54 protein-coding genes (1 of these 54 running past the window's edge) are annotated in these 57,671 nt (G+C 62.8%); 13 read left to right on the plus strand and 41 right to left on the minus strand.

The features are described 5' to 3' along the window. Positions 1–535: 535 nt before the first annotated feature. On the minus strand, positions 536–1,171 hold the full coding sequence (locus ACKAMS_RS14900) for a GIY-YIG nuclease family protein (protein ID WP_305088209.1): 636 nt from the start codon (positions 1,169–1,171) through the stop codon (positions 536–538). A 1,131-nt stretch (positions 1,172–2,302) separates the two neighbouring features. Between ACKAMS_RS14900 and ACKAMS_RS14905 the strand changes: the two genes are divergently transcribed. Further along, positions 2,303–3,037, plus strand: a complete 735-nt coding sequence (locus tag ACKAMS_RS14905; protein WP_003942731.1) for a hypothetical protein — start codon at positions 2,303–2,305, stop codon at positions 3,035–3,037. Between the two features lie 115 nt (positions 3,038–3,152). On the opposite strand, the gene ACKAMS_RS14910 is transcribed toward ACKAMS_RS14905, so the two are convergent. Next, a complete protein-coding gene (locus ACKAMS_RS14910) occupies positions 3,153–3,959 on the minus strand; it encodes an AraC family transcriptional regulator (protein ID WP_408989195.1) in 807 nt (268 codons plus the stop codon). Positions 3,960–4,103: 144 nt separating this feature from the next. On the opposite strand from ACKAMS_RS14910, the gene ACKAMS_RS14915 reads away from it, so the two are divergent. The 3 genes from ACKAMS_RS14915 (at position 4,104) to ACKAMS_RS14925 (ending at position 6,706) form a co-directional block, all read left to right on the plus strand. Continuing rightward, positions 4,104–5,111 carry an iron-siderophore ABC transporter substrate-binding protein gene (locus tag ACKAMS_RS14915; RefSeq protein WP_408989196.1) on the plus strand — a complete coding sequence of 336 codons (1,008 nt, stop codon included), beginning with the start codon at positions 4,104–4,106 and terminating at the stop codon, positions 5,109–5,111. 82 nt (positions 5,112–5,193) lie between these two features. Beyond that, positions 5,194–5,427, plus strand: coding sequence for a hypothetical protein (locus tag ACKAMS_RS14920; RefSeq protein ID WP_408989197.1), 234 nt, complete (start codon positions 5,194–5,196; stop codon positions 5,425–5,427). A gap of 97 nt (positions 5,428–5,524) precedes the next feature. Beyond that, positions 5,525–6,706, plus strand: coding sequence for an RtcB family protein (locus tag ACKAMS_RS14925; RefSeq protein WP_279163808.1), 1,182 nt, complete (start codon positions 5,525–5,527; stop codon positions 6,704–6,706). Between the two features lie 65 nt (positions 6,707–6,771). On the opposite strand, the gene ACKAMS_RS14930 is transcribed toward ACKAMS_RS14925, so the two are convergent. The 6 genes from ACKAMS_RS14930 to ACKAMS_RS14955 form a co-directional block, all read right to left on the minus strand. After that, the gene (locus ACKAMS_RS14930; RefSeq protein WP_003942715.1) at positions 6,772–7,077 is read right to left on the minus strand and encodes a DUF2469 domain-containing protein; all 306 of its coding nucleotides are present in this window, start codon (positions 7,075–7,077) and stop codon (positions 6,772–6,774) included. Between the two features lie 37 nt (positions 7,078–7,114). Beyond that, complete coding sequence (locus ACKAMS_RS14935; RefSeq protein WP_019747972.1) at positions 7,115–7,795, minus strand: ribonuclease HII; 681 nt, start codon at positions 7,793–7,795, stop codon at positions 7,115–7,117. A gap of 50 nt (positions 7,796–7,845) precedes the next feature. Then, positions 7,846–8,649: a signal peptidase I gene (gene lepB / locus ACKAMS_RS14940; protein WP_003942787.1), complete on the minus strand. Its 804-nt coding sequence runs from the start codon at positions 8,647–8,649 to the stop codon at positions 7,846–7,848. Positions 8,650–8,704: 55 nt separating this feature from the next. Next, positions 8,705–9,046: a 50S ribosomal protein L19 gene (rplS, locus tag ACKAMS_RS14945; RefSeq protein WP_003942791.1), complete on the minus strand. Its 342-nt coding sequence runs from the start codon at positions 9,044–9,046 to the stop codon at positions 8,705–8,707. An 89-nt stretch (positions 9,047–9,135) separates the two neighbouring features. Beyond that, the gene (locus tag ACKAMS_RS14950; protein WP_003942742.1) at positions 9,136–10,023 is read right to left on the minus strand and encodes a hypothetical protein; all 888 of its coding nucleotides are present in this window, start codon (positions 10,021–10,023) and stop codon (positions 9,136–9,138) included. A 104-nt stretch (positions 10,024–10,127) separates the two neighbouring features. Further along, the gene (locus ACKAMS_RS14955; protein WP_308372356.1) at positions 10,128–12,461 is read right to left on the minus strand and encodes a Tex family protein; all 2,334 of its coding nucleotides are present in this window, start codon (positions 12,459–12,461) and stop codon (positions 10,128–10,130) included. Between the two features lie 75 nt (positions 12,462–12,536). Here ACKAMS_RS14955 and ACKAMS_RS14960 point away from each other — a divergent pair, with 75 nt between their 5' ends. Then, positions 12,537–13,523, plus strand: a complete 987-nt coding sequence (locus tag ACKAMS_RS14960) for a serine hydrolase (RefSeq protein ID WP_029255127.1) — start codon at positions 12,537–12,539, stop codon at positions 13,521–13,523. 26 nt (positions 13,524–13,549) lie between these two features. On the opposite strand, the gene rffA is transcribed toward ACKAMS_RS14960, so the two are convergent. Both rffA and ACKAMS_RS14970 read right to left on the minus strand, forming a co-directional pair. Continuing rightward, on the minus strand, positions 13,550–14,692 hold the full coding sequence (rffA, locus tag ACKAMS_RS14965) for a dTDP-4-amino-4,6-dideoxygalactose transaminase (protein WP_408989198.1): 1,143 nt from the start codon (positions 14,690–14,692) through the stop codon (positions 13,550–13,552). Beyond that, positions 14,682–15,668: a glycosyltransferase gene (locus tag ACKAMS_RS14970; RefSeq protein ID WP_019747967.1), complete on the minus strand. Its 987-nt coding sequence runs from the start codon at positions 15,666–15,668 to the stop codon at positions 14,682–14,684. Before ACKAMS_RS14970 ends, rffA begins: the two co-directional genes overlap by 11 nt. Positions 15,669–15,840: 172 nt before the next feature. On the opposite strand from ACKAMS_RS14970, the gene ACKAMS_RS14975 reads away from it, so the two are divergent. Beyond that, the gene (locus ACKAMS_RS14975; protein ID WP_408989199.1) at positions 15,841–18,039 is read left to right on the plus strand and encodes a hypothetical protein; all 2,199 of its coding nucleotides are present in this window, start codon (positions 15,841–15,843) and stop codon (positions 18,037–18,039) included. Further along, a complete protein-coding gene (locus ACKAMS_RS14980; protein ID WP_020969332.1) occupies positions 18,036–18,482 on the plus strand; it encodes a GtrA family protein in 447 nt (148 codons plus the stop codon). The genes ACKAMS_RS14975 and ACKAMS_RS14980 overlap by 4 nt, the downstream gene beginning before the upstream one ends. 5 nt (positions 18,483–18,487) lie before the next feature. On the opposite strand, the gene ACKAMS_RS14985 is transcribed toward ACKAMS_RS14980, so the two are convergent. Further along, complete coding sequence (locus ACKAMS_RS14985; RefSeq protein ID WP_020969331.1) at positions 18,488–19,066, minus strand: TetR/AcrR family transcriptional regulator; 579 nt, start codon at positions 19,064–19,066, stop codon at positions 18,488–18,490. A gap of 68 nt (positions 19,067–19,134) precedes the next feature. Between ACKAMS_RS14985 and ACKAMS_RS14990 the strand changes: the two genes are divergently transcribed. Next, on the plus strand, positions 19,135–19,710 hold the full coding sequence (locus ACKAMS_RS14990) for a dihydrofolate reductase family protein (protein ID WP_408989200.1): 576 nt from the start codon (positions 19,135–19,137) through the stop codon (positions 19,708–19,710). On the opposite strand, the gene trmD is transcribed toward ACKAMS_RS14990, so the two are convergent. From trmD to ACKAMS_RS15110, 24 genes are all read right to left on the minus strand, one after another. Further along, positions 19,707–20,411 carry a tRNA (guanosine(37)-N1)-methyltransferase TrmD gene (trmD, locus tag ACKAMS_RS14995; RefSeq protein WP_019747962.1) on the minus strand — a complete coding sequence of 235 codons (705 nt, stop codon included), beginning with the start codon at positions 20,409–20,411 and terminating at the stop codon, positions 19,707–19,709. The two genes, ACKAMS_RS14990 and trmD, sit on opposite strands and share 4 nt — an antisense overlap. Positions 20,412–20,420: 9 nt before the next feature. Continuing rightward, positions 20,421–20,993, minus strand: coding sequence for a ribosome maturation factor RimM (gene rimM, locus ACKAMS_RS15000; protein ID WP_408989201.1), 573 nt, complete (start codon positions 20,991–20,993; stop codon positions 20,421–20,423). Positions 20,994–21,007: 14 nt separating this feature from the next. Then, entirely contained in the window at positions 21,008–21,250 is a 243-nt protein-coding gene (locus ACKAMS_RS15005) for an RNA-binding protein (RefSeq protein ID WP_003939023.1), read from the minus strand. After that, positions 21,247–21,717: a 30S ribosomal protein S16 gene (rpsP, locus tag ACKAMS_RS15010; RefSeq protein WP_003942818.1), complete on the minus strand. Its 471-nt coding sequence runs from the start codon at positions 21,715–21,717 to the stop codon at positions 21,247–21,249. The genes ACKAMS_RS15005 and rpsP overlap by 4 nt, the downstream gene beginning before the upstream one ends. Positions 21,718–21,926: 209 nt before the next feature. Then, positions 21,927–23,009 (minus strand): amidohydrolase family protein, encoded by a 1,083-nt coding sequence (locus ACKAMS_RS15015; RefSeq protein ID WP_408989202.1) that lies wholly within the window; start codon positions 23,007–23,009, stop codon positions 21,927–21,929. Between the two features lie 3 nt (positions 23,010–23,012). After that, entirely contained in the window at positions 23,013–24,590 is a 1,578-nt protein-coding gene (gene ffh, locus ACKAMS_RS15020) for a signal recognition particle protein (protein WP_003942713.1), read from the minus strand. Between the two features lie 115 nt (positions 24,591–24,705). Next, positions 24,706–27,213, minus strand: a complete 2,508-nt coding sequence (locus tag ACKAMS_RS15025; RefSeq protein ID WP_069146078.1) for a [protein-PII] uridylyltransferase — start codon at positions 27,211–27,213, stop codon at positions 24,706–24,708. Further along, positions 27,203–27,541, minus strand: a complete 339-nt coding sequence (locus ACKAMS_RS15030; protein WP_003942772.1) for a P-II family nitrogen regulator — start codon at positions 27,539–27,541, stop codon at positions 27,203–27,205. Before ACKAMS_RS15030 ends, ACKAMS_RS15025 begins: the two co-directional genes overlap by 11 nt. A gap of 56 nt (positions 27,542–27,597) precedes the next feature. After that, complete coding sequence (locus ACKAMS_RS15035; protein WP_042450902.1) at positions 27,598–28,857, minus strand: ammonium transporter; 1,260 nt, start codon at positions 28,855–28,857, stop codon at positions 27,598–27,600. Between the two features lie 247 nt (positions 28,858–29,104). Continuing rightward, entirely contained in the window at positions 29,105–30,553 is a 1,449-nt protein-coding gene (gene ftsY, locus ACKAMS_RS15040; protein ID WP_046378390.1) for a signal recognition particle-docking protein FtsY, read from the minus strand. Between the two features lie 42 nt (positions 30,554–30,595). Next, a complete protein-coding gene (gene smc, locus ACKAMS_RS15045; protein ID WP_408989203.1) occupies positions 30,596–34,183 on the minus strand; it encodes a chromosome segregation protein SMC in 3,588 nt (1,195 codons plus the stop codon). Positions 34,184–34,209: 26 nt separating this feature from the next. Continuing rightward, positions 34,210–34,494, minus strand: a complete 285-nt coding sequence (locus ACKAMS_RS15050; protein ID WP_020907281.1) for an acylphosphatase — start codon at positions 34,492–34,494, stop codon at positions 34,210–34,212. Between the two features lie 5 nt (positions 34,495–34,499). Further along, on the minus strand, positions 34,500–35,423 hold the full coding sequence (locus ACKAMS_RS15055; RefSeq protein ID WP_021333061.1) for an SMP-30/gluconolactonase/LRE family protein: 924 nt from the start codon (positions 35,421–35,423) through the stop codon (positions 34,500–34,502). After that, on the minus strand, positions 35,423–35,875 hold the full coding sequence (locus ACKAMS_RS15060) for an OsmC family protein (RefSeq protein ID WP_020907278.1): 453 nt from the start codon (positions 35,873–35,875) through the stop codon (positions 35,423–35,425). The genes ACKAMS_RS15055 and ACKAMS_RS15060 overlap by 1 nt, the downstream gene beginning before the upstream one ends. 41 nt (positions 35,876–35,916) lie before the next feature. Continuing rightward, on the minus strand, positions 35,917–36,786 hold the full coding sequence (gene mutM, locus ACKAMS_RS15065) for a bifunctional DNA-formamidopyrimidine glycosylase/DNA-(apurinic or apyrimidinic site) lyase (RefSeq protein WP_021333062.1): 870 nt from the start codon (positions 36,784–36,786) through the stop codon (positions 35,917–35,919). 8 nt (positions 36,787–36,794) lie between these two features. Beyond that, positions 36,795–37,568: a ribonuclease III gene (gene rnc / locus ACKAMS_RS15070; protein ID WP_019747952.1), complete on the minus strand. Its 774-nt coding sequence runs from the start codon at positions 37,566–37,568 to the stop codon at positions 36,795–36,797. A gap of 19 nt (positions 37,569–37,587) precedes the next feature. Continuing rightward, positions 37,588–37,770 (minus strand): 50S ribosomal protein L32, encoded by a 183-nt coding sequence (rpmF, locus tag ACKAMS_RS15075; protein WP_007729318.1) that lies wholly within the window; start codon positions 37,768–37,770, stop codon positions 37,588–37,590. A gap of 2 nt (positions 37,771–37,772) precedes the next feature. Beyond that, positions 37,773–38,333: a DUF177 domain-containing protein gene (locus ACKAMS_RS15080; protein ID WP_007729319.1), complete on the minus strand. Its 561-nt coding sequence runs from the start codon at positions 38,331–38,333 to the stop codon at positions 37,773–37,775. Between the two features lie 189 nt (positions 38,334–38,522). Continuing rightward, positions 38,523–39,284, minus strand: coding sequence for a DivIVA domain-containing protein (locus ACKAMS_RS15085; protein ID WP_003942696.1), 762 nt, complete (start codon positions 39,282–39,284; stop codon positions 38,523–38,525). 131 nt (positions 39,285–39,415) lie between these two features. After that, on the minus strand, positions 39,416–39,910 hold the full coding sequence (gene coaD / locus ACKAMS_RS15090) for a pantetheine-phosphate adenylyltransferase (RefSeq protein WP_182261101.1): 495 nt from the start codon (positions 39,908–39,910) through the stop codon (positions 39,416–39,418). Continuing rightward, the gene (gene rsmD, locus ACKAMS_RS15095; protein ID WP_003942746.1) at positions 39,907–40,473 is read right to left on the minus strand and encodes a 16S rRNA (guanine(966)-N(2))-methyltransferase RsmD; all 567 of its coding nucleotides are present in this window, start codon (positions 40,471–40,473) and stop codon (positions 39,907–39,909) included. The genes coaD and rsmD overlap by 4 nt, the downstream gene beginning before the upstream one ends. Further along, positions 40,470–43,874 carry a pyruvate carboxylase gene (locus tag ACKAMS_RS15100; RefSeq protein ID WP_020969323.1) on the minus strand — a complete coding sequence of 1,135 codons (3,405 nt, stop codon included), beginning with the start codon at positions 43,872–43,874 and terminating at the stop codon, positions 40,470–40,472. The genes rsmD and ACKAMS_RS15100 overlap by 4 nt, the downstream gene beginning before the upstream one ends. A gap of 120 nt (positions 43,875–43,994) precedes the next feature. Then, complete coding sequence (gene recG, locus ACKAMS_RS15105; protein ID WP_408989204.1) at positions 43,995–46,256, minus strand: ATP-dependent DNA helicase RecG; 2,262 nt, start codon at positions 46,254–46,256, stop codon at positions 43,995–43,997. 73 nt (positions 46,257–46,329) lie between these two features. Continuing rightward, positions 46,330–48,039 carry a DAK2 domain-containing protein gene (locus ACKAMS_RS15110; RefSeq protein ID WP_020907273.1) on the minus strand — a complete coding sequence of 570 codons (1,710 nt, stop codon included), beginning with the start codon at positions 48,037–48,039 and terminating at the stop codon, positions 46,330–46,332. Between the two features lie 348 nt (positions 48,040–48,387). Between ACKAMS_RS15110 and rpmB the strand changes: the two genes are divergently transcribed. Next, the gene (rpmB, locus tag ACKAMS_RS15115; RefSeq protein ID WP_003942669.1) at positions 48,388–48,579 is read left to right on the plus strand and encodes a 50S ribosomal protein L28; all 192 of its coding nucleotides are present in this window, start codon (positions 48,388–48,390) and stop codon (positions 48,577–48,579) included. 131 nt (positions 48,580–48,710) lie between these two features. Then, entirely contained in the window at positions 48,711–49,505 is a 795-nt protein-coding gene (locus tag ACKAMS_RS15120; RefSeq protein WP_019747947.1) for an enoyl-CoA hydratase-related protein, read from the plus strand. A gap of 66 nt (positions 49,506–49,571) precedes the next feature. Here ACKAMS_RS15120 and ACKAMS_RS15125 read toward each other — a convergent pair whose 3' ends face one another. From ACKAMS_RS15125 to ACKAMS_RS15135, 3 genes are read right to left on the minus strand one after another with little or no spacing between them, the layout of a single operon-like run. Beyond that, positions 49,572–50,243: a uracil-DNA glycosylase gene (locus ACKAMS_RS15125; RefSeq protein WP_020907272.1), complete on the minus strand. Its 672-nt coding sequence runs from the start codon at positions 50,241–50,243 to the stop codon at positions 49,572–49,574. Further along, positions 50,243–50,764 carry a gamma carbonic anhydrase family protein gene (locus ACKAMS_RS15130; RefSeq protein ID WP_020969320.1) on the minus strand — a complete coding sequence of 174 codons (522 nt, stop codon included), beginning with the start codon at positions 50,762–50,764 and terminating at the stop codon, positions 50,243–50,245. Before ACKAMS_RS15130 ends, ACKAMS_RS15125 begins: the two co-directional genes overlap by 1 nt. A gap of 9 nt (positions 50,765–50,773) precedes the next feature. Then, the gene (locus ACKAMS_RS15135) at positions 50,774–51,775 is read right to left on the minus strand and encodes a thiamine-phosphate kinase (protein ID WP_081328976.1); all 1,002 of its coding nucleotides are present in this window, start codon (positions 51,773–51,775) and stop codon (positions 50,774–50,776) included. A gap of 89 nt (positions 51,776–51,864) precedes the next feature. Between ACKAMS_RS15135 and ACKAMS_RS15140 the strand changes: the two genes are divergently transcribed. Next, positions 51,865–52,557, plus strand: coding sequence for a DUF3515 domain-containing protein (locus tag ACKAMS_RS15140; RefSeq protein WP_020907269.1), 693 nt, complete (start codon positions 51,865–51,867; stop codon positions 52,555–52,557). Here ACKAMS_RS15140 and ACKAMS_RS15145 read toward each other — a convergent pair whose 3' ends face one another. From ACKAMS_RS15145 to ACKAMS_RS15155, 3 genes are all read right to left on the minus strand, one after another. Next, the gene (locus ACKAMS_RS15145) at positions 52,558–53,664 is read right to left on the minus strand and encodes a D-alanine--D-alanine ligase family protein (protein ID WP_020907268.1); all 1,107 of its coding nucleotides are present in this window, start codon (positions 53,662–53,664) and stop codon (positions 52,558–52,560) included. Between the two features lie 72 nt (positions 53,665–53,736). Beyond that, on the minus strand, positions 53,737–54,888 hold the full coding sequence (locus tag ACKAMS_RS15150) for a cystathionine gamma-lyase (protein WP_019747942.1): 1,152 nt from the start codon (positions 54,886–54,888) through the stop codon (positions 53,737–53,739). Then, a complete protein-coding gene (locus tag ACKAMS_RS15155; protein ID WP_019747941.1) occupies positions 54,885–55,883 on the minus strand; it encodes an NAD(P)H-dependent glycerol-3-phosphate dehydrogenase in 999 nt (332 codons plus the stop codon). Before ACKAMS_RS15155 ends, ACKAMS_RS15150 begins: the two co-directional genes overlap by 4 nt. Before the next feature lie 126 nt (positions 55,884–56,009). Here ACKAMS_RS15155 and cofC point away from each other — a divergent pair, with 126 nt between their 5' ends. Both cofC and ACKAMS_RS15165 read left to right on the plus strand, forming a co-directional pair. Continuing rightward, the gene (cofC, locus tag ACKAMS_RS15160) at positions 56,010–56,759 is read left to right on the plus strand and encodes a 2-phospho-L-lactate guanylyltransferase (protein ID WP_024487353.1); all 750 of its coding nucleotides are present in this window, start codon (positions 56,010–56,012) and stop codon (positions 56,757–56,759) included. A gap of 51 nt (positions 56,760–56,810) precedes the next feature. Continuing rightward, positions 56,811–57,671, plus strand: partial view of an RNA degradosome polyphosphate kinase gene (locus ACKAMS_RS15165; RefSeq protein WP_003942685.1) — the 5' end (the start) only. Its footprint extends 1,383 nt past the window's final position; only the first 861 of its 2,244 coding nucleotides appear in the window; its start codon is at positions 56,811–56,813; the stop codon falls past the right edge of the window.

The raw sequence follows: 57,671 nt of genomic DNA on the forward strand, positions 1-57,671 counted from the left end.
ACACGCATTGATTCTCTGATAGCGAGTGGCTCACCAAACGGGGTCCTACCATGTGCCTTTGTCCTCGTAGCTGCCCCAGATGCAACGCGGGAGGCATACGCCCAGAGCGTCGCTGGGTTGAGCGCCAACGTTTATGCTCCAATCGCCCAGCAGCTCAACACAGTCGCTTCGATTCTCGCAATCGCAATCCTCGGATTACTACTGGTAGCGGCAGAAAGTTCGCAGCGCGTCCGAGAAGCACGCGAGGAAGCTCTGGCTGCCCGAGTTAACGGCCACGGTTGGGCCGACGAACGACATAGCAATAGCTGGCGACAACCCGCGCACAAACTCGATGACTGTTGCTGCGCTAGTACTAGGGGATCGTCGTCGCGCCACTTGCGATCGCAGTTGGTCACATAGCCCCCCAGTCAGATCAAGCGGACCGGCGAACAAAGAAACGGTCTTGCGCTCGCTGGCCTCATCCTTGGCTACATCTTCCTCTCGCTGATCGTGCTGTTTCTGGCAGCGATCGCGTTCGACAACGCCTAAACGACTATCAACGTCCACCCACACCAGGGTTCGGGACCACAGGCAATTCCCTCGCCCGATCGCGTGCCGACTGCCGCGCAGCCTTCAGAGTTGGGAAGAAAGTGTTGTGCGCGTTGGCATCCAAGTTAAGAGGAACGTCCAGGCTTGAGATGAGCTGGTGCTCCAACACCCAAGGCTCGGGGTTCAGAACCCAGGACACCAAAGCGTTCTCAGCCATCCACTCGGACAGCACCTTCTCACCCGCAACAAACGTCAACCGTTTGCCTGAACCAACCAGACGTAGCTCGATCCCCAGCTGATCCGACAGTAAGCACCCAAGAGTCAGTCGCAACGTCGAACCGGCAGCATTTCCTGTGTAATGAGTCTTGATGCGAGTACGGATGCTCTGCTTGCTCGGAGCTTTTCCGTTAGCGGGAGGTGCTGATGGACTGATCCCCGTGTACAGCAAGGTTAGCCCGTCTCTCTTCGCACACCCTGCCGTGTTGATCTCAGCGGGCAGCTCTCGGAACCACCAGCCGTAAACACCTGGAGTGGCCGGCACGGGGCATGGAGTCGTTAGAACCTGAGCACGAGTGTGTGGAGATGCTGCCAGGTAAAGGGCGCTTTCATCCACGGCGACGTCAGCGGTGGGGATCAGGTTCATAGCGAGGATGTTCGCATAGTGGTCTGACAGCGAAGGACGGTCGGTCTTGTCCGCTTAGATCAGCGCATGAGCGGCGACAACAATATTGACATGGATGTTCGTATGCGGGAGTTCCGCAGGCTGGTCGAACAGCAGACCGCACTTCCACAGATGCGAGAGAGGATACGCAGTTGGGACTGACGGCGACGAGCCGAGGTCCTGGCTTCACCTTGGGATGTAGTCGTGAAAATTGAAGAGAACTACCTCGACGAGACTTACAGTCGGCACGCAATCGTCGAAATGAGACTAAGTAGCCTCACGATGAAGCCACCCACCCCGCCGAAGAGATCACTAAACTCTGCGAAGTCGCGCTAGAAAAGTAGTTCGACTTCACCGCGGGCACAATGCGGGTGAAGTACGACGAGCCGCCTCAATTGGCACTGATTTCGACCGCCGCGCTGACGGTTCGGTAGGTGAAGAAGCCGAACGCCCCGAGGCCAACGGTAAGCAGCATCGGGCCACGCCAGTTCCATTTTGCGACTTTAACGACCCACGACTGACTACCTTGTGTCCTCAACGATCTGACCCCGTGCGGCACGACGAAGAGACCAGCCATCGGCACAAAGATCCAGAGCAAGATTTGGCCCCACATGTGACGGATCTTAATGGCTAGCAGCAACCAGCCCGGACAAAGTGACTACAGACGAAGACCACAGTTACTAGACCGTCTTACTGGCACAGTCGCGGTTCGAACATGGAGCCGCCAGGACCCCCGCATGCGAAGCACGATCAACCCGCTCGCCAGGAGGCAGTCCGTAGTCGCTGCCACCGATAAGGCGAGGAGGACCAAACTGACGATTACGACGTCGAATTCTACTTCGACACCTACGCCATCAGAATTCCCGCACGAGTTGCTCAAGTGAAGGCCGCCGTCGCGGCTGATCAGCACCGCCACACCACATCGAAGCGCATCCTCGACCCACCACGACAGAACCAAGCGACCCAAAACCAACCTGTTGACGACTCAGAACCTGTGAAATTCGGCCAGACCCCGACAATATTCTGAAATCCGCCAAATCTTGGACGAAAGTCCAGTAGAACTAGTTACAGTTTTGCTCAAACCGTCACGCACCCCGCTGAATGGAGTTCTACATGGCCCGCCGCTCACTTCGCCACGCAGTAGCAACCACTACATCCCTCGTTCTCATCGCCGCCGGCGTCACTGTTGGACTTGGAGCCTCGGTGGCGCAAGCAGCACCGGCATGCGCGCTCAACCAGTCGGTCACCGACAGTTGGGCCGGTTCCCTCGGGACGCCGTACACCGTCAGCAAGGAGGTTGTCGGCGATGGCAAGGTCGCCGCGGGTCAGACGGTCACCTACATCACCAAGGTTTCCGGTTCCGGAGCCCTCGTCAATCAGATCCGCGATTTCCACCCGGCAGGATTCCAGCTGGTCAAGGCTCGCCTGAACGTCAAATGGCTTATCGGCGACCAGAAGTGGGACGACGTCACCAAGACCGTCGTTGTCGGCAACAACTCCGTGGTGGCAAAGGGCGGCGGATGGACCACTGCGGGCGGCGGCGTCATCGCTTTGGAAACCACCTACAAAGTTCCCGATAACGCAGTTGTAGGCACGCAGCTCGACAGCGGCGCCGGCACCAACATTGTGCTGGCGGCGGGCGACTGGAACATCAATCCGATGGGCGTCTGCGTCACCATCCGGCAGCCGAACCCCGTCGAGGCGGGCGCCGGAAGCCTCGAGGACATGGGCTTCGGCTCACTCAACTCCGGATCAGGCCAGGTATTCGGCTCCCTGACCGACCCGCAGGGGTCGATGACCAATGTCATCAGCGGTGTCTTGGGCAATGTGCTCGGCAACATGAGCTGACTCAGTTCGGATTAGTAAATCGGCCGAGCTACCAGCAGATGCTGGTAGCTCGGCCCATTTCTACGTTGCCGAACAAAGCTTTGCCGTCAACCGAGTTCAAGAAATCATCAGCAAATCACCGCATCGGCTTTCCGCCGTACCGGGCCGGCGTCGTACCGAAGGTTTCCCGAAATGCGGCGATGAACCCACTGCTGGTGCGGTAACCAACCTGCGGGGCAACGTCATTGACACCCTCACCCCGCGCGAGCATCTCGAGCGATGCGTACATGCGTGCTCGAGTTCTCCACTGCCCGAAGGTAATCCCGGTATCGGCGACAAAGGCTCGCATCAAGGTCTTGGAACTGACCCCGAGTTCGCCCGCCCACTCCCCCAGCGTCCGTGAGTCTGCCGGATCGGCAAGGATGCGGGCAGAAACCGAACTCGCCGCAGCATTGCGAGGAACCGCGAGGACGTCGTGCCGTTCGGGCGCGGCAGCAAGAATGTCGTAGAGCAACTCCTGACTCATCAACCGCCGAGCATCGTCGATGGTCCGGTCGGCGAGATGGCGCAGCAATTGAGCGGACAGAGCATCGACTTCGAGAACAAGTGGCTGAGTCCACCGCGGCCCGGCAGGGCGTAGATCCGGACGCGCATAGGCCGCAATCATGCACCCCTCCGTCAGAAGTGTCATGTCGTGGAGAACGGTGCCCGGCAACCAGACCAAGTGCTCGCTGTGCAGGTGCCACACATTGCCTCCGGCAGCGATCTGCATCGTCCCTTCACTCATCCAGGCGATCTGATGCTCGGGGTGTCGATGAGCTCCGTACGCAGTCACTCCGTCGACGACGTTGGTGTAGACCTGAAAATCTTTGAATGTCCGTCCGCGACTATCGGGCAGCGCTAGCAAGGACTTTGGGCGAGTCGAGTACTCGATAGTGGACATTTTGCGTCTCTCTGGGCGTATCCGAGTCCATCCTGAAGGATGGACCGACGATCCCGCAAAGGTTAGCCTCACTTTATTGCTGACGCGACCAGTTCAGCACTTCACGCGGAACTCAGATCACTTCGCCCACCACTTCGAAGGAGCATGCACGTGCCCTCACGTAGCACCCGAATCCTCGCCGCCTTATTCACGACGGCCGCGATCATCGGGTTCTCGACCGCCTGTGGAACCTCGCAAGGCGTCGACACCGCATCAGCGACCCAGAGCAACGACGCATTCCCCGTGACGATCGAGCACGCACAGGGGTCGACGACAATCGATGCCGAACCGCAGCGGGTAGTGACACTCGGATACACCGATCACGAACCACTGCTCGCCTTGGGAGTCGAACCCGTAGGCATGGCCGAATGGTGGGGGTCCGGCATGGATGAAAGCTGGCCGTGGACGAAGAATGACTGGAAGGGGAAAACTCCGACCTACATCAACAGCGGCGGAGACTTCAACTTCGAGCAAATCGCCTCCCTCGCACCAGATCTGATCCTAGCGCTGTACGCCGACGTCGACACGGAGACCTACAAGAAGCTGACCTCGATTGCGCCGACTGTCGCGCAGAGCAAGGACTACGACGCATACACAACGCCGTGGACCGACATGACACTCACCGCCGGGCGCGCCCTCGGCAAAGAACCACAAGCTCAGCAACTGATCGCGGATACCGAAAACGCGTTTGCCACCGCTCGCGCTGCACACCCGGAGTTTTCCGGGCAAACCGCAACGATCGTCAACCTCGACACTCCCGAGGGATACGTGTTCTCGTCGCACGACCCACGCGGCATCTTCCTCTCGTCACTCGGATTCACCCTCCCCCCGACGGTCGACGCATTCGTCGGCGACCAGTTCGGCGACTGGCTGCCGAACGAGCGATACGACATCCTCGAACCCGTTGATCGTTTGATCGTGATGGCCGATCCGGAGGGAGAGAAGGCCCTCCCCGGCAACACTCTCTACCAGCGGCTACCCGCTGTGAAAAACGGAAATGCGATAGTCGTGCGATACACCGCAGATCCACCCGTCGGCGCGGCGATGTCCGGCAATACCGTCCTGAGCATTCCGTACGCCATCGACCAACTGACCGCCACATTGTCGAAGTAACCAACAATTCCAGGTATCGAAAATATGTTCGAATGATGCTAGCCTCAAACCCAGGAAGCACTCACGGACATCGAGGATCACCATGGACGAGGTACCGGAGACAGCGCTAGATCTTGCACGACTCGATCTGGCTCGGCCGGTCGACGAGTTGACGGTTCTCGACCAGCGACGCGTCGACATCGGCGAGAGCTTGGTTCAACTCGAGTACCTCTACGCCAGGATGGGCGCACGGCAACAAGCAGATGCTGCTCGAAAAGCCTTCCAGGAGAAGTACGTCGGACGAATCTACGAACTCGCAGACGGTCTGCGCACCTGAAAAGAGGTTGCACACAACCACTGACGGAGCGCATGGTCATTCCTGCACGACACACCGGACCGATCGGTTCGGCTGTGAACTATGTGGGAGAAATCTGATGGAGAAGATCACCAAGAGGCTGTGGAACTGGGCATCGATACTCGACGAGAACACTCGCGAGCAAGCGCTGCGTACGTCCCAGATGCCTTTTGTCCGTCCACATCTGGCACTTATGCCGGATGCGCACCTCGGTGCGGGAGCGACGGTGGGTTCGGTCATTCCGACGGAAGGCGCAATCATGCCCGCCGCCGTCGGAGTCGATATCGGCTGCGGAATGATCGCGGTCAAAACCCAGTTCAGTGCACGCGACCTTCAAGGCCGCGACCTGAGCGTTCTTCGCCACAGCATCGAACGCTCCGTTCCGCTCTCGGCGGGTGTCTACAACAAGACGCTGAGCGACACGGCGCAAATCCGCATCGCAGAACTCGAGGCAATGGCGGGCGATCGCCTGGCCTTCTACGACAAGTTCAAGAACAACTGGAGGTTTCAGCTCGGAACGCTGGGTTCTGGCAACCACTTCATCGAGGTGACGCTCGACGAGAGCGACGGCGTCTGGCTGTTCCTGCACTCGGGCAGTCGCGGTATCGGAAACAAGCTCGCACAGCATCACATCAAGATCGCCAAGGACTTGTGCGAGCGGTGGTACATCAACCTTCCCGATCCGGATCTGGCCTACCTGGTCGAGAAGACGCCCGAATTCGACTCGTACATCACCGATCTCAACTGGGCTCAGCACTTCGCTCTGCTCAACCGCGAAGAGATGATGGACCGCGTGGTGAAGGACTTCGCGCACTTCATGGGTGACGGCAAGCCCGCGATCATCGACGAGGTCGAGCGGATCAACTGCCACCACAACTTCACCCAGAAGGAGTTCCATATGGGCCGGGGTGTGTGGCTGAGCCGTAAGGGTGCGATCAAGGCAGACGAGGGCACGCCCGGGCTCATCCCCGGTTCGATGGGGACGGCGAGTTACGTCGTAGTCGGGAAGGGAAACGTGCCGTCGTTCAAGTCCAGCCCCCACGGCGCGGGTCGGGTGTACGGACGTAACCAGGCACGCAAGACCTTTACGATCGAAGATCTCGACAAAGCGATGGTCGGCATCGAATACGAGCGTTCCGCGGCGTTCCTCGACGAGATCCCGGGTGCGTACAAGGACATCGACGTCGTGATGGACGACGCGAAGGACTTGGTCGAGATTCGACACACGCTGCGTCAGATCGTGAATGTCAAGGGCAACTGACCCCGCGCAACTCCGCGAAATGCAAAGTGCCCCGCCGATATCGGCGGGGCACTTCGTTGTCAAGATCAGTCAGGAAGGCGCAGATCCGGCTTGTCCAGCTCTTCGATGTTGACGTCCTTGAACGTCACGACGCGTACGTACTTCACGAATCGCGCCGGGCGGTACATGTCCCACACCCAGGCGTCGGACATCCGCAGTTCGAAGTAGATCTCCCCGTCTGAATTGTGGGGCAGCAACTCGACCGTGTTGGCCAGGTAGAAACGTCGTTCGGTCTCCACGACGTAGGAGAACTGTCCGACGATGTCCCGGTATTCACGGTAGAGCGACAGCTCCATCTCGGTTTCGTACTTCTCGAGATCCTCGGCACTCATCGGTTTAGCCAGTCCTCCCAGTTCGTCTGAACGTCCATCATCCCGTACGGCCCGCGCGTTGTTCCAACCGGACTCCCGCAGCCACCACGTTTGCGTACGTCATGCGATGCTCGGGGCACGGCCCCAGCTCGTCGAGAGCGTCCATGTGCAGTGGCGTGCTGTATCCCTTGTGAATCGCGAAGCCGTATCCGGGATGAGTGTCGTCCATCTCGGTCATCACACGATCTCGGGTCACCTTCGCGAGAACGCTCGCCGCGGCGATACATGCAGCGGCGCCGTCACCGCCGATGACCGGCAGCGACGGAGCCGTCAAACCCGGAACCCGGAACCCGTCGGTGAGGACATAGCCCGGTTCGAGGTCGAGGCCCGCAACTGCTCGTCGCATCCCCTCGATGTTGGCAACGTGGATACCGATCTGATCGACTTCCGCAGCGGGTACCGAAACGACACTCCACGCCAACGCCAAGCGCTTGATCGCCGGGAAAAGCTCCTCGCGCGCACGTTCGGTCAGCTTCTTCGAATCGTCGAGCCGCGCCAGTGCCGCTTGCGGTTTCGGCGCCAGGACACACGCTGCAATGACGAGTGGACCAGCGCACGCTCCGCGCCCGGCTTCGTCGACGCCGGCGACCGGACCGAGTCCGGTTCGCGCCAACGCAGACTCCATCGTCCGCAGACCTGCCGATCTGCGAATGACGACGCGAGGGGGCCAACTACTCACTGTCTCTGCCTACTCGGAACTACGCGAATCCATGTGTGCGGTACGACAACTCAATTGCCCTGAATATCAGGCGCATCGATGCCGCCCATTCGCGACGGGGGAAGGACGATGAATCGAGCTTGACCGATGATGTTGTCGATCGGGACTGTTCCCTGGAACTCGTCGTCCACGTGGTAGCGCGAGTCGGCGGAATTGCTGCGGTTGTCACCCATGACCCACACGTGGCCCTCGGGAACGGTGATCGGTCCGAAGCAGCGGCCCGACTTCAATTCGGTGTCACACGTTTGTGTTCCCGGAGTGAACGGGAAATCCATCTTGATGTACGGCTCGTCGAGCGGCTTGCCGTCGACCAGGACTCGGCCCTGATCGTCACAGCATTCGACGGTCTGGCCGCCGGTAGCGATCACTCGCTTGACCAAGTCGTTCTCGTCCGGCGGAACGAGGCCGACCCACGAACCGACCTCTTGAATGCCGCGAACGACAACGTTGTCGGACCGATTGGACACATATTTCGTGTTCCACGAATCGGGTCCCTTGAAGACGACGACGTCGCCGGGTTCCGGATCGCCGAAGCGGTATCCGATCTTCTCCACCACGATGCGGTCACCGGTACATCCTGCACAGCCGTGCAGTGTCGGTTCCATCGACTCGGATGGGATGAGAAAAACTCTGAAGACAAATGCCTGAAGGACGATGCTGAGTACCAGCGCTACGCCGATCAGAACAGGGAGTTCTCGCAGGAACGATCGCTGTTTCTTCTGCGGCCGATGTGAGGTCGGTTCCGCGGAACCGCTTGATCCCTCGTGATTCTCGGGTCCGGACGACAATGCCTGCTCCTTCGAAGAATCTGCCACAGAAACCAGATTAGCCCGACACCGCGCGTACGCGGTGCCGGGCTCATCGGAAAGATCAGCGCTTTTCCTTGATCTTCGCCTTCTTGCCACGAAGCTCACGGAGGTAGTACAGCTTGGCGCGACGGACGTCACCGCGGGTCAGAACCTCGATGGAGGCCAGCGTGGGGCTGTGAACCGGGAAGGTGCGCTCGACGCCGACGCCGAAGGAGACCTTACGGACGGTGAAGGTCTCGCGAACGCCGCCGCCCTGGCGACGAATAACGACGCCCTTGAAGACCTGCACGCGCTCCTTGGAGCCTTCGATAACCTTGACGTTCACGTTGAGCGTGTCGCCGGGACGGAACTCGGGGATGTCGTCGCGGAGCGACTTTTTGTCCAGGAAGTCCAGGGTGTTCATATGTCATCCTTGTATTTCGCAGGAGCAGAGGAACCGAGCGGCACGCGTTTCGGTCTCCCGAAACGGCGCTCGTCTGGTTCGTGCCCAGATCAAGTGCTGCTGCCTGGTCCAGGCAACCCGTCCATTGTGCCAGACGCGGATACCAGCGGGGAAATCGGTGGCGGCGGAGCCGCGTGAATGGTGTGGTCCAATTCCTGCTCGGCCGCCGTCATCGCATGCTCGACGCTCGGCGATCCGGCAATCAGATCCTGGACGTAGATCTTGGCCCTGATGACCGGTCGCCGCCACTTCCGCTCACGCTCGAGCGCGCGGTTCATCCGTTTCGGCTTACGCGTGTACCGCCAGCGAGCCCACGGTGCACCCGGCCGGCTCAAGCGAACCGCTCCGATTACCAGCAGCGGAAAGACGAACAGGCCGACGAGCCCCGTCCATATCTTCCCTTTGAGAATCACGATTGCCGCCAAGGCGAAGTTGATCAACGCGACAAAAACGAAGACCAATTTGATCCACGGATCCCGTTCTTCACGGAATCCGGCGACGTCGAGCAATTCGAGCGGGCGGAAACCCAACAGCACCAGACCGGTCACGGCGATTGCGACGAAAACCGCATCCACCGAGGTCCGACCTTGCTCGGACCAGTACACATCCTTCAGATAGAAGATCAGTGCGAACTCGTCGAGCACCAATGCCGCACCCATACCGAAGATCGCCGCCAGGACGGCACCGGTGGTCTGCGAACCATCGACGTAGACCGCGATCAGCGCACCACCGGAGATCATCATGGCGATCACACCGAACACGACGTGATGCACGTGCTGACCTCCGGGCGCGATGTTGCCCGGCCACCATTTCACCTGCGCGCGGATCATCCGGACGCTGAGACGGATGAAGAGGAACGCAGAGAGGAACCCGAGCAGGAAGAACAGCAACGGCAATCGGCCATGGGCGATGATCTCGCGCTCGAGCCACTCCCGCATCACTGTCCTCCCTTCACCGAATTCATGATCCGGCCCTGATCGGATTCATACCGCCAACCGACTCGATTGTGACGATACGGACTTCGAAAACCCGGCGGACGGATTTACTTGCCGAAGCCCGCCTTGCGCAGAGCCTCAGCCATCGACCCGGCAGCGGGCGCGCGGTTGTCCGGACGCGACTCGCGTCCACCCTGACGTCCGCCACTACCTCGTTGCTGCCCCTGACGCTGACCCTGTGGCTGGCCCTGACGCTGTGGTTGCCCACCTCGCGGGCCTTCGGACTTGCGGGGTGCGCCCACCTCGTCGTCGAGACGAAGCGTCAGCCCGATGCGTTGGCGTGCCTCGTCCACTTCGAGAACCTTCACCTTGACGACGTCACCTGACTTGACGACCTCGCGTGGGTCCTTGACGAAGTTGTGTGACATCGCCGAGACGTGAACCAGACCGTCCTGATGAACTCCGATGTCGACGAAGGCACCGAAGGCTGCGACGTTGGTGACCACACCTTCGAGAGTCATACCGGGCTTGAGATGCGCGACTTTCTCGATGCCTGCGGCAAAGGTCGCGGTCTTGAATTCGGGTCGTGGATCTCGTCCCGGCTTCTCCAACTCGGAGATGATGTCGGTGACGGTCGGTAGACCGAATCGCTCGTCGACGTAGTCGGACGCCGTGACCGATCGAAGTGCCTGCGAGTTTCCGATCACGGTGCGCACGTCCCCGCCGGCACTGGCAACGATCTTGCGAACCACCGGATATGCCTCCGGGTGGACGCTCGACGCGTCGAGCGGGTCGTCGCCGTCGGTGATCCGCAAGAAGCCTGCGCACTGCTCGAAAGCCTTGGGTCCCAGTCGGGAGACGTCCTTGAGTCCCTTGCGGGACTTGAACGGACCGTTCTGGTCCCGATGGGCGACGATGCTCTCCGCTAGGGAACCTGCGATTCCGGACACCCGAGCGAGCAGCGGCACGGACGCGGTGTTGACATCGACGCCGACCGAGTTGACGGCATCCTCGACGACGGCGTCGAGGGAACGTGAGAGCAGCGATTCGGTGATGTCGTGCTGGTACTGACCGACACCGATGGACTTGGGATCGATCTTGACCAACTCCGCCAACGGATCCTGCAGGCGACGCGCAATGGACACCGCACCGCGAATCGAGACGTCGAGGTCGGGAAGTTCCTGCGACGCGTAGGCCGAAGCCGAGTACACCGATGCGCCTGCCTCGGAGACGACGATCTTGGTCAGGTTGGGCGCGCCGGTCTTCTTGATCAGTTCGGTAGCGAGCGTGTCGGTCTCGCGTGAGGCCGTGCCGTTGCCGATGGCGATCAGTTCGACGCCGTGCTTGGCGACCAGCCCGGCAAGCGTCGCAAGAGCCGCATCCCACTTGTTCTGCGGCTGGTGCGGGTAAATCGTCTCGTATGCAACAACTTTGCCGGTTCCGTCGACGATGGCAACCTTAGTTCCGGTACGGAATCCGGGGTCGAGTCCCATGGTGGGTCGGGCGCCGGCGGGAGCCGCGAGGAGTAGATCCTTGAGGTTGGTGGCGAAGACGTCGACGGCGTCCTTTTCGGCCGACTGCCGCAGACGCATTCGAGTGTCGATACCGAGCGTGACGGCGAACTTCGTCTTCCACGCCCACTTGACGGTGTCGAGAAGCCACCCGTCGGCGGCCCGACCACGGTCGGCGATCTCGAACCGCGACGCGATGCGGCCTTCGTAGACCGTGCGCTCCCCCGGCGCGAGTTCTTCGGTGTCGGCCGCCATGTTGAGCGACAGCACTTCTTCCTTCTCTCCGCGCAGGACGGCGAGGATGCGGTGCGAGGGCAATTTGGAGAACGGTTCCGAGAACTCGAAGTAGTCAGCAAACTTCGAGCCATCGGTTTCCTTGCCCTTGCGGACCGAGGAGACGACCTGGCCGCGACTCCACATAAGCTCGCGCAATTCACCGACCAGATCGGCGTCCTCGGCGAAGCGCTCCACGAGGATCGACCGGGCACCGTCGAGTTGCTCGTCCGAATACTGCGCGGGATCGGTGGTGGGATCTCCGATGAGAGCGTCCGCGACGGGCTCGTGGCCGGCCTCGCGGGCGATCTGCGCCTTGGTGCGCCGCTTCGGCTTGAAGGGGAGGTAGATGTCCTCCAGCCGCGCTTTTGTCTCGGCCAGCATGATCTGACCGCGCAGTTGATCGTCGAGTTTGCCCTGAGAGTCGATCTCCGTGAGCACGGCGTCACGACGGTCGTCGAGCTCGCGGAGATACCGCAGCCGCTCGTCCAGGAGTCGCAACTGGGCGTCGTCGAGCGTGCCGGTGACTTCCTTGCGGTACCGGGCGATGAAGGGCACCGTGGCTCCGCCGTCGAGAAGGTCGACTGCTGCTGCAACCTGGCCTTCGCGGACGTCGAGTTCCTCGGCAATGCGCTGGTTCACGGTCTTGAGAATCACGAGATCCGACCCTACCGCTATCCTGAGACAAGAAGATCGGCAACAGTGCCGTGTCAGGGCTACCGGGGGAAACAGATGAGTACGCGGTACGTCCGGATTGCCGCAATGGCGGCCGCAGTTACTTTTGCGGCTTCGTGCAGCGGCGGACAGAACCCGGATGATTCGATGCAGACCCCCGCCTTCCCCGACACCAATGTTCCGGTCGCGGAGACTCTCGACGGCCGACTGGCGCAAGCTCAGGTGGCGGCGCTCGGGCGTGGTGCGGACGTCTCCATCGCCGTCCTCGATCGATCCTCGGACAAGTACCTCGATGTTGCCGGCGACCAGCAAATCGAAACTGCCTCGGTGGCAAAACTTTTCATCGCCGAGGATCTCCTCCATCAGGACGCTCGCGGCGAGCGGCCCATCACGGACGACGATCGCACCCTCATGGCGGCAATGCTCGAATCCTCCGACGACACCGCAGCCAACCTGCTGTGGGACGAGGTCGGCGGTCAGGAGGTGATCACCCGGGTTGCCGAGCGTTACGCACTGACCGCGACGACGCCGCCGTGGGACGGAATGTGGTGGAACACCGAGACCACGACGCACGACCTGGTCACTTTCTACAACGGCGTCCTCGACGACTCCGACCAACTCGGACCTGAGCGGGTAGAGCAATTCGTCGAGTACCTGAGGCAATCCACTCCCGAAGGAACCGACGGCTACGACCAGAGGTTCGGATTGCCCGAGGCCTTGTTCGGCGAGTCGGTCATCGGAGTCAAGCAAGGCTGGATGTGCTGTGTCGAGGACAAGTGGATCCATCTGTCCACCGGCATCGTCGGTGACGACAACCGATACATCATCGCGATCGGTTCACGAGAAGACGTCCAGTACACGGACGAGGACAGCTTCTATCCCGACACCTCGTTCACCGACGCCGTCGACGACGAAAGCGCACTGCACGCACGTGACACGGTCACCGGCGTCACACAGATTCTCTTCCCGAGCGGAAGCATCGACGACTGGGCGGCGGCATCCACGACCGCGGATTCGGTGATGCCCGAAGCTTCCGGGCCCTGATTCGATCCACGCGGTCGTGTTCGTCCTCAAGCCTGCTTGTACTCGAGGACGGAACCGATGACCCGTTCCTGTTGTTCGGACGTGAGCATGGGCCACAGCGGCAGACGAAGGATCGACGCGGAGAACTCGGCGCTACGCACACACGGCTCCGGTGTTCGTCCGTAGCGCACACCGGCCGCACTCGTATCGAGCGGAATGTAGTGGAACGGCGCCACGATTCCGTCGGCGGCAAGATGCCGAATCAAGCCATCGCGGCTCTCTTCGGTAGGCATCTTGAGATAGAACAGGTGCGCGGTGTGCTCGCGATCTTCGGGAACCGCCATGGGAACGACACCGTTCTCGGACGCCCACTCGCCCAGACTCACGCTGTAGGCATCCCAGACGCGATGCCTGGCCGCCTGAATCGCGTCGAACTCCGAGAGTTGTGCGTCGAGGACAGCGGCATTGAGTTCACTGGGCAGATAACTCGACCCGATGTCCTGCCACGAATACTTGTCGACCTGACCGCGCAGGAAACGCGCACGGTCGGTCCCCTTCTCACGGATGATTTCGGCGCGGGTCATCAACTGATCGTCGGAGAGCAACAGCGCGCCACCCTCACCGCAGTGAACGTTCTTGGTGTCGTGAAAACTCTGCGTACCGATAGTTCCGATGGTGCCGAGCGCCCGCCCGCGCCACTTTCCGCCGAGCCCGTGAGCGTTGTCTTCGATCAACGCGACACCGTGGAGTTCCGCGAGGTCGAGGAGAGGTTCCATGTCGGCGGCGACTCCGCCGTAATGCATGACCAGTACTGCTTTTGTTCGTTCCGTGATTGCCGCTGCGACGCAGTCGGGATCGATATTGCCGGTACTCGGATCGATGTCGACGAAAACAACAGTGGCACCGCGCAACGCGACGGCGGTTGCCGCCGAACTGAACGCGAAGCTCGGGACGATCACCTCGTCACCTGGGCCCAATTCGAGTAGCAGCGCACCCAATTCGAGTGCGTGCGTGCACGAGGTCGTCAGCAGAGCATGCGTGGATCCGGTGATCGCCTTGAGCGCTGCAGTCGCGGACTTGGTGAAACGTCCGTCACCGTGAATGTGATCGGACTCCAGAACCGTTGCCAGATTCGACAATTCGTTCGATGCCCGATAGGGGCGGGAGAAGATGATGCGATCAGTGCTCACGACTGCGCCGATCGATCGAGGTTCCGGGCCGCGGTGAATCGACAGTCAGATACAGAGGCTTTCCGACAAGGACGTGCAGTGCCACGCCAAGGTATTCGGCGATGAGACCGAGCGAGAACAGGATCGCACCCGAACAGACCAGCAGCGCCATGATGATCGACGCCCATCCTTCCGGGTCGTTGTTGTCACCGGTCATGGCTTGGACGAAGATCACCGCAGCCATGATCACACCGGCCGACGCCAGGGTGACCCCGAGCAGACTCACCAGCCGCAGACCGCGGGTTCCGCTACACAACACCATCTTCCAGAACAACGAGAACAAACGGCGATAGTTGTACCCCGATTCCTCGCGGCCTTCCGCTCGAAGTGTCACCGGCGCCGTGGCGGTATTGCCGACGACCCACGTCAGCGCGACGTCCAGATACACGCCGTTGGCGGCGACGCCGGCCAACTGTCGGCCGATGTCACCTCGGATCAGGCGGTAACTTTCGAATCTCGTCGAATCAGGGAACGCGAATACCGTCGCCAAGACGATCTTTGCACCGCGCGAGGTCAGGTTCCGCAAGAATCCATGCGGGCGGGTGTTCGTGGGTTTGGAATACACGAGATCGGATCGCTCCGTCAGCGCGGTGTCGAGGAAAGCCCCGATGTGCACCGGGTCGTGCTGGCCGTCTTCGTCCATCGTCACGATCCACTGGCCACGTGCAACGGCCATACCGGCGATAGTCGCAGCGTCCTGGCCGTAGTTGCGACTGAGCCACACGACACGCACCTGATCGAAACGGCGCTCCAATTCGAGTAACACGACGTCGGAACGGTCCGGACCGTTGTCGTGAACCAGCACGATCTCGTCGACGGTGAACTGCGCTCCACCGGGCGTCGAACTCGGTGCGCACAGGCCGTCCAACTCCTCGACGAGCGCCGTGATCGTCTTTTCGCCCTGATAAACGGGCACTACGACGGAAATCGAGTGCACTCGCTTCCACTCCCTTCAGGGGGCTCGACTGGCGCCGAGAGACAGGCACGATCGGGCCCACACCGTCGCGAACTTTAACACGCAGAGATGTCCGGACTTCGGATGCCGACGGCGCGTGATGCGCTCGCGTCTCCGCGCGCCCCACCTGCCCTGTTAAGGTCTGGAACTCGTGGTGGAAACTCGCACTCTCGCCCGGGCAGACGTGTACAAGTGGGGCGCCGTCACGGCGGTCGGTGTCATCGCCGGCTACCTGGCCGTGGTGCTCGCGAACGCTCGTCACTTCTACACCGACGACACCGAGTCCCAGTACGCGCCGCTGTGGGTCATGCTCGGCCGTAGCCTGCGAGAAGGACACCTACCGGTACTCGTCCCCGAGAACTGGATGGCGGGCAACTACGCGATCGAGGAAGCGGGCCTTCTCAATCCGCCACAACTTCTGATCGACCTGATCGCACCGTCCTTCGACAACCTGGCGCTTTACGCGACGATCGTGAAATTGATCTTCGCGATCATCCTTGCGCTGGGCGTCTATCGGATCTGCCTGGAGTACGGCTCGCAGCCCACGTGGGCTGCGGTCGCCGGAGTCTCGATTCCGTTCACCGGTTTCCTCCTCTTCTTCGACTCGGCCAGTTGGATGACAGCCTTCACCGGCACTGCCTGGATGGTGCAGGCGTGGGCCTCGGCAATCCGCTACGCCAGAGGCAAGAGCGGTCCGATCCCGACCTTCGTGTTCTTGTATCTCGCGATGTCGGTCCAATATGTTTTCCCCGCAGTCGAATCCGGCTTGATGATCGTCGCAGTCGCGATCGGCGAAGTTGTCTATCAGCGGCGTTGGCTACCGTCGCTGCGGCTATTGGCGGTGTCCGCGTGTGCCGCCCTCGCCGGTCTCGCGACGTATCTACCGAGCCTGCTCACCGCCGACGTCACCTGGCGCGGTGCATCCGAAGTCAAGAACGACGCTTTCCTCGCCGTTCCCTGGTCGGAATCGCTGAACGCGAGCCTGCCGAGCACGATGCCCGCGTTCTCCTCGTGGTGGGGATACATCCAGACCATGCCCATGGTCTACGTCGCGTGGTTCCTCATTCCGGCTCTGGCATTCATCGACTGGGGCAAGGCACGCGCCGCGGCACGTGAATTGACCGCCGTCGGGATCTTCACGGTCGCCGTCCTCATGTGGACTGCCGGGCCGAGCACGATCGGCCCACTGCGGTGGCCCGCGCGCGTGCTTCCGATGGTGGCCATCGGACTCCTGCTTCTGGTGTGCATCCTGCTCGGGCGTTACGCCACGACCGACAAGTTGCGCGGACGCTGCGTTGCAGCGGGAATCCTCGTGGGCCTGCTTTTGATCAGGTCCGCCTCGGCAGCTCCCGGGCTCGCGAAATGGCATGTGATCTCAGCCCTGGTCGTTGCCGCACTCGGCGCTGCGATGGTGTGGCTGGGCCGTACCAAGGGCACCGCGCTCGCATGCCTGTTGGCAATCGCCGCGGTCTCCCCCATCGCCTACGCCCAGGTTCGGGCCGCGCAACCAACCCCGATGAGCTGGGACCTGCCCGAATCCCACTCGGAGATGAAAGAGGCCTTCCCCGACTTCGAAGGCACGACACTGCAACTGGGCGACCGTGCACTCATCGCACCCGGGGACAAAACCCTCGACGGAGCGTACGGTTCCCTGGCTTTCGGCAACTACCCCAAAGACCTCGAACTGACCTACACCAGCGGCTACACCCCCAACGGGCACTTCTACTTCGGCGATCTGCTCTGCATGCGCTGGGACATGAGCGTCTGCCCCGACGCCTTCCGACGGGCATTCACCGTCGAACCCACCACCGGCCGCACCATCGTCGACCTGATGAAGGTGGACCGCGTCGTACTGCAGAACGCCCTCTACCCCGATGCACGTAAGAGCCCGGCCCCCGACGGGTGGACATGGGTGGACTACCCCGGTCACGAGAACTACATCTCCGTGCTCGAACGCGTCGACGGCCCCGTCTCGACACGAAACGGCCGCATCGCCGATACCCGTGGCGTCGAAGCTGTTTCGACCGCGGAATCGAACATGTCGAGCACCCTTCGTGTCAGTTCGGAGACCGGCGGCAAGGTTGTGTTCGCACGGCTCGGCTGGCCCGGGTATCGAGCTAGCCTCGACGGTCAGCCTGTCCCGATCGACGTCGTCGCGAAGTCCTTTGTCACCGTGGACATCCCAGCCGGGACGAAGGACGCTGAACTTGTCCTCACGTGGCGACCCCCGGGATGGAAGGTCGGCGGCGCTTCGATGGTCGCCGGAATCCTCGGCCTCGGTGTGCTCGAGTGGATGTATCTGCGGACACGACGCAAGGACCGGATCAACATCGTGAAAACCGAGTCTTCATGACCGAAGACATCGCATCACCCGAGAACCCCGGCCCGCTGCTGCGGGTGGTCAAGCATCAACCCATCGCGTTTGCCATTGTCGGAGTGGCCAATACGGCGATCGGATACGGGCTCTTCGTGATCTGGTCACTGATCCTCGACAACAAGGATCTGTATCAAGTGGCTGTGATCGGTGCGTACTCCATCAGCGTGCTCATCGCTTTCGTTCTGCATCGGACGTTGGTTTTCCGCGTCCGCGGACATGTGGCACGCGACCTGGGCGCGTTCATCGTCGTCAATTCCGGTGGCCTCGTGCTGAATCTGATACTCGGAACAATCGCGGTGTCGATTCTGCATGCCCCGCCGCTTCCCGCCCAGGCGGTTGTCATGTTGATCGTTGCCGGTGTGAGTTTCTTCGGTCATCGATACTTCTCGTTCCGCCGCAAACCTGCCGAGCGGCACTGACCCTTCTACGATTCGCGGGGTAGCGCTCGATCCACCGCGGCCTCGACGATCGTACGAATATCTTCCTCCCCGAACAGGTTCGGCAATGTCAGTCGATCCAGTACGAGCCAGTTCAACGACAAATAGAGCAGGCGAACGGTCATCGCATCACCCGGCACGCCCGACGCCAGATGATTGGCTACGTTCAGATCGAAGTCTTCTCGGATGCGGACGGTCAGGACCGCTCGCAGGTCCGGACGACGTATCGCCTCCAGCCGCAACTCCATGAGCGCGAGGAAACCCGTTCCAAACGAGGTGACCCGCTCGACCACGTCGAGCATCAGCGTCACCAGTCGCTCACGATCGGTGCCGTTGACGGGATCGATCAATCCCTCGAGGTCGTCCGGAATCAGTCGCTCGTAGATCCGGCCACCGGCCTGCGTGAGTAGGTCGTCGCGATTGGAGAAGTAGTTCGACGCTGTCCCGTTCGGCACGGCTGCCTGGGTGTCGACGGCTCGAAAAGTCAAGCCTCGAGCACCCTCTCGGGCCAACACCTCGATTGCCGCGTCGATCAGGGCAAGCCGTCGTTCCGGGTTCTTTCGCACTTGACATCACTCCTGACACGACCCTAAGTTAAACCACTACGAACATAGTACTACGAACGGAGCGTTTGATGCGAAAGCTTGTGTACTACGTGGGAGCTTCCCTCGACGGCTACATCGCGGGACCAGACGGCGAATTCGATTTCTTCCCGGTTTCCGAACAGATCACGGCCTGGATATGCGATCGATATCCCGAGACCGTGCCAACGCATGTGCGGCCCGCTCTCGGAATCGAGGACGCACCCAACAGAACCTTCGACACGGTCGTCATGGGCCGCGGCTCTTACGAGCCCGGGCTGAGCCTCGGCGTGAACAGCCCTTTTGCGCACCTGCGCCAGTTCGTCGTCTCCAGCACCCTCCCTGACGCCGAGGATCCCGCGGTCACCATCGTTCGCACCGATCCACGTGCGGTCGTCAGATCCCTCAAAGAGGAAGAAGGACAAGATATCTGGCTGTGCGGCGGCGGAACTCTCGCCGGCGAACTACTACCGGAGATCGACGAGTTGATCGTCAAAAGGTATCCGGTTGTCGCCGGCGCGGGCATACCGCTGATCAGAGGTAACTTCGAGCCGACACTGTTCACACCGACTGCAACCGAATCGCTCGACGACGGCGCAAGCATCACCTGGTTGAAGAGAAATACCTAAGGAAGTAGATCCGGTCGACGCTCGGCCGTGCGCTGCAGCGACTGCTCATGGCGCCAGGCTTTGATCTTCGCGTGATCTCCGGAAAGCAGAACAGGCGGAACCTCGAGATCACGCCACACGGCGGGGCGAGTGTAACTGGGCCCTTCGAGGAGCCCGTCGGAGAACGAATCCTCTTGGTGCGACAGCTGATTGCCGAGAACGCCGGGCATCAGTCGCACAACAGCCTCGACCATCACCAGCACGGCTGCTTCGCCGCCGATCAGAACGTAATCGCCGATACTGACTTCTTCGACGCGAACCCGCTTGGCGGCGTCGTCGAAGACGCGTTGGTCGATACCTTCGTATCGGCCGCAGGCGAAGACAAGGTGCTTGGCGGTGGCCCAGCGATGTGCGGTCGCCTGAGTGAACGGGACGCCGGCGGGAGTCGGCACCACCAGGATCGTCTCGGCATCATCCGGGCCGGAAGAATCGGAGCGACCGATCACGTCGTCCAGTGCCGGACCCCAGACGGTGGGTTTCATGACCATGCCGGGTCCGCCGCCGTACGGGGAATCGTCGACGGCTTTGTGTACGTCATGGGTCCACGACCGAAGATCGTGGACGTCGACCGAGATCAAGCCACGTTCGATTGCCTTGCCCAGCAAGGCAGCACGAAGCGGTTCGAGATACTCGGGAAAGATGGTGACGACGTCGAGACGCATGACAAACGATCAGTCGTTGTCTGGGTTCGAATTGTCGCTGTTCGACTTGTCGCCGAAATCCGGGTCGAGCAGTCCCTCGGGAGGCTCGATCACCACGACGCCGTCGGCAATCGACACCGAGGTGACGATGGCGGCGACAAACGGGATCAGCAATTCACCGGACGCCTCACCGGTACGGCGAATCGAAAGCAATTCGCCTGCGGCGGAATGCAATACCTCGATGACCGAACCAACCTCGGTACCGTCCGTGAGGACGACCTTCAGTCCTTCGAGTTCGTGGTCGTAGAACTCGTCCGGATCATCCGAAGGCTCGAGTTCGGAACTGTCGATGACAAACAGTGTGCCGCGCAACGCATCTGCGTCGCCACGGTCACTGACGCCTTCGAGGCGCAGCAGAAGCCGCCCGGAATGATCCCGGGCGGCTTCCACTGTGTACGACTTCAGTGTGGACTCGCGCGGCTTGCGCCCACGCAGCACAGAACCTACGGCAAAACGATCTTCGGGCTCGTCTGTACGAACCTCGACTACCAATTCACCTTTGATGCCATGCGACTTCGCGACACGACCGACTACGAGTTCCACCTGTTTACTGCCGTCTACTGATCGGTGTCGACGACATCAACACGGATACCGCGGCCACCGATGCCGGAGACCAAGGTCCGCAGAGCGGTCGCCGTGCGACCACCCCGACCGATGACCTTGCCGAGATCGTCGGGGTGCACGTGCACCTCGACGGTCCGTCCCCGACGTCCGGTGATCAGCTCGACACGCACATCGTCGGGATTGGCGACGATGCCACGCACGAGATGCTCTACCGCATCAGCGACGACGGCACTCACTTGTCAGCAGCCTCGGCGTCTGCAGCGGGAGCCTCGGCGTCAGCCGCGGTGTCTTCTGCCTTGGCCTCGTCAGCCTTTGCAGCCTTCTTCTTCTTGGGGGTGATTGCTTCTGCAACCGGCTCGTTCTCGGCCTGCGCGAGTGCAGCCTGGAAGAGCTCGAGCTTGGTGGGCTTGGCTTCCTTGACGCGCAGGGTGCCTTCGGTGCCCGGCAGGCCCTTGAACTTCTGCCAGTCACCGGTGATCTTGAGGAGTGCCTCGACGGGCTCGGTGGGCTGTGCGCCCACGGACAGCCAGTACTGAGCGCGCTCGGAATCGATGTCGATCAGCGAGGGCTCTTCCTTGGGGTGGTACTTGCCGATGGTCTCGATCGCACGGCCGTCACGACGGGTGCGCGAGTCGGCGATGACAACGCGGTACTGAGCGTTGCGGATCTTGCCGAGGCGGGTGAGCTTGATTTTGACAGCCACAGCTGCAGTTCTCCTTCAGCGCGCACAACAGTGCTGCGCATGTCACGTGCAATTCAGCGACCCACACGATTTGTGAGCCCGGTTTTGCCTCTATCCTGTGACCGTCGCAGCGGTACGTAACCGGTTGCGACGAACAATGGTCCATTGTGCCAGATGGGTGGGCTCGTTCGGAAACCACCCTGTGCGCGCTTCGAGAGTGCAGGGACTCCCTAACCACTCACGGGGGTGCCGCGGAGGATCACACGCGCCGGCTTCGCGAGCACATCGGGGTTTCCGCGCGGATCTTCGGAATAAACCACCAGGTCGGCGGGCGCTCCCTCTTCGATGCCCTGGGCACCCAACCAACTCCGCGCATCCCAGCTGGCTGCGCCCAACGCCTGGTGAGCTGTCAATCCGGCAACTTCGAGTTCGGCGATCTCGTCGGCGATCCGCCCGTGCCTGATCGAACCGCCGGCATCCGTTCCGGCATAGATCGGAATCCCGGCCTCGTGCGCGGCACCGATTGTCTGGTGCCGACGAGCGTGCAAATCGCGCATGTGCGCCGCGTAGATCGGATACCGCGTGGCGGAGTCCGCGATCTCGGGGAAAGTAGCGATGTTGATCAGCGTCGGAACCAGGGCCGTGCCGTGCTCGACCATCGACTCGATGGTCGCGTCCGTCAATCCGGTGCCGTGCTCGATGCAGTCGATACCGGCGTTGATCAGGCCGGGCAAAGCGTCTTCGGCAAAAACGTGAGCGGTGACCTTTGCGCCTTCGGCGTGGGCGGCAGCGATGGCCTCGACCAGGATCTCGTCGCTCCACAAGGGAGCCAGATCGCCGACGGAACGATCGATCCAGTCGCCGACGAGCTTGACCCAGCCGTCACCAGCGCGTGCCTGACGCACTACCTCGGCCGGCAACTGAGATTCGTCGTCCAGGTCGACCGGCAAGCCCGGGATGTACCGCTTGGGTGCCGCGATGTGCTGACCTGCGCGAATGATTCGCGGCAAATCGAGGCGCTCGTCGATGAACCTGGTGTCGACCGGTGATCCGGCGTCGCGGAGCAACAGCACGCCCGCGTCACGTTCGGTCTTCGCCTGCTCCAGCAAGCCGTCGACGGTTTCGCCCCCGCCACCGCCGTAGCGGATACCGACGTGACAATGCGCATCCACGAGACCCGGTGTGATCCAACCCGATTCGACGATCGTCTCCGCACCGGACACCGGCTCGAAGGAAATCAGCCCGTCGACGATCCACAATTCGATCGGCTCGGCATCGGGCAGACCGATGCCCCGCAGATGAAGCGCAGCCACCGACTACTTCTTGGGCAGCTTGAGCTGGGAAAGATCGATGCCTTCCAGTCCGGGCGGCAACTGATCGAGACCCTTGGGCATGTTCGACAGGTCGGGCATACCGGCCGGCATTCCGCCGGGCATACCCGGGAATCCGCCCATGCCGGGGAATCCTCCGCGCATCTTGGGCTGCGTCGGGCCCTTGCCGCCCTTCTTGCCCTTCTTGCCCTTCTTGCTGCGAACCTGCTTACGCGCGCCGGGCATGCCCATACGGCCGGCCATGGCAGCCATCATCTTGCGGGCTTCGAAGAAGCGATCCACCAACTGGTTGACGTCGGAAACCTTGACGCCCGAACCGTTCGCGATGCGCAGTCTGCGTGAGGCGTTGATGATCTTCGGATCGTCGCGCTCGGCCGGTGTCATACCGCGGATGATGGCTTGAATGCGATCGAGTTGCTTCTCGTCGACGTTGGCCAACGCGTCCTTCATGCCGCCGGCACCCGGCAGCATGCCGAGGAGGTTGCCGATCGGGCCCATCTTGCGGACGGCCATCATCTGATCGAGGAAGTCTTCGAGGGTGAGCTGACCGGAACCGATCTTCGCTGCGGTCGCTTCGGCCTGATCGGCGTCGAAAACCTGCTCGGCCTGCTCGATGAGGCTCAGGACGTCGCCCATACCGAGGATCCGGCTGGCCATGCGATCGGGGTGGAAGACGTCGAAGTCTTCGAGCTTCTCGCCGGTGGACGCGAAGAGGATCGGCTGGCCGGTGACCTCGCGGACGCTCAGTGCGGCGCCACCGCGGGCGTCGCCGTCGAGCTTGGTGAGGACGACACCGGTGATGCCGACTCCCTCACGGAACGCGTCGGCGGTACTGACCGCGTCCTGACCGATCATGGCGTCGAGGACGAAGATGGTCTCGTCCGGGTTGACGGCGTCACGGATACCGGCGGCCTGAGCCATCAGCTCCGAGTCGATACCGAGGCGACCGGCGGTGTCGACGATCACGACGTCGTAGTGCTTGTTGCGGGCTTCCTCGACGCCGGCGCGGGCGACCTCGACGGGGTCGGCTGCGGAAACGCCGAGGGCGTTCTCGCCACCGCCGATGGAGGTACCGGGGTGCGGCGCGAAGACTGCCGCGCCCGCACGCTCACCGACGATCTGAAGCTGAGTGACGGCGCCGGGACGCTGAAGGTCGCAGGCAACGAGGAGGGGCGTGTGCCCCTGGTCCTTGAGCCACTTGGCCAACTTTCCGGCCAGCGTGGTCTTACCGGAACCCTGCAGACCGGCCAACATGATGACCGTCGGCGGAGTCTTGGCGAACTGGAGTCGACGAGTTTCGCCGCCGAGAACCTCGACCAGCTCTTCGTTGACGATCTTGACGACCTGCTGAGCCGGGTTCAGTGCACCCGAGACCTCGGCGCCCTTGGCGCGTTCCTTGATCTTGGCGATGAAGCTGCGCACTACGGGAAGCGCGACGTCGGCCTCGAGCAGGGCAAGGCGGATCTCGCGGGCCGTAGCGTCGATGTCGGCGCCGGACAGACGACCCTTGCCACGCAGATCCTTGAGAGATCCGGTCAATCTGTCGGAAAGGGATTCGAACACCGAGTGCGCTCCTGAAGGTCGTGCGAGTTAGCCGTGGATATTCTCGGGCACCAGCCTAGCCGCTACGCCCGCACCGATCCCAGCCGATGCGGGCGTAACTGCCGAAACCGGTCCGTCAATCCTCTTTCTTCTTCGGTTGTGGCACCGGAACCACCGCCAGCACCGCCTCCTCGACGCGCTCTCGCGCCGCGCGGGTATCGGCCTCACCGAAGTCGAGGCAGAACGCGTCGACCACCGAGGAACCCAACGTGGCGACCTTCGCCCACCGGATGTCGGCACCACTGTGTTCGAGTGCTGCGGCCAGTCGGCAAAGCAGGCCGACGCGGTCTTCGGTACGCAATTCGAGGATCGCGTGACCGTCACCGGGCGCGTCGAACCAGATGACCCGCGGCGGCGCCTGCGAATAGAGCACCGGAACCGCCGAATCCTTGTTTGTCTGGATCGGGTCGTCCCACTGCTCTGCCCGTGCCTCCTCGTCCTTGGCGTCGAGAAGTTCGAGCAGATTCAGTTCACCGGCCGAAGCGCGGATCAATTCCTGCCTGAGCAGCACCGCCTGCGGCGGTGTGCCGAACCTCGGTGTGACGACAAACGAATTGACCGCCGAACCCGCATGCGACCCCAGCGAAGCGGAATGCACCCGCAACGACTGCAGCGCCAGAACTCCGGCAGCCCGAGACAGCAACCCGGGCGCGTCGGGCGCGATGACGGTCACGACGTAGGTGTGCGGATTCTCGGCCGGAACGAGCGAGACGTGAACCCCGCCATCCTCGGCAATGGCCAACTGCTCGGGAGCGAGTGGATCGGGTTGTGGGAGTTCCTCCCCCGCCATCAGCAAACGGCAACGACGCACGAGCTCACCGATCAGAGACGACTTCCAGTCGCCCCAGACGCCAGGCCCGGTGGCCAGCGAATCCGCCTCCGCCAACGAATGCAGGAGATCGAGAAGCGTCCCGTCCCCTTCGAGTGCGTCGACCACTCGCTGCACCGTTGCCGGATCGTCGAGGTCGCGACGGGTCGCGGTTTCCGGCAGCAGCAAGTGATAGCGCACCATCGCCGTCAACGTCGCGACGTCGGAAGGCCAGAGCCCCAAGCGATTTCCGATCGCAGTGGCCAATTCGGCACCGACGACGCTGTGGTCTCCCCCTCGCCCCTTCCCGATGTCGTGGATCAACGCACCGAGCATGAGCAAGTCCGGCCGAGCGACGCGAGTGGTGAATCCGCTTGCATACGCGGCGGTTTCGACCAGGTGGCGATCCACCGTCCACGTATGGACGGCGTCGCGCGGCGGAAGATCGCGAATGGTCCCCCACTCCGGCAGGAGGCGACCCCAGAGCCCGGTCCGGTCCATCGCCTCGATCACCGGAACGGCACGCGATCCCGAACCGAGCACGACCAAGAGATCGTTGACCGCATTTTTCGGCCACGGCTCACGCAGTTCCGGGGCATTGTCGGCCAGGCGATTGAGCGTCGACGCGGAGATCGGCATGCCGTTGGTGGCCGCCGCTGCCGCGACCCGCATCACCAGACCGGGATCCTTCTTCGGCCTCGCATCGCGCGCCAGGACAACTTCGCCGGCATGCTCGACGACGCCCTCGTCCAGTGGTCGCCGCACCGGCGCGCGACGCAGCCGCGACAAACCACGCCGGGGCAAGGAGTTTCCGGCGGTACGGATACCGACGTCCACCGAATAGCTGATGGTGCGCGCCGATTCGCTGAGAAGGCGGGCCAGATCGAATCGATCACCGATCCGCAGCGCCGCACCGATTTCGTCGGCGTCCTGCGCTCGCAGTTGATCGCGGGCGCGACCGGCAACGCGGTGAAGTTCGGTGCGCACGTCGAGCAACCGCCTGTGCGCGAGTGCCAGACCGCCGCCGGGCGAGTTGGGTCCCAGCCCTGGCATCCCGTCGGTCAATTGCGCGATGGACAGGGCGTTGAGCAGTTGCACGTCGCGCAGCCCGCCACGGCCGCTCTTGAGGTCCGGTTCGGCGCGATGGGCTATCTCGCCGCTGCGCTCCCACCTCGTACGGGTCTGGGTGATCAATTCGTCGAATCGGCTGCGGATGTCCATGCGCCACTGTCGACGGACACCACTGATCAACAGGTTGCTCAGCTCCACGTCGCCGGCAATGTGGCGTGCTTCGAGCATTCCGAGTGCCGCCGTCATGTCGGTGGCCGCAACCTGAAGCGCCTGTGGAAGCGTCCGCACGCTGTGGTCGAGTTTGATGTGCGCGTCCCACAGCGGGTACCACAGGCTGTCCGCAACCTGGGCCACGACCGCTGGGTCCATGTCGTCGTGCAGCAGAATCAGATCGAGATCGGAATACGGCAACAGTTCGCGTCGGCCAAGACCACCCACGGCGACGATGGCAAACCCACAATCCGGTTTGATGCCCAGTTCGGTCCCCTTGGTGGTCAACCAGAACTCGTGCAGATCGACCAGTGCATGTCGCAGTGAGGGGGCGTCGAGCCTCCTGTTCTTGACGCCTCCGGTGAGTAGGGCCTTGCGTGCGCGGGCCAGGTCCGCAGCTTCGTCGGATCCCCCTGACGAGACCGGCCCTGGCCCCGTCGCTTTCGCGACGGAACCAGGGCCGAAGTTCTCGGACCCTTTCGGGTCAGAGTGCATCGCCACCGCGTTCCCCGGTGCGAACCCGGATGACCGACTCGACTGGCGAGACCCACACCTTGCCGTCACCGATCTTGCCGGTTCGAGCGGCCTCGACGATCACCTCGACCACCTTGTCCACGGCCGCGTCGTCGACGACGACCTCGACCCGGACCTTGGGTACGAAGTCCACGGAGTACTCCGCGCCTCGGTACACCTCGGTGTGGCCCTTCTGTCGGCCGTAGCCCTGAACTTCGCTGACTGTCATACCCAGCACTCCGGCCTGCTCGAGTCCGGTCTTGACGTCCTCGAGCGTGAACGGCTTGACGATTGCTGTGATCAGCTTCATGTGCTCATCCCTTTCCAAACTCTGAAGTGCCTGAATTCACTTTAATCACGTGCTGATCACGCGAGGTCGTATGCGGTCTCTGCGTGTTCGGTCTCATCGATGCCGCGTGCCTCGTCCTCGGCCGAGATTCGCCAGCCCAGGGGCTTGAGTGCGAAGCCGATGATCGTCGTCAGAACGCCGGTGAAGACGAGTGCTGCGAGTGCGATCACGATCTGAACCACCAGTTGCTTGTAGTCGCCGCCGTAGAAGAGGCCGGTTGCGGTGCCGAAGAATCCAATACCGATCGTGCCCCACAGGCCGGAGACAAGGTGCACACCGACGACGTCGAGCGAGTCGTCGAAGCCGAAGCGGAACTTCAGGCCGACTGCGAGAGCGGACAGGATGCCGGCTACGGCGCCGAGGAAGATGGAACCGACCGGGTTGAGCGCACCGGCAGCAGGGGTGATGGCGACCAGACCGGCGACCGCACCGGAAGCTGCGCCGAGGCTGGTGGCGTGACCGTCACGAATACGCTCGGTGGCGAGCCAGGCCAGGACTGCGGCACACGTCGCGGTGGTCGTGTTGACCCAAGCGAGACCGGCGTTACCGTCGGCGGCGAATGCCGAGCCGGCGTTGAAGCCGAACCAACCGAACCAGAGAAGTGCTGCGCCGAGCATCACGAAGGGCAGGTTGTGCGGACGGAAGGCGGTCTTGCCGAAGCCGAGACGCTTGCCGACGATGAGAGCGAGGACCAGACCGGCCATACCCGCGTTGATGTGAACGACTGTGCCACCGGCGAAGTCGATCGGAGCGACGTTGGCGACGGTGACTCCGTCGTCGTTGACCGTGGTGCCGAAGAGCTTTGCCGCGATGCCGTCCTCGGAGCCCGAGAGGAGTCCGCCGCCCCACACCATGTGTGCGAGGGGGAAGTAGACGACGGTGACCCAGATACCCGAGAACAGCAGCCAGGTGCCGAACTTGACCCGCTCGGCCAGGGCACCACTGATAAGGGCGGTGGTGATGATCGCGAATGTCACCTGGAACGCGATGTCGATGACGTTGGGGTAGCCCCACGCGCCGGCGATGAAGTTGCCGTCAGCATCGGTGATGCTGTTCTTGAGGCCGAAGAACTCGAACGGGTTGGCAAAAATGCCCCCGATGTTCTCGGTGCCGTAGGACATCGACCATCCCCACAGAACGTAGATGACGCCGATGACGGCCATGGCCCCGAAGGACATCATCATCATGTTCAGGACGGACTTGGACCGAGACATCCCGCCGTAGAAGAAAGCGAGGCCGGGTGTCATCAGCAAGACCAGAGATGCAGCCATCAGCATCCATGCGGCGTTACCGGAGTTCGCCAACAAATCGTCGGTACTCACTTACTACCTCCTAGTCGCACGTGCCGGGCAGCACGTCGTTAAGGAGAAGAGTGCTGGGCTGGTGTTTCGTCCATGGCGCTGTCGCGTTTCGCAGACGTGAACCAATTGCCCAACTTTGTTGCAAACAGGTTTCGCCAGGGGGTTCTACCGACCCTGTGCGCCTTTTCGGTAGTTCGCGCTACCAAAAAGGCGCACGGGGGCGTCAGCCCAGGAGGGCGTCGACGAATGCACCCGGCTCGAAGGGCGCCAGGTCGTCGGCACCTTCACCGAGACCGACCAACTTCACCGGCACACCCAGTTCATGCTGAACCTGGAAGACGATTCCGCCCTTGGCGGTTCCGTCCAGCTTGGTCAGTACGACGCCGGTGATGTCCACGACCTCCGCGAACACTCGAGCCTGCGCCAGTCCGTTCTGGCCGACCGTCGCATCGAGAACCAGCAGAACGTCGTCGACCGACGCCTTCTTCTCGATGACCCGCTTGACCTTGCCGAGCTCGTCCATCAGACCGGTCTTGGTGTGCAAACGGCCGGCGGTGTCGATGAGGACCACGTCGACGCCGTCCGCGATGCCCCGTGAGACCGCGTCGAAGGCAATCGCAGCGGGATCGCCACCCTCCTTGCCACGAACAACTTCAGCGCCGACACGCTCGGCCCACGTCTGGAGCTGATCAGCAGCGGCCGCGCGGAACGTATCCGCGGCGCCGAGCACGACGCGACGACCGTCGGCGACGAGCACGCGAGCCAGCTTGCCGGTGGTGGTGGTCTTGCCGGTTCCGTTGACGCCGACGACGAGCAGAACAGCCGGGTGATCATCGTGCGGCAACGCGCGGATGGAGCGGTCCAGTTCGGGACGCAACTCGGCGATCAACACCTCACGCAGGAGCGCGCGGGCGGCAGCCTCGGTCCGGACGCTGCGGGCCGCCATCTGCTCACGAAGCTTCGTGACGACCTTTTCCGTGGTCGCGGAGCCGAGGTCTGCGATGAGAAGGGTGTCCTCGACTTCTTCCCACGAGTCCTCGTCGAGATCGCCGCCACCGAGTAGGCCGAGCAAGCTCTTGCCGACTGCTGACTGCGAGCGGGAGAGGCGCCCGCGCAGTCGGTCCAGCCGGCCTTCGGTCGGGTCGATCTCGTCCAACACGAGCGGTGCAGGCTCGACGGGTTCAGGAACTACGACGGGCTCGGGTACGACTGCAGGTTCGGGAACGACAACAGGTTCGGGAACGACAGGTTCTTCGACAACAGGTTCTGCTACTGGTGGTTCTTCTACGACCGGCTTTTCGATTACCGGCTCTTCGACAACCGGTTCCTCGACAACAGCGGGTTCTTCGACAACCGGCTCCTCGACGACGGCCGGCTTCTCAGCAACAGGTTCTTCGACGACCGGTTTTTCGACGACAGGCGGCTTCTCCGCGACCGGCGGAGTCGGAACCACCGGAGGTGGCGCCGTTGCCGTCGAGCCTTGACTGAAGTTGAACCCGCCGCCGGCCTTGTAGCCGCCTGACTTGTCCTTCTCGGGGGTGCCGAGCTCCGGCTTCGTCTCGGGCGCCTTCAGCGACACCTGCCCCTTGCGGTAGCGCAGGAATCCGGCAACGAGAACGACGAGTAGTACGGCCGCTACAGCCGCGATGATGATCCAAGCCTGGGTAGTCACCGGCCCATTGTTTCAGGCTCCGACCCGGAAAGTGAGCAGGGCTTACGTCGAGGCCATGTCTTGACCGCGAAGTCGCTGCGAAATCACGGTGGTGATGCCGTCGCCGCGCATGCTGACTCCGTACAACGCGTCGGCGATTTCCATCGTCGGTTTCTGGTGAGTGATCACGATCAACTGCGACTTCTCCCGCAATTGTTCGAACAGTCCGATCAGCCGCCGCAGGTTGGTGTCGTCCAACGCCGCCTCGACCTCGTCCATCACGTAGAACGGGGAGGGACGAGCCCGGAAGATCGCGACCAGCATGGCCACCGCGGTCAAGGACTTCTCGCCGCCTGACAGCAACGACAACCGCTTGACCTTCTTACCGGGCGGACGCGCTTCGACCTCGATGCCTGTGGTCAGCATGTCCGACGGGTCGGTGAGAACCAGTCGTCCTTCTCCCCCGGGGAACAATTTCTCGAACACGCCCACGAACTCCCGCTCGACGTCGGCATAGGCCTCGGTGAACACCTGCAGAATTCGTGCGTCCACGTCTGCGACCACAGCAAGAAGGTCCTTGCGTGCGGTCTTGACGTCTTCGAGCTGAGTGGAGAGGAAGGTGTACCGCTCCTCGAGAGCTGCGAATTCCTCGAGCGCCAGCGGATTGACCTTGCCGAGGGTGGCGAGGTCTTTCTCCGCCCGCTTGGCGCGCCGTTCCTGAGTCGCACGATCGTACGGAAGCGGAGCGGGGGCGGTTACCTGCTCCCCACGCTCCTTGGCCTGCTCGTACTCCTCGATTTCGAGAGTGGTCGGCGGCAGTTCGACGTCGGGTCCGTACTCGGCGATCAGATCATCGAGGCCGATACCGTACTGATCGAGGATCGACTCCTCGAGTTGTTCGATACGCAGCGCTGCCTGAGCCTTCGCAACCTCGTCGCGATGGACGGCGTCGGTGAGTGAAGCGAGCTGTCCGGTCAGTGCCCGGACGATCTCGCGGACCTGATCCAGCTTGGCCGTGCACTCGGAGCGGGCCCGAGCCAACTCGTCGCGATGAGCAAGAGCTGCAGCGACGACGGCCTCGAGTTCGGCCGCCACGCGCTGCCCCGACTCGGCGACGGCAGCTGCAACCTCCGCAGCGTGCGCTCTGGCGCGCAGAGCCCGCTCGGCGCGAATTCGTGCCTCTCGTTCGGCAGCAGCGGCGCGGCGAAGCGAATCAGCCTTTCCGCGTACGGATTCCGCACGTTCTTCGGCGGTGCGCACGGCAAGGCGAGCATCCATTTCGACTATGCGCACTTCGGCCAGCGCTGCTGCGGCCATTTCGCGATCGGCAGCGGTCGATTCCGCACCGTGTCCCGGTGCACTGCCGTCGGTTTCGGCCACACGCAGACGTTCTTCCAGGTCCGCCAGCTTTGTCAGCGACTCACCGCGGCCCTCCTCGGCACGCACTCGCTGGGCGGTCAACCGCTCGGATTCTGCGTGGGCGACTCGTGCTGCTTGCCCCAATCTGCCCAACTGCTCGTAAATGGCGGACATGGCGGCGTCCGACTCGTTGAGCGCGGCCAAAGTCTGCTCCGCGGTCTCGCGTCGAGCGGCCTGTTCGGCCAGAGCGCCGGACAGCGCCGCGTCGAGTTCCTCGGATCGGCTCTCCGTTGCCGCCAGTTCCGCTGCTGACGCGTCGATCGCCGCCTGTACCTCCAGCGTGCTGGGTTGCCGATCCGAGCCACCGATCATCCACCCCGAACCGTGCAGATCGCCGGAACGCGTCACTGCACGAATTCCCTTGCGGTCAGCAACAACTCGAACCGCGTCCTCGAGAGTCTCGACCAGGACAACGCCATCGAGTATTGCGGTCAACCCCGCACGCAACTCGTCAGGGCAGTCGATGACGTCGACGGCAGGACGACCGCCCGGTGCGATCTCGGCCTCGCGTTTGATCACCGGTTCACCGCTCACGATCAGCGACGCACGCCCACCGTCCTGATCGGCCAGCACTGCAACAGCGGAGCGAGCAGAGTCCAGCGACTGCGCCACGACGGCGTCCGCCGCCGGCCCCATCGCGGCAGCGATCGCAGCTTCGTAGCCGGGTTCGACGTGAATCAATCCGACCAGCGAGGTGATGCCGTCGTCGCGCCGATGTTCGAGCAGCCAGCCGCCACCGTCCTTGCGCTGCAAGCCCATCGACAGTGCCTCGACGCGTGCACGGAGCGAAGCTATGCGTTGCCCGCTCGTCTTTTCTTCCTCACGAAGTTCTTCGACACGTGCGTCGATCATCTCGAGAGCTTCGACGGCGCGTTCATGATTGGTGTCGAGGCCTACTTCACCGGCGTCGAGGTCCCCGATGCTTTCCTGCACCGTGTCGAACTCGGCTTGTGCGGCATCACCACGCAGACGAGCCTCGTCGATGGCCTCGGTCAGTCGCGAAACTTCCGCGTCGACGGATTCGACGCGGGTACGCAGAGTGTCGACCTGACCGGAGAGTCGAGCAAGACCTTCACGGCGGTCGGCGACGGCACGAACTTCCGCCATGTGCGCCCGTTCCGCTTCTGCTGCAGCATCTTCGGTGGCTGCCAGCTGGTCCCGAGCAGCTTCCGACGCCGCTCGCGCGATTTCGACGCCTTCGAGGAGTTCGGCCTCCTCGGCCGCAAGACGTTCGGCGCGCGCTTCCATCTCGTCCGGGTCCTGGCCGCGGTTGCCGACGGGTTCGGAGTCGAGATGTCGTGCACGCTCGCGGGCGATGCGCACGGTGGCGTTGACTCGTTCGGCAAGCGCGGAGAGCTGGAACCAACTCTGCGCTGCCGCTTCCGATCCCGGAGTCAGACGAGCGAGAGCTTGCTCCTGGCGCCCGAGTTCGAGGTTGGCCTCGTCGAGCGCGGACGCCACCTCGTTGTGCTGTTCGCGGGCCGCTTTCTCGTCCTGCGCCTGGTCGTTCAGTTGGGTTCGACGGGTCACCAGGTCGTCAGCGGCCAGCCGCATCTTGGCATCACGCAGGTCAGCCTGGACCGTCTGTGCTCGCCGAGCAACCTCGGCCTGGCGTCCCAGCGGTTTGAGTTGCCGACGCAGTTCCGCGGTGAGGTCACTGAGTCGAGCGAGATTGGCCTGCATGGAATCGAGCTTGCGTACCGCTTTTTCCTTGCGGCGGCGATGTTTGAGGACTCCCGCGGCTTCTTCGATGAAGGCGCGTCGATCCTCGGGCCGGGATTCGAGGATCGCGGCGAGCCGTCCCTGCCCGACGATGACATGCATTTCGCGGCCGATACCGGAGTCGCTGAGCAGTTCCTGGACGTCCATCAGACGGCAGGACGAGCCGTTGATCTCGTACTCCCCCGCGCCGTCGCGGAACATCCGGCGCGTGATCGACACCTCGGAGTACTCGATCGGGAGCGCGCCGTCGGCGTTGTCGATGGTCAAGGTCACCTCGGCGCGGCCCAGCGGCGCGCGGCCGGAGGTGCCGGCAAAGATGACGTCTTCCATCTTGCCGCCGCGCAGAGCCTTGGCGCCCTGCTCGCCCATCACCCAGGTCAACGCATCGACGACGTTGGATTTACCCGAGCCGTTCGGCCCGACGACACAGGTGATCCCCGGCTCGAACCGAAGAGTCGTTGCCGACGCAAAGGATTTGAATCCCTTGAGTGTCAGACTCTTGAGGTGCATGGGGGGAAACTTTACCGCCAAACCGGTCAGCGTTCGACGAACCCTGTCAGGTCGCCCCTGGCGGGGTCCCAGCTGTCGACCACGAGATCCACCGTGCCCGGTGTTGTTCCCGAGCGAAGCAACTCCAACAATTTCTCGAGCTGCGTGCGTTCGCCTTCCGCCACGACGAGCACTCGACCGTCACGCTGATTCGACGCATATCCGATCAACCCGAGTTCGAGGGCGCGGGCCCTGGTCCACCACCGGAACCCGACGCCCTGAACATATCCGTGAACCCACGCCGTCAACCGCACAGGCGGTGTCTCAGTCATGACGTTCAGCCCGCCACACGTTCGAGACGGTGGACGTCGCCGAGGAAACCGGTGGTGTAGAGCGAGTTGGGGTCCCAGCCCGGGCCGGCACCGAACTTCACCGCGGATGTGAACGGCAGACCCGAGGCGATCTCACACGAAGATCCTGAATCCGGATCGACGCGAACAACTTTGCCGCCGGCATTGAATGCGACGTACAACGCGCCGTCCGGTCCGACGGTCAGATCGTCCGCCATGTTTGCCGGACCGAACCCGGGGAGCGTGATCGTTCGCACCGGCCCGCCCAGATCGTGTGCGTCGAGGACGTGGACGGCGGTCACCATGTCGAAAGTGGTCGTTACGTAGATCGTCGAACCGGAGCGTGCGAGGCCGTCGACGGTGCCGAGATCCTCACGAACGATCGAACTGGTTCCGTCACTGTCGATGACCGTGAGCCCCGGCCGGGTCAGGGTGCGAGCTGTGAGGAAACGGTTACCGTCCAGTGGCACAAGCCCGTTCGGCATCACCAGACCGTCGGCAATCGTTGTCACCGATCCGTCTGCGACGTCGACCTTACGAAGGCTGCCGTCGGCGATTCCGAACAGACCCGAGACAGTCGAGTTGCCCGTGGTGAAGTACACGGAACCGTCACGCGCGACCAGCCCGCCAGGTCCGGTGACGTCACCGACCAAAGTTGTCCGTGTTCCGTCCGGCGCCACTTTCAGCAGTGCACCCGGCCCGATCAGAGCCGACTGCGACAACGCCATCGATCCGCTGCCGTCGAATTCGAGATTCTCGAGCATTCCGGCACCAGTCGTCACGACGCTCGACGTCCATTTGCCGCAACCACCGTCCGAGCCGTCGGCCGGGACCGATGCCTGTGCCGGAGCACTCACCGCCACAACGGAACCCAGTGCGATCGCAGCGACAACACTGCCGGCGCGGGACATCAGGCTTCCGTGTCGAACGACAGCGTGACCTTGGTTCCGGCCTTGAGAGTGCGCCCGACCGTGCACACCTTGTCGACGGAACGCTCGACGAGAGTGATGAGGCGCTGCTGCGCTTCGGCATCCAACTCACTGAGGTCGAGTTCGAGAACCTCGTCGAGCTGCGGGTAGACCTCGTTTTCACGATCGGCGGCACCGGACACTCGAACCGTCGCGTCGTAGTTGTCACCGAGGCGGCGAGAGATCGGGAAGTCTGAGCTCATCCCGGTGCATGCAGCCAGTGCAATTTTGAGGAGTTCGCCGGGCGTGAAGACTCCTGGCACCGATTCGGAGCCGATGAGAACCTCTGCGCCGCGCGAACTCTTGCCGGTGTAGAGGCGGGTTCCTGTGCGTTCCACCCAAAGCTCCGTGTGAGCTGGGGCGGTTGCAGTGTTGTCTGGAGTCTGTTCAGCCATGACGCAATCTTGCCACTCCGCCGAACCGAAGGGGCGGAGACCTAGGCGATTCGCCGTGCCCTCGGGGTCGGCTGACACCGCGGGCAACTGAACGACGATCGATTCATGAACTTCTCACGCTTGATCGGCGCGCCGCATCGCGGGCACGGAAGATTCTCCTGCCCGTACGCCGACAGCGACCGGTCGAAGTAGCCCGATTCCCCGTTGACGTTCACGTACAGCGCGTCGAAGGACGTACCGCCCTGATCGAGCGCCTCGCCCATCACCGAGCGCGCCGCGGTCAACAGTTCTCGAAGTTTGGGCCTGGTGAGCGATTCGGCGATTCGGTTGCCGTGAATCTTTGCACGCCACAATGATTCGTCGGCGTAGATGTTTCCGATTCCGGAGACCACTGTCTGGTCGAGAATCGCCCGCTTGATCTCGGTGTGCTTGCCCCGCAGGACTTTCACGACGGATTCGAGATCGAACGCAGCATCCATGGGATCGCGAGCGATGTGCGCCACCGACTCGGGCAGCATCGTTCCGTCGACTTCGACGAGGGGTGAAATCGACCAGCCACCGAAGGTCCGCTGGTCGACGAATCGAAGATCAGCCCCGGAATCGAGGGCCAACCGAATGCGTAGGTGCTTTTCCCAGTCGACTGTCGGGGGTTGGACCAACATCTGTCCGCTCATCCCGAGATGAACCACCAGTCCGACACCGGCAGGCTCGAGAACCAGCCACAGATACTTGCCGCGACGCTCTGCCGAAGCGATGGTCTGCCCGGTGAGTTGGCCGATCAAGTCCTCGGAACCGAGAATGTGGCGCCTGATCGCGCGGGGATGGAGGACCTCGACGGCCTCGATCGCCGCACCTACAGCATGAGACTGTAGGCCGCGGCGAACGACTTCGACTTCGGGAAGCTCAGGCAAGAGTGAACTCAGCCGGCGAGATCAGACGGGTTGTCAGCAGCGACTGCGCTAGCAGCGGCATTCTCCGACATCGTCTTCCATGCCGAACTTGCTGCCTTCTGCTCGGCTTCCTTCTTGGAACGACCGACACCGACGCCCAAGGGCTTGCCACTGATGAGAACTGTGGCCGTGAATTCCTTGTCGTGATCGGGTCCGGTAGCGGTGATCTCGTAGACGGGAACTCCGGCACCGTGTTCTGCGGTCAGTTCCTGCAGACTCGTCTTCCAATCCAGACCCGCGCCGAGAAGCGGTGCGCGAGTGAGTAGATCGTCGAACAGATCGAGAACAACACGTCTCGCAGTATCGATGCCGTGCTGCAGGTGTATGGCGCCGAGAATCGACTCCATACCGTCGGCGAGGATGGACGGCTTGTCACGGCCGCCCGTCATTTCCTCGCCCTTACCCAGCAGCAGGTGAGCTCCGAGTCCACCTTCACCCAGAGTCCTGGCAACCTCGGCGAGTGCATGCATGTTGACCACGCTGGCACGAATCTTCGCCAGATCACCTTCGGATTTGTCCGGGTGGGACAGATAAAGATTTTCGGTCACCGTGACGCCGAGAACGGAATCCCCGAGAAATTCGAGGCGCTCGTTCGTGGGCAGACCGCCGTTCTCGTACGCGTACGAGCGGTGCGTGAGAGCCAGGGTCAGAAGACCGGGCTCTATATCTACGCCGACAGCGGCGAGGAGCTTGTCGTGATTGCCCTCGCCGCCGGCGGCTGAAACTGTATTTTCGCTCGTCATAGTCTTTCTCCGGGGAGAACTAGACAGCAGCGGTTACCTGGCGGCCCTTGTAAGTACCGCATGACGGGCATGCGATGTGGGGAAGGGTCTGCTCGCCACAGCCACGGTTGGGGCAGGTAACGAGGGTGGGCACAGTGGTCTTCCACTGGCTACGACGCGACCGCGTGTTGGATCGCGACATTTTGCGCTTGGGGACAGCCACTTCTACTTCTCCTCGGCTTCGGTGATCACAAGATTTTCGCTGGTGTTTGATTCCACGCCAAATTTGGCCGCGAGACCAGCCCAGCGAGGATCAAGTATGTCATGCCCATGCCCAGATTCCGCAATCGCCAGGCGAATGCCACATTCTGAGCACAATCCCAGGCAATCGTCACTGCACAGAGGCTGGAGCGGAAGCGCCAGACCGACTGCATCGACGATGACCGGTTCGAGGTCGATTTCGTCGTCTTCGACCGCGTAGACCTCTCCCTCTTCCGTCGTCTCCTCGGTGGTGCTGTCCGGGTAAGCGAACAACTCCGTGAGATAGATGTCCACGGTGTCGGTGAAAGGTTCAAGGCACCGCGAGCATTCACCCTTGGTGGGTGCGTGCACGTTTCCGGTGACGAGAACGCCTTCGGACACTGCTTCGAGACGAAGATCGAGATCTATGTCCGCGCCCGCTTCGATCGCGATCAGATCGAGACCGATACGGTTCGGGGACTGAATGGTTCTCTCGACGGTACGCATCGACCCTGGACGACGACCGAGCTTGACCGTGTCCAGCAAAAATCCCGCATCACTTGACTGATGCGACGAACTACGACGATGCGTTGACAAAGAGAACTCACCTAACTGTTGAAACTGGTATGGGCAACCACTCCACAATACGGCAGCTACAACGCAAATCCCAATTCCGTCCACGAAAAAGTGGGCCGCCCCATATCGGACGACCCACCCTCGACTGTCTCGTTCGCTCTAGCGACGACGCTCCGAACGACGATCGTCGTCCTGGTAGTCGGGGACTCCCGAACCCGTTCGAAGCTGTTGACGACCACGCCCGACCGATCGAACCGTTCCGGTGAGGAACTCTTCGAACTCGGCCAACTTGGTGTCCACGTACAGGTCACACTCCGAACGCATCCTGTCGGACTCGGCATGAGCGGCGTCGATCACTCGCGCGGATTCCGCGTGAGCTGACTGGACAACCTCGGTCTGCGACACCAGACGAGCCTGCTCCGCCGTTCCCTCCGCCACCGAATGTTCGTACGAGGCCTGGCCGGACTCGATCATCCGATCGGCCTCGGCACGCGCCCGTCCGGTGACGGCCTCGTACTCACGACGGCCGTCGGTGACGGTCCGTTCCGCTTCTGCTTCTGCGTCCTCGACCAACTGATCGGCGTGTGCGCGTGCTTCGGCAACCATGCGATCGGCCTGAGCCTTGGCATCGGACAGAATCCGGTCGGCGTCGTCGCGTGCGTTCTCGACAGTCGAGGTTGCCTCGGCATTGGCGCTGCTGACCGTCTTCTCGGCGTTTGCTCGCGCGTCACCGACCAATTTGTCGCGATGATCGAGGACGTCCTGAGCGTCGTCCAGCTCGCTCGGAATTGCGTCCCGGACGTCGTCGAGTAGCTCGAGTACGTCACCGCGAGGCACAACACACCCTGCGGTCATGGGAACACCGCGCGCCTCTTCGACAATTGCGACCAGTTCGTCCAGTGCCTCGAATACGCGGTACACAAGCAACCCCAATCTCTACCGGCCGAAATCGGCCCACATCGTCACCGGTCCACTCGGACCTGTGCCCGTTCCTGTCCAAGTTTGCCGGAAGAACGGCCAACGGGGTGTCGTCGTGGTCGGTGTGTCGGGGATCAGCTGTTTTCGGATGCTCGTTCGGCGATACGCGCGAGTAGCCGAGAATGCACCTTGGCCGGGAGCATGTCGGAGACGTCGCCGCCGAAGGTCGCAACTTCCTTCACCAGAGAACTCGACAGGTAGCTGTAGGTCGGGTTCGTGGCAACGAAGAGCGTGTCGACGCCCGTGAGCTTCTGATTCATCTGGGCCATCTGCAGCTCGTAATCAAAGTCGTTCGCGCCGCGCAGACCCTTGACGATCGCGCTGAGTCCTTCTTGTTTCGCGTAGTCGACCAACAATCCGTGCCACGACGTGACGCGAACGTTGGGCAGGTGGCTCGTCGCGTCTTCGAGCATCTCGATCCGCTCGTCGATCGTGAACATGCCACGCTTGCTCTTGTTGATCAGCACGGTGACCACGACCTCGTCGAATTGCGCAGCAACTCTTCCGATTACGTCGAGGTGACCGTTGGTCACAGGGTCGAAGGATCCGGGGCAGACGGCGCCAGTCATGAGTCCAGACCGTAGCAGGTGGCCAGCTCGATGCGGGCTTCACCGTAGTTCTTGGCCTTGATCGGCTCGTAGCCCTGAGGCCACACGGTCTCCGGCGAGCGCGACGAACGTTCGAGTACGACGATCGTGCCCTCCCCCACCCATTTGTTGGCCTGCAGATCAGCGAGCATGGACACGACGGCCTCGTCGGTTACCGCATACGGCGGGTCCGCGATCACGATGTCGTATTCACGCGCGCTCGGACCCGAGACCACGGCCGCAACCGGAGCGGCGCGAACCGTCGCCCCCGGCAACGCGACAGTGCCGATGTTCGCCTTGATGACGGCAGCAGCCTTGGCATCGGATTCCACGAGAACAACGTGCTCGGCTCCCCGCGAGAGCGCCTCGAGGCCGAGAGCACCCGAACCCGCAAAGAGGTCGAGAACCGCGCACCCTTCGAGATCGATGCGCGCTTCGAGAGCACTGAACAGCGCCTCACGAACCCGATCCGACGTCGGACGGGTGCCGCTCGGCGGGACTCGCAGGCGTCGACCGCCCGCGAGTCCCGAGATGATGCGTGTCACTCTGCGGCGCTCTCCCCCGTCGAGACGACTACCAGCAGGTCTCCGCCCTCGACCTGTTGGACGGCGCTGATCGCGATCCGCGAGACGACGCCGGCGCGCGGCGAGGTGATCGCCGCTTCCATCTTCATCGCTTCGATCGTGGCCACGGTGTCGCCGGCCTCGATCTTCTGGCCTTCCTTGACCGCGAGCGTCACGACGCCCGCGAACGGTGCAGCCACGTGGCCCGGGTTGTTCTTGTCGGCCTTCTCCGCCACCGGTACGTCACTGGCAATGGAGCGATCGCGGATCGAGACCGGGCGAAGCTGGCCGTTCAGGATGCACATGACAGTGCGGTAGCCGCGCTCGTCGGGCTCGGAGATCGCCTCGAGACCGATGATCAGTTCCACGCCGGGAGCCAACTCGACCCGGTGCTCGTCGCCGCGCCGCAAACCGTAGAAGAACTGGTTTGCCGAAAGCCGCGACGTGTCACCGTACTTCTCGCGGTGTTCGAGGAATTCCTTTGTCGGGCCGGGGAACAGCAGACGGTTCAGCGTCGCCTGACGGTCCTTCGACGAGCCCTCTAGCAGCACCTCGTCCTCAGCGGACAACGTCGCTTCCGGCTTGGCCTGGCCACGTCCTTCGAGTGCCTTGCTGCGGAACGGTTCCGGCCAACCACCGGGAGGCGTACCGAGTTCACCGCGCAGGAAGCCCACCACGGAGTCGGGAATGTCGAACTTCGCCGGATCTGCGGCGAACTCCTCCGAAGGCACGCCGGCACCGACAAGATGGAGCGCGAGGTCGCCGACGACCTTCGACGACGGCGTCACCTTCACGAGATGCCCGAGCATGCGGTCTGCGTCGGCGTACTTGGCTTCGACCTCTTCGAACCGGTCGCCGAGACCGAGAGCAACGGCCTGGGTCCGGAGGTTGGAGAGTTGACCGCCCGGAATCTCGTGTGTGTACACGCGACCCGTCGGCGCCGGCAGTCCGGATTCGAACGGCGCGTACACCTTTCGCAGCGCCTCCCAGTACGGCTCGAGGTCGCACACGTTCTGCAGGTTCAGTCCGGTGTCGAACTCGGAGTGCGCGGCAGCGGCGACGATGGCCGAGAGCGCAGGCTGGCTGGTGGTTCCGGCCAGTGCCGCGGAAGCACCGTCGACTGCGTCGGCGCCCGCCTGCCACGCTGCGAAGTACGTGGCCAGCTGTCCACCGGGAGTGTCGTGCGTGTGAACGTGAACCGGCAGATCGAAGTTGCTGCGTAGCGCCGTCACCAGCTTGGTAGCTGCCGGAGCGCGCAGCAGGCCTGCCATGTCCTTGATCGCGAGCACGTGAGCGCCGGCATCGACGATCTCTTCGGCCAACTTCAGGTAGTAGTCGAGCGTGTACAGAGTTTCGTTCGGATCCGACAGATCACCGGTGTAGCTCAGCGCCACCTCCGCGAGGGCCGTTCCGGTCTCACGCACCGCGTCGATGGCAGGCCGCATCTGGTCGACGTTGTTGAGCGCGTCGAAGATTCGGAAGATGTCGATACCGGTGTCGGTGGCTTCCTGAACGAATGCGCGCGTGACCTTTTCGGGATACGGCGTGTAGCCCACGGTGTTTCGGCCGCGAAGAAGCATCTGAAGGCAGATGTTCGGGATCGCCTCGCGGAGTGCGGCGAGCCGGTACCACGGATCCTCGTGCAGGAAGCGAAGTCCCACATCATAGGTCGCGCCGCCCCAGGCTTCGATCGAGAGCAGTTCCGGCGTCAACCGCGCAACGTGCCCGGCTACTCCGAGCAGTCCGCTGGTCCGAACTCGCGTGGCCAACAACGACTGGTGCGCGTCACGGAAGGTGGTGTCGGTGACGCCGACGGCCTTCTGCTCACGCAACGCCTTCGCGAAACCTTCGGGTCCGAGTTCGAGCAGTCGCTGACGGCTACCGGCAGGAGGAGGCGTCGAGAGATCGATCTTGGGCAGCTTGTCCTGCGGGTACACCGCCGAGGGCCGCTCACCGTGAGGCTTGTTGACCGTCACATCCGCGAGGTAGGTCAGGATCTTCGTGCCGCGGTCTGCCGAAGAACGCAGAGTCAGCAGCTGAGGACGTTCCTCGATGAAGGAGGTCGTCACGCGTCCGGCCCGGAAGTCCGGGTCGTCGAGAACCGCCTGTAGGAACGGAATGTTGGTCGAGACGCCACGAATGCGGAACTCGGTGACCGCGCGGCGAGCCCTCGCGACAGCGGCTTCGAGGTCACGACCACGGCAGGTGAGCTTGACCAGCATCGAGTCGAAGTACGCGCCGACCTCGGCTCCGAGCGTCGCGCCGCCGTCCAGGCGGATGCCGGCTCCGCCCGGGGTGCGGTACGCGGTGATGCGGCCCGTGTCCGGGCGGAATCCGTTGGCCGGATCCTCGGTCGTGATGCGGCACTGCAGCGCCGCGCCGCGAAGCTTGATCGTGTCCTGTGACAGACCAAGTTCTTCAAGCGTCGAACCGGACGCGATCTTGAGCTGCGACTGGACCAGGTCCACGTCCGTCACTTCTTCGGTGACGGTGTGCTCCACCTGAATTCGCGGGTTCATCTCGATGAAGACGTGGTTGCCGCGCTTGTCGAGGAGGAACTCGACGGTGCCTGCGCACGTGTACCCGATCTCCTTCGCGAACGCGACGGCGTCGGCACAGATCTTGGCGCGCAACTCTTCCGAGAGATTGGGCGCCGGAGCAAGCTCGATCACCTTCTGGTGGCGACGCTGCAGCGAGCAGTCACGCTCGAAGAGGTGGATGACGTTGCCCTGCTCGTCGGCGAGGATCTGCACTTCGATGTGCCGGGGGTCGATGACGGCCTGCTCGAGGAAGACCGTCGAATCGCCGAAGGCCGATTCCGCTTCGCGCGCTGCGGCTTCGATCGATTCCTTGAGCTGTGAGCGCTCCGCAACGCGGCGCATTCCGCGTCCACCGCCGCCGGCAACGGCCTTGACGAAGATCGGGAAGGTCATGTCCTCGGCGGCCGCGAGCAACTCGTCGATGTCCGCTGACGGCTCCGAGGACGCGAGCACGGGGAGACCGGCGGCCTTTGCCGCTGCGATGGCCCGAGCCTTGTTTCCGGTCAACTCGAGGATCTCGGCGGACGGGCCGACGAACTTGATGCCTGCCTCTGCGCACGCCGCCGACAGATCCGGGTTCTCGGAAAGGAAGCCGTAACCGGGGTAGATGGCGTCGGCTCCGGCACTCTTGGCGGCGGCGACGATTTCCTCGACTGAGAGATACGCCCGAACGGGGTGACCCTTCTCCCCGATCTGGTAGCTCTCGTCTGCCTTGAGACGGTGGATCGAGTTCCGATCCTCGTACGGGAACACCGCGACGGTTCCGGCACCTAGTTCGTAGGCGGCGCGGAAGGCACGGATCGCAATTTCGCCGCGGTTCGCGACGAGCACTTTGGAGAACATTCGAGAAAACTACCCCGATTTCATCTTGCGTCTACATGCGGAGTCTCATATTTCGGACTGAATCGAGAAACCAACCCGGCGGTCCTCGTGCTATTCGATTTCAGCTTGTCGTCATACCCGTCACGACTTTTCGAGGTACTCGATCCGGTCGGAGTCCAGGGCAGCGGTCACCATGGAAGCGAGGGCGGGATGATCCTCGAGCGACGGATCGGAGTCGACGATTCCCTGAGCGAACTCCCTGGCGGACTCGAGGATGTCTCCGTGGGCCATGAGGGAAAGCAGTCTCAGATTCGAGGTTGTGCCAGACTGCGCCGCACCGAGGATGTCTCCTTCACGTCTGGTCGCGAGGTCGAGTTGTGCCAGTTCGAACCCGTCGTTGGTCGCTGCCACCGCCGAGAGCCGCTCGTACGCCGGTCCGCCGGGATTGCTTCCGGTGACGAGGATGCACAGTCCCTGGTGCTTGCCTCGACCGACTCGTCCACGTAGTTGGTGGAGCTGACTGACGCCGAACCGCTCGGCGTCGACGATCACCATCACCGTCGCATTCGGAACGTCCACACCGACTTCGACGACAGTCGTACAGACGAGGACGTCGACGTCACCGACGTTGAACGCGCTCATCACGACGTCTTTTTCGTCGGAAGGCAGTCGACCGTGCAGCAACCCGACTCGCAGATCAGCCAGCGGGCCACTCGACAGCTCTTCGAAGACGTCGACTGCCGACTTGGTCTCGGGCTGCTTCTCCTCGGTGAACTGGTCCTCACCGGCACCCTGCTCACCGTCGCCGATGCGTGAGCACACGACATACGCCTGACGACCAGCGGCAACGTCCTCACGGATTCGTTCCCATGCGCGATCCACCCACTGCGGCTTCTGCTTCGCGGGCACGACGCTGCTCTTGATCGGGGTTCGCCCACGCGGTAGTTCCCGCAGAGTCGAGACCTCGAGGTCGCCGAGCACCGTCATGGCGATGGTTCGCGGAATCGGCGTTGCCGTCATCACCAGCAGATGCGGACTCAGACCTTCACGGGCACGTGATCGCAACTGATCACGTTGCTCGACGCCGAAGCGGTGCTGCTCGTCGACGACAACCATGCCGAGGTTGAAGAACTCCACGTTGTCCTGGATGAGCGCATGGGTACCGATGACGATCCCGGCATCGCCGGTCACGGCTTCGAGCAGCGCTGCGCGCTTCGCAGCGACAGGCAGCGAGCCGGTCAAAAGGGCGATACGGGTGGAATGTTCGGCCGAACCGAGTTCACCACCTGCCGCCAGCGGGCCCATCATCTTGCGCAGTGATCGCGCATGCTGATTTGCCAGGACCTCGGTCGGTGCGAGCAACGCGCACTGATAACCGGCGTCGACGACCTGCAACATCGCGCGCAGAGCCACGATCGTCTTACCTGACCCGACCTCGCCCTGAAGAAGCCGGCTCATCGGGTGTGGGCGAGCGAGATCGCTGGAGATCTCCTCCGCGACCGCTTGCTGTCCCTCCGTCAGAGTGAACGGGAGCATCTCCTCGAACTGGTCCGCGATCCCGTCGGCAACCGGAGCGCAGGCCGGCGCCACCCGCTCGGAATTGTCGTGACGACGCATCGCGAGAACCAACTGCAGAGACAGCGCCTCGTCGAAACGCAGACGATCCTGAGATCGTTCGATGTCCTCCTTGGTATCCGGGAGGTGAACGGTGCGCAGTGCCTCGTCCAAACCGATGAATCCGTGCTCGGCCCTGGTCTCGTCAGGCAACGGCTCCTCGATCGGATCGAGTTGGTCGAGCACTTGCCGCACGCACCGCATGATGGTCCAGCTCTCGACCTCGCGAGTTGCCGGGTACAGCGGGATCAATGCGCGGTCGAAGACGGACAGGTCGAGTTCGGCGCCGGGATCCTGGTTTGCGCGAGCCAGACCGGCAAGGTCACCGGCCCCCTTGATGGATGCAAGCGGAACTACCGAATCCTCCTCGCCGACACGAGGTTCCGGGAGAATCAGGTAGCTCGGGTGGGTGAGAGACCACTTGCCGCGGAAGTACTTCACCGTCCCGGAGAACATCGCGCGCACGCCGGGCTTGATGACGTGCCGCACCTTCTGCGGGTTGAAGAACGTGACGTCGACGGTCTGCGAATCAGTCGCGAGCGATACTCGCAACATCTGCCCCGGACGGTTCTTCATCTTCACGACCGCCGCCGACGCCACCCGCGCGATGATGGTGATGTGCTCACCTTCGGGCGGCTCCTTCTCGGCAAGTTCCTTGCCTGCCGACGCGTACCGGTGTGGGTAGTGACGCAGCAGGTCCTCGACCGTCCGAATCTCGAATGCCTCGTCGAGCGCGTCCGCGGTCTTCTTTCCCAGCAGCCGATCGAGTGGGTCGGCGAGCGTCGCCATCAGTTCCTCCAGCACAGTGTCGCGGTAAGCACATGTGTTCGTATATCAGTAGTCACCGACAGACCCGGTTCGATCACTCCACACCCAACTGGAACAGGTCACCCGGCTGATCACCCTGATAGACGAGCACGTCGACGCCCGGATGGTGCGCGATGACGTGCGCCTCGAGCTGCCCGGCCAGGTCGTCCGGCGCGTCGGCGCCCATGAGTAGGGTCACGAGTTCGCCACCGGATCCGAGCGCGAGGTCGACCAGTCGCGCACTCGACTCCGCGACGTCGGGACCGATGAGCACCACCTCGTGCCCCATCAGACCGATCGCGTCACCCGGATCACACGTCCCGACGTACGTCAGCGAACGCTCGACCGCAATTCGCAATGATCCCCAGCGCGTCGCAGCCGCCGCCTCGGACATCGTGAAGCCGTCGTCGGCGACGTTGCGTTGAGCGTCGTGAACGGCAAGTGCGGCCAAGCCCTGAACCATCGACGATGTCGACAGCAGCAGGACCTGGTGAAGCGGATCGCGTGCAGCGGCACTGACTGCGACCAGTTCCTGAGCCGTCAAGGCTCCGTTCGGCAGCACCAGAACTTCACTTCGCTCCATCTGACGAATGCGGCCGAGCAGTTGCGCACGTGTCACCGGCGCGTCGTCGCACCGAAGAACCGTCGCGCCCTCACTCTCGAACAACGCCGCCGCACTCTCACCGGCGACGACGGCCAGAACGCCGCGGGCACCGGCACCCGGGAATCGCCTCTCCGCCCGTGCCACCAACTGGTCGCGTTCGTCGACGAGAAAACTGCTGATGCGAATACCGTGGACCTTCCCGGCTTCGAGGCCGGCTTCGACGGCTGCACCGGCATCGCAGCAATGCACGTGCACCGACCAGCCACCGAAGCCGTCGCTGACGATGACCGTCGAATCTCCGAGGACGGACAGTCGCGTGCGCAGCGCCGTCATGCGATCGTCGTCCGAGTCGTCGACGAGGTACATGACCTCGAAATCCTGTTCCGAGTGATCACCACATTCGATCGGGCTCTTGTGAGCCCAATCGTGATCGAATGCGCTGACGTCGACAACTGCGCTCGACCTCGGGTCCGGCGTCCCCAGATCCTCGCGAACCTGCGACTTCCCGGTCACCACCTCGACAAAAGCGTCGAGGATCAGAACCAGACCGAATCCCCCGGCATCGACCACCCCGGCCGACGCCAGAACGTCCAGTTGCTCCGGGGTCTTGTTCAGCGCGATCGCAGCCGCATCGGCAGCGGCGGCAACCACGGAAGCAAGGTCCTCGCCGCTCGGCGTCTTGGTGTCGACGCACTCCTGCGCTGCCTCACCCGACGCGCGCAGAACCGTGACGATGGTGCCTTCCACCAGATCGGAGACAGCCCGAGAAGCCAGTCCCGTCGCCGTGGTCAGTGAGTTCGCAAAGCTCCGGCCGTCGATGTGCTCGCCTTGAACGCTCTCCGCGATACCCCGGATCACCTGGGAGAGGATCACTCCGGAATTACCGCGTGCACCGGACACTGCGCCCCGAGCCAGCGCGTTGGCGACGCGGCCTGCACTGCGGACGTCGTCCTCGATCGTCTCGGCGGAATCGAGCGCGGCCCGCATCGTGAACAACAGGTTGGTGCCGGTATCCGAATCAGGGATGGGAAAGACGTTGAGGCTGTTGATCTCTCCACGACGTTTCTGGAGGCTGTCGACCGCCCGGCGGGCCCAGCGCCGCAGCAGATGTCCGTCCGCGACGGATTCCGCTTCTTCGGCGACGCGTTGCACTTCCCCCACTGACGGTTCCCCTCCACGATGGACAGACAGACGATGGAAAGACTGACGATGAAAAAGAGATCGGTGATCGGTGCAGTCGAGGGTAGTCCGACGCTTCTGCGCAACCGTCATTACCGGGCGGTTTGGCCATTCGGGCCGGAAGCGGTTACTCTTACACGGTTGCCTCGAACGGGCTACACGAAATAATGCTGCACTTTGTTTGTTGCTGATTGACTGTTTTCACGTTCGACTGCACAGTGAGCGGTCAAGGATCGGTTCGAAGTCGAGTATATTCGGATTGTAATTCTGGCTGCCCTACCGTGTAGGGTAACCACTTCAATATTCATTTCTAACAAGGAGTTCGCGACTATGGCTGCCGTCTGCGACGTATGCGCCAAGGGGCCCGGCTTCGGTAAGTCGGTCTCGCACTCGCACCGGCGTACCAATCGTCGCTGGAACCCGAACATTCAGTCTGTTCGTACCGAGGTTGCCCCGGGTAACACCCGTAAGGTCAACGTGTGCACCTCCTGCCTGAAGGCAGGCAAGGTCGCTCGGGGCTGATTGCCCGAGCACAAACTATTGCAGGCTCTGCCCCCGTCACTTCGGTGACGGGGGCAGAGCTGTTTCTGTGTGTCTGTATCTATGTGTCCCCGTGTTTCGTATGGCTGTCCGACACCCGTAATGTGCGTTGAGTGACTTCCATCGATGACCTGAGCAAAGTGACCCTCGACGAGGGCGTACTCCGCATCACCATTTCCACCGCCGCCAACGGCACCTCCCTCGACGACGAAGGACTGGTTCAGGGCGCGCAGGCGCTCGAGACAGTCGGAAACGACATCGGGAGCATCCTTCTGGTCGGCGAAGGCGCAAACTTCTGTGCCGGCGGCAACGTCCGTGCGTTCGCCGCAGCCCCTGACCGCGGCGAGTACGTCGCCGAGGTTGCCCGTGTCTTCCACGTGTTCGTTCGCGCGCTCGACGCCGCGACCGCTCCAGTGGTGGCCGGGGTCCACGGATGGGCTGCCGGCGCCGGAATGAGCCTGGTCTGCCTCGCCGACGTCGCAATCGGCGGCACCGGCACCAAGCTCCGCCCCGCGTACCCCTCCATCGGTTTCACCCCGGACGGCGGAATGTCGTGGACACTCCCCCGCATCGTCGGCGTGGCACGCGCTCGCGAGATTCTTCTCAACGATTCGGTGATCGGTGGCGACGAAGCCGTCCGGCTGGGGATCCTCACCCGACTCGTCGGCGACGACGAGGTCCAGGAAGAGGCAGCTCGCCTCGCCCGCGCTTTGGCCAACGGACCAAGTACGTCGTACTCGGGAATCAAAGCACTGCTGCGTTCGTCGCGGACGAACTCGCTCGCCGAGCAACTCGACGCCGAGGCTGCGTCCATCGCCCTCGCGGCGAACAGCCCGATCGGGCGCGAGGGTGTCGACGCATTCGTCGACAAGCGTCGCCCCGATTTCACTTCCGCAAAGCAGGCCTAGTCAGCTGGCATGCCGAATGTCGTGTCACGACGTTCGGCATGCCAGGTGAGTGCAGGCGCAGTTCGATCAGCCCAGATTCCAGTCGACCGGGTCGGCCCCGAGTCCGGTCAAGAGTTCGTTCGCACGACTGAACGGGCGCGAACCGAAGAAGCCGCGCGAAGCCGAAAGCGGTGACGGGTGCGCTGATTCGATGATCGGTGTGTCGCCCAGCATCGGCGCGAGAGTGGCCGCGTCACGACCCCACAAGATCGCCACCATCGGTGACGACCGCGCCACCAAAGCGCGGATAGCCTGCTCGGTCACCGGCTCCCAGCCCTTCTTACGATGAGAAGCGGCTTGACCCGGCTGCACGGTGAGTACGCGATTGAGAAGCAGCACACCTTGTTTCGACCACGGCGTCAGATCGCCGTTCGGCGGTATCGGCAACCCGAGATCCTGGTGATACTCCTTGTAGATATTACCGAGACTTCGTGGAACCGGCCGCACGTCCGGGGCAACCGAAAAGCTCAACCCGACAGCATGACCAGGCGTCGGATAGGGGTCTTGACCGACGATGAGCACCCGAACGTCGTCGAACGGATTCGTGAATGCACGCAAGACGTTCTCTCCCGCAGGCAGATACTCCCGTCCCGCAGCGATCTCTTCGCGCAAGAACTTACCCATCGCGGAGATCTGCTCCGAGACCGGTTCGAGTGCCCGCGCCCACCCTGGATCGACGATCTCTGCAAGCGGCGCCATCAGTCGAGCCTGCGCAACGCGTCGCGGTAGTACGCCGCATTGGCTGCGTACATCTTGACGTTTCCGTCGAGGTGGCCGAGCGGAACTTCGTATCCCGCACGGACCTTGGCGGGCACACCGAGTGCCATGCTGCGCGGGGGAACCTGCATCTTGTTGGCCACCACCGCACCCGCGGCGACGATCGACCCCGTCCCGATCACCGTTCCGTTGAGAACCACGGAGCCCGATGCGATCAGGCAGTGGTCCTCGATGGTCGACCCCTCGATGTGCGCGTTGTGGCCCACCACGCAACCGGAACCGATGACAGTCGCATCGATGGCGGTGCAATGGATGACAGTTCCGTCCTGGATGTTGGATCCGGTTCCCACCGAAATGGTTCCGTAGTCACCACGCAATACCGCCTGCGGCCAGATCGAGGTGCCCGCCGCGAGAGTCACGGCGCCGATCACCACCGCGTCCGGGTGAACGTATGCGTCCGGATGAATGTCCGGAACTCTGTCTCCAAGTGCATATACAGCCATGAAAGCAACCTATACCGCGGTGGTGCCGGTGGTCGAAAAGCTGTGCCATCCCCCGCCGCTCTCGCGAAGTGCACCGTCGACGCTCACGCCGGAACCGGCCGCAACCGAACCGATCACAGTCCAACCCGACGGAATTTCGACCTCAGGCCCGAAAGTTGCTGCAAATCCGTGATCTTCACCACCGGAGAGGATCCAGTCCAGCGGATCGACGTCGAGCGCCTCGGCCGCCGATGCGACATCGAGTGAGGTGGGAACCGCGGCCGAGACGATGTCGAACCGCACGTGCGAGGCCTCTGCGAGATGTCGAAGGTCCGCGATCAATCCGTCGGATACGTCCGTCATGGAATGTGCTGATTCTGCGGCGTCCCATGCCGATTGATACGGCGGATTCGGAACACGATGAGCGGCAAGCAGATCTGGAAAGCTTTCGGATTCGTCGAGCAATACGGCTTCGTCGAGCAGTAGTGCCAACCCTGCTGCCGAGCAACCGAACAACCCGGCGACCGCGATCTTGTCACCGATCTTTGCTCCCGAACGCAGAACTGCCGGACGGCCACCGAGATCGCCGAGCACGGTCACCGACACCACGACTACCGGCGACTGGACCAGGTCACCGCCGACCACGCCGGCCCCCAGATCAGTTGCCGCGTCCCAGATTCCCGCGGAGATTGCGTCGATCACGTCGACCGGAGTCGAAGGCGGGCACCCCAGAGACACGGTGAATGCCGTCGGCCGCGCTCCCATCGAGACGACGTCCGCAGCGTTCTGTGCCACTGCCTTTCGGCCGATGTCGCGTGGCGAAGACCAATCCATTCGGAAATGCCGACCTTCGACCAGCATGTCGGACGAGACAACCACACGGCCGTCTCCGGACGTCACGATCGCGGCATCGTCGCCCGGCCCCAATTCGGTGGTGACCGGTTGGATTCGGCCGACCAGAGATCGCGCGATCACGTCGAACTCCCCCACCTGCTCGACAGTGTGCTCTGACCCGAACCCCGATGATGCGATGAGTGTCTCCAATGCCGACGCAATTCGCCCGTAAGCGGCCTGCGGTACCTTCTAGCTGTGGTCGTGAATGCTTCTGCAAGCTCACGCGTGTGTCGGCAATCCTACCGATTCACCGACGTGCCCTGCGAAGTGACGAGACCGCTGATCGACTGGACCAGGACCCGAGCGAAGAACTGAGCATGGCAGAAAACACCTCCACCGCAGACAACGCCGACATCGACCCCGATAGCGACGACGATCCGACCGAGCGCCGCAGTCCGGCGCTGATCGCCACCGCCATCGCGCTCCCGGTAGCCCTGATCGTCGGAGTGGTGATCGCGGCCGTCGTCGCGGGAAACAACCCTGAACTCTCGCCGGTAGCGCTGGGACCCGTACCGGCACCGGCAGCGGAGTCGGAGGCCTGCGTTTCCCTCCTCGGTGCGCTCCCCGACAAGATCGACGACTTCACGAAAGCCGAGTTGGTTGACCCTGCTCCGGCTGGAGCGGCAGCTTGGCAGCGCAGCGAAGGTGAGCCGATCGTGTTGCGCTGCGGGCTCGACCGTCCGACCGAGTTCGACCAGGCTGCAGCACTACAGGTTGTGAACGGTGTCCAATGGTTCCAGGTCTCGGGAACCGACGTCGGTCTGGCTGCGAGCACTTGGTTTGCCGTAGACCGCGGTGAGTACATCGGTATCACGATCCCCGACGGGACCGGCCCGACGCCGATTCAGGAGATCTCCGACACCATTACGGCGACTCTCGAACAGAAGCCCCTCGACCCGGCGCCGGTCGCGGTTCCCTGATCAGCGAAGTCCGGTACCGCGAGCGATGGCGGTGTCGACCAGTGTCGAAATCAAAGTGCGGTAATCGATTCCGGTGGCGTTCCACATCTTTGGATACATCGAGATGGAAGTGAACCCGGGCATCGTGTTGATCTCGTTGATCACCGGGCCGTCAGCCGTGACGAAGAAATCGACCCGCGAGAGTCCCTGGCAATCGAGTGCCTTGAACGCGCGGACTGCAAGCTCCCTGATCTGGTCGCTCACCGACTCGTCGAGTTTTGCGGGGATGTCGAATTCGCAGACGTCGTCGAGGTACTTGGTGTCGAAGTCGTAAAACGCGTCCGAATCGGTGTCGGCATCCGGCATCCGGATCTCGGCGACCACGCTGGCCTTGACGTCACCGTTCGGGAATTCGAGGACGCCGCATTCCACCTCACGGCCGATGATCGCGCCTTCGACGATCACCTTGGGATCGTGCAGGCGCGCATGAGCGATCGCCCCGTCCAGACCGTCCCAATTGCTCACCCGGGTGATGCCGATAGACGAGCCTCCACGAGCGGGCTTCACGAACACGGGAAGGCCCAACTCCGCCTTCTGCTCTTCGGTCAGCGTTGCGATTCCCGGTCGAAGCACGACCTGCACTCCGACGGGAAGCCCTTCAGCGGCAAGAAGCTTCTTCGTGAACTCTTTGTCCATGCCGGCGGCGCTGGCCAGGACTCCGGGTCCGACATACGGAACCCCGGCAAGTTCGAGCAATCCCTGAATGGTGCCGTCTTCGCCGTAAGCCCCATGCAGAACGGGGAAAACGACGTCGACCGACGCGAGCACGGCACCGGCGTCGGAGCCGTCGAAGGAGATGACCTCGCCCTCGCGGGTGGGGTCCGCGCTGAGGACCACCGACGTTCCGTCTTTGTCGACCGACGGCAACGCGCGCCCGCTGATCGCGAGGGAGCTGGGGTCGCTCGACCCGAGGACCCAGGAACCGTCGACTGTGATGCCGATCGGTACGACGTCGTACCGATCAGGGTCGAGGTTGCTCAGGACGCTTCCGGCGGAAACACAGGACACTGAATGCTCATTGCTCCGGCCACCGAAGATCACGGCCACGCGGGTACGGCTGCTGTTCACGCGTCAAACCGTACCGCCGAATCGACTTCGGCACGCGATCGGGCCAAGCCGGAAATCATCGACGTGGTCCGCTCACGCGTCGAGCGCGCGCTCGATGTCGGCCAGGAGATCGGCGGTGTCCTCGATGCCACAAGCGATTCGGACAAAACCCGCACTGACCGGATCGCCCCAGCGCGCACGACGATCCGCCGTCGTGTGGATCCCACCGAAGCTGGTGGCGGCCGTGACGAGATTGCTCGCTTCGACGAACGAGTGGAATGCTTGAGCCGAATCCAACTCGACGCTCACCAATCCGCCGAATCGTTTCATCTGACCGGATGCCGTTGTGTAGGACGGGTCACCGCGAAGGCCGGGATAACGAACGGACCGGACCGCTTTGTGTCCAGCCAACATCTCGGCCAGGGCCAGCGCGTTGTCGCACTGACGCCCGAATCGCAGGCCTGCCGTGCCGAGACTCCGGTGCGCAAGCCACGTCTCGAAGGGGCCGAGCACTGTTCCCGAAAGAAGTCGCTCACGCTCGATCCGCTGACTCACCGCCGCATCGGAAGTAGCGACGTAACCCATCAGGAGGTCACTGTGCCCGCTGAGTGCCTTGGTACCGCTGGCCACCACGACGTCGGCACCCAATTCGAGCGGGCGCTGCCCCAGCGGTGTCGCAGTCGTGTTGTCGACGATCAGCAGCGCGCCCGATCGGTGACACACGTCGGCGAGCACGCGAAGGTCGACCACGTCCAGCACCGGGTTGGACGGCGTCTCGGCGACGACGACCACGCGACCCGGTGACGCGTCGAGCAGATCCGCGAAGCTCGCGTCGCCCATCTGCAGGGTCGAGACTTCGCGAACGGTGATTCCCAACGGCGCCAGACGTTCGTTCGCGTACAACCGCACCTGGTAGTACCCGTCCGAGGGCACGACGACGGTATCCCCGGCGACGAGCACGCTGCGCAAGGTCGCGGTGATCGCAGACATCCCCGACCCCATGACGAGTGCGTGGTCCGCTCCTTCGAGCGCCGCGAGCGCCGATTCGAGTCCGCGCCAACCCGGGTTCGACGCTCGAGCATAGGTATCGGACTCGGAGCCTTCGTCCACCGAAAGTTGGTACGGCGCAGCAAATATCGGACCCAGCTGCATGGGCTGACCCGCAGCGTGTTCGCGCGCAACGGCGCTCACACTTCGCGTCGAATCCCCGTAACCCTCGAAATCACTCACATCAATTTCACTCATTCCGGCTTCGTCCGGCGTCCGAGCAACTGACCGATCGCATCGCTGACGGCCATGCCTTCGTGGCACACCCGATGGACCGCGTCGGTCAACGGCATCTCCACGTCGTAGCCGGCAGCGAGTGCGCGTACCGACGTGCACGACTTCACACCCTCGGCGACCTGACCGTTGGTTGCCTTCTGTGCCGATTCCATCGACCCGCCCCGTCCGAGTCGCTCTCCGAACGTCCGGTTTCGCGACAACTCGGACGTGCAGGTCGCGACCAGGTCACCGACGCCCGCCAAGCCTGCAAGCGTCGACGCCTTGGCGCCGAGCGCGACACCGAGCCGAATCGTCTCGGCGAGACCACGGGTGATGATGCTGGCAACCGTGTTGTCGCCGAATCCACTACCGGCGGCCATGCCGCAGGCCAGCGCGATCACGTTCTTGCACGCGCCACCGATCTCGCAACCGATGACGTCGGAGTTGGTGTACGGCCTGAAATAGCCGGTAGCGCAAGCGTCCTGGAGAGCGAGGGCACGCGAGGAATCCGAGCAGGCGATCACCGTGGCCGCTGGCTGCCCGCTGGCGATCTCGTGTGCAAGATTCGGGCCCGAGAGCACCGCGACGCGCCCCGGTTCCACGCCGGTCACCGACACGATGACCTGGCTCATGCGCATGAGCGTCCCGGTCTCGATTCCCTTGGCCAGACTCAGCAGAGTCGCATCGGGTCCGATCGAGCCTTTCCACTGCTCCAGGTTTCCCCGTAGCGACTGCGAGGGAACCGCCAGCACGATGAAGTCAGCGCCTGCCATTGCCTCCTCGTGGTGGTGGGTCGCGCGAATCGACGAAGGCAAAGCAATGCCTGGCAGATAGTCGCTGTTCTCGTGTGTGGTGTCGATGCGCTTCGCGACCTCTTCACGCCTGGCCCACATCGTCACGTCGGTTCCGGCCTCGGCCATCACCTTGGCCAACGCTGTTCCCCACGAACCTGCGCCCAATACAGCTGCCTTACTCACACGCTCACCCCGTCTACCCGGCGAAGCGGGTCGCCGCCAGAAAAATCGTCTGCACAGAGTATCGCCTGTGGTGCACTGCGGTGGGCAGCCGCGGACACCGAGCGTGATGACTGGCAAGATCGAGGGATGGACAGCGCGGAACCCCCGTACCCACACGTCGTGGAGACACCGCATGCGCGCACGGAGATCGAACGCCCCATGCATGCGATAGTGGCCGTCAAGTCCTTGAGATCGGCCAAGTCCCGGCTCGCGGGCGAACTCGACGCGGACGCGCGTGCAGACCTCGTGTTGGCCATGCTTCACGACACCCTCGCGACCGTTGCCGCCGTCTCTGCCATCGACACCGTCACGGTGGTCACCCCAGACCCGACCGTTGCCGCTCTTGCGTATTCCGTCGGCGTGACGGTCTACGCCGATCCAGCTCCCCACATCTCGCTGACCAACGGCGCCTCACCGCGCGCGGAGGAAACCCTCAACGCAGCGTTGAGTGCAGCGGCCGCCGATATCCGAGCCAAACGCGGAGTGGTCGACCTCGTTGTGCTGCAAGCCGACTTGCCCGCGATGCGACCGAGCGAACTGACGGAGGCCGTGGCCGCCGCCCGAAGCGGTGGACGTTCAGTCGTCGTCGATCACCACGGCACCGGCACTTCCGCATTGTTTGCGTGTGGCGAGAGTGCGCTCGACCCCCGATTCGGTCCGGAATCCGCACGGGGACATGCTAATTCAGGTGCTCGTCCACTCAACGGCCAATGGCCGGGACTGCGCACCGACGTCGATACCCACGCCGATCTCGACACCGTGCGCGCACTGGGAGTAGGCCCCGCGACATTGGCTTCGTTGACCAGACTCAAGGCCACGCCGTCGAACAGTCGATGAATTTTCTTTCATCGATTGTCGGACCGCGCGATTGTGGGGGATGATCGACGAGTGAGCAATGGCGAAGCACTCGAAAACCGTATTTCCGAAGACCAGTCGGACGGAGACCACAGCTCCGGCCGACACGAGAACGGCGCGGCCACCTCGCCGCGATCTCAGGCCGTCGCGGTCGCCACCAACATCCCGGGCGCTCCCCCTGCAGCTACCAAGGCAGAGCTACCCGAATTGCTCGTCGGACTTCCCGAGGATCGTTACCTAAACCGCGAACTCAGCTGGCTCGATTTCAATGCCCGTGTTCTCGCATTGGCTGCCGACGAGTCACTGCCGTTGCTCGAACGCGCAAAGTTCCTCGCCATCTTCGCTTCCAATCTCGACGAATTTTTCATGGTCCGGGTCGCCGGACTCAAGCGCCGCGACGAGACGGGACTGTCGGTCAGGTCCGCCGACGGCCTCTCCCCACGCGAACAATTGGCGCTCATTGCGCGTCGCACCCAGGAACTCGCCGACAAGCACGCACACGTGTTTCTCGACTCGGTCCGCCCTGCCCTGGCGGCAGAAGGCATTTCAATTGTTAGATGGGCCGACCTCAGCGCCGACGATCACGGCCGGTTATCGGCGCATTTCCACGAGCAGGTCTTCCCGGTACTGACGCCGTTGGCAGTCGATCACGCCCACCCGTTCCCCTACATCAGCGGACTGAGCCTCAACCTCGCCGTGACAGTGAAGGACTCCGTCACCCGCGGCGAACACTTCGCTCGCGTCAAGGTTCCCGACAACGTCGGCCGGTTCGTGCGAGTCAAGAGCACGACGTCTTCGTCCACCATCGATTCGTTCCTCCCGATGGAAGAACTGATTTCGGCTCATCTGGACGTGCTGTTCCCCGGAATGGAAATCGTCGAACATCACGCCTTC

This window comes from Rhodococcus sp. 5A-K4 (assembly GCF_046097995.1).
In the GTDB taxonomy this organism is placed as follows: domain Bacteria; phylum Actinomycetota; class Actinomycetes; order Mycobacteriales; family Mycobacteriaceae; genus Rhodococcus_F; species Rhodococcus_F erythropolis.

Excerpts from the sequence above, each read along its gene's own strand:
- ACKAMS_RS15025 (WP_069146078.1), bottom strand. The coding sequence starts at position 27,213 with ATGCACTCTGACCCGAAAGGGTCCGAGAACTTCGGCCCTGGTTCCGTC.
- ACKAMS_RS14950 (WP_003942742.1), bottom strand. The coding sequence starts at position 10,023 with ATGCGGGAGTGGCTCGAGCGCGAGATCATCGCCCATGGCCGATTGCCG.
- ACKAMS_RS15125 (WP_020907272.1), bottom strand. The coding sequence starts at position 50,243 with ATGGCGCCGCTTGCAGAGATCGTCGATCCAGGGTGGGCGCGGGCACTC.
- smc (WP_408989203.1), bottom strand. The coding sequence starts at position 34,183 with ATGCACCTCAAGAGTCTGACACTCAAGGGATTCAAATCCTTTGCGTCG.
- ACKAMS_RS14910 (WP_408989195.1), bottom strand. The coding sequence starts at position 3,959 with ATGTCCACTATCGAGTACTCGACTCGCCCAAAGTCCTTGCTAGCGCTG.
- rpmB (WP_003942669.1), top strand. The coding sequence starts at position 48,388 with ATGGCTGCCGTCTGCGACGTATGCGCCAAGGGGCCCGGCTTCGGTAAG.
- recG (WP_408989204.1), bottom strand. The coding sequence starts at position 46,256 with ATGGCGACGCTCGCCGACCCACTCGATCGGCTGCTGGGAAAGAAGACC.
- ACKAMS_RS15130 (WP_020969320.1), bottom strand. The coding sequence starts at position 50,764 with ATGGCTGTATATGCACTTGGAGACAGAGTTCCGGACATTCATCCGGAC.
- ACKAMS_RS14915 (WP_408989196.1), top strand. The coding sequence starts at position 4,104 with ATGCACGTGCCCTCACGTAGCACCCGAATCCTCGCCGCCTTATTCACG.
- ACKAMS_RS14905 (WP_003942731.1), top strand. The coding sequence starts at position 2,303 with ATGGCCCGCCGCTCACTTCGCCACGCAGTAGCAACCACTACATCCCTC.
- ACKAMS_RS14930 (WP_003942715.1), bottom strand. The coding sequence starts at position 7,077 with ATGAGTGCCGAGGATCTCGAGAAGTACGAAACCGAGATGGAGCTGTCG.
- trmD (WP_019747962.1), bottom strand. The coding sequence starts at position 20,411 with ATGCGTCTCGACGTCGTCACCATCTTTCCCGAGTATCTCGAACCGCTT.
- cofC (WP_024487353.1), top strand. The coding sequence starts at position 56,010 with ATGGACAGCGCGGAACCCCCGTACCCACACGTCGTGGAGACACCGCAT.
- ACKAMS_RS14990 (WP_408989200.1), top strand. The coding sequence starts at position 19,135 with ATGCGAAAGCTTGTGTACTACGTGGGAGCTTCCCTCGACGGCTACATC.
- ACKAMS_RS15055 (WP_021333061.1), bottom strand. The coding sequence starts at position 35,423 with ATGTCCCGCGCCGGCAGTGTTGTCGCTGCGATCGCACTGGGTTCCGTT.
- rnc (WP_019747952.1), bottom strand. The coding sequence starts at position 37,568 with ATGACGAGCGAAAATACAGTTTCAGCCGCCGGCGGCGAGGGCAATCAC.
- coaD (WP_182261101.1), bottom strand. The coding sequence starts at position 39,910 with ATGACTGGCGCCGTCTGCCCCGGATCCTTCGACCCTGTGACCAACGGT.
- ACKAMS_RS14925 (WP_279163808.1), top strand. The coding sequence starts at position 5,525 with ATGGAGAAGATCACCAAGAGGCTGTGGAACTGGGCATCGATACTCGAC.
- ACKAMS_RS14900 (WP_305088209.1), bottom strand. The coding sequence starts at position 1,171 with ATGAACCTGATCCCCACCGCTGACGTCGCCGTGGATGAAAGCGCCCTT.
- rplS (WP_003942791.1), bottom strand. The coding sequence starts at position 9,046 with ATGAACACCCTGGACTTCCTGGACAAAAAGTCGCTCCGCGACGACATC.
- ACKAMS_RS15060 (WP_020907278.1), bottom strand. The coding sequence starts at position 35,875 with ATGGCTGAACAGACTCCAGACAACACTGCAACCGCCCCAGCTCACACG.
- ACKAMS_RS15050 (WP_020907281.1), bottom strand. The coding sequence starts at position 34,494 with ATGACTGAGACACCGCCTGTGCGGTTGACGGCGTGGGTTCACGGATAT.
- ACKAMS_RS14920 (WP_408989197.1), top strand. The coding sequence starts at position 5,194 with ATGGACGAGGTACCGGAGACAGCGCTAGATCTTGCACGACTCGATCTG.
- ACKAMS_RS14960 (WP_029255127.1), top strand. The coding sequence starts at position 12,537 with ATGAGTACGCGGTACGTCCGGATTGCCGCAATGGCGGCCGCAGTTACT.
- ACKAMS_RS15035 (WP_042450902.1), bottom strand. The coding sequence starts at position 28,857 with ATGCTGATGGCTGCATCTCTGGTCTTGCTGATGACACCCGGCCTCGCT.
- ACKAMS_RS15030 (WP_003942772.1), bottom strand. The coding sequence starts at position 27,541 with ATGAAGCTGATCACAGCAATCGTCAAGCCGTTCACGCTCGAGGACGTC.
- ACKAMS_RS14980 (WP_020969332.1), top strand. The coding sequence starts at position 18,036 with ATGACCGAAGACATCGCATCACCCGAGAACCCCGGCCCGCTGCTGCGG.
- ACKAMS_RS15150 (WP_019747942.1), bottom strand. The coding sequence starts at position 54,888 with ATGAGTGAAATTGATGTGAGTGATTTCGAGGGTTACGGGGATTCGACG.
- ACKAMS_RS15100 (WP_020969323.1), bottom strand. The coding sequence starts at position 43,874 with ATGTTCTCCAAAGTGCTCGTCGCGAACCGCGGCGAAATTGCGATCCGT.